Consider the following 56,913-nt stretch of genomic DNA (forward strand, 5'->3'; position numbering starts at 1 on the left):
CCATCGGCTTCGCGGCGCTGCTTCTCTCCCGCCGCTCGCTCCAGAAGCTGGGACAGGGCCGGGACAAGCCCGGACATGACGGGCCTTAAGCGGCTGAACCATCTATCGATCTGAAGGTCGATCCATCCCAGCCCCTCCCCGCCGTCATCTCAGACGGCGTTGCCCGACAGCCAGCCGCCCAGATAGCCCGCATACAGCTCCGGGTCCTCCAGGTTCAGGGAGTGCCCCACGTCGGGCACCACGGAGAGACGGCAGTCCGGCAGTCCCTTGACCATCAACTCCAGGTCCGCCTTCGCGATGATCCCGTCATACTCGCCCCAGGCGATCAGGTGGGGATGGCGGATGTCGCCCATGCGGGCGAAGAGTTCACCGCTTTCAAACTCGCGCGTCAGGCCGATGGGCGTGCCCAGCCAGATGCCGTCCGAGACGGACATAGTCTGGGCGAGGATGCGCTCGAACAGGTCCGCCCGCGCGCCCGCATCCGGCCTGAATTTCGGCGGCTGGCCCGGCGCCGTCGAGACGAACAAGGACGGCGCCGTCATGGCCATCACCATCCGCGCGAAGGCGGGGTTCGCCTTCATCTGCAGGAACATGTCCAGCTGCGCCTGGGTGAAGGGGATGCTGCGGGGGGAGACGGGCGAGAGGGCGAAGACCCGCCCGAACCGCTCCGGCTGCGCCAGCAGCATGCGCGTCGAGATGATGCCGCCCGTGGAATGGGTGGCGAGATGGCAGAAGGAGACACCGAGGGCATCGAGCGCCGCCAGCATGTCGGCCGCGTGCGTCGCGATGCTGTAGTTTGCGAAATCCGCTGTCGGCACCGGCCGCTCGCTGTCGCCGCAGCCCCGCCAGTCGATGGCGATGGTGCGGACGCCGCGCGGGAAATGGGGCGCGGCCAGCGAGATCCACTCCTTGCTGGCAAGGTTGCCGTGGATGAAGAGGAGGGTGGTGTCACCCTCCCCCCATTCGCGATAGGCCAGATTGACGCCGTTGGCGCGAACCTGCGGCATCGTCCGCTCCTACTTGTTGAGGCCGACCGGAACCGCGGTTTCGCCCGCCGGAGCCGCCGCCGCCTTGCCCGGCGCGCCGTGGATGATGCGATCCACCACCACGGGCGACATGCTCTCCACACGCCCCGTCAGCACGAAGTCCACGGCATCCTCGGCGAACTCGATCGGATCGTCCGTGTGGATGAAATGGGCGCTGTCGGGATAGACCTTCACGCTCAGATCACGCCCCGCCGCCGTCATGCGCCGCATGAAGGGGAGGATGGCCTCACGGCTGAGGTCGCTGCGCCCGTTGAAGGCGACGCCGGGAATGAAGGGCTCCTTGTCGCCGAAGGCGAGGAAGATCGGGATCTTGATGTCCACGAGCCGCTTGTAGAGGCTCTTGGGATCGCTCTCCTGAAGCTCCGCCACCATGCCGTAGATGTCGAAGATGAAGACATCCACCCATTGCTGCAGCTCGCGCGGATCACCCTTGATCATGCCGATGCGCTGGTTGGTGTGCAGGCGGGCATATTCGCTGTCGCGGAGGAAGTAGCCGGACGTGCTGGGCGTCACCGCGCCGGTCACGGGATCGCGCTTGCGGAAGTGGTAGAAGTCGTCGATCTGCTGGGCGGTGAGGTTCTTCTCCCGCTCGCGCAGGCCGGTCTGGTCCCAGGTGGCGGCCCAGGCCTTGAAGTCGTGGGCATAGGCCGGGTTGAACAGATCGAGCTTCTTGCCGGGCGCCACCGTGACCTCGCGGGGATATTCCTCAAGCCCGGCGGGGGCTTCCAGAATGAGCTTCGTCACCGTCTCCGGCCAGGTCAGCGCATAGCCGAGCACCAGCTGGCCACCCATGGAGTGGCCGAGATAGGCGGCCTTCTTCACACCGAGCTGGTCCACCACGAGGCCATGCACCACCTCGCGCATTTCCTGCATGGTGCGGGCGGGGCTCTTGTCGAGATTGCCGGGGCCGGACATGCCGTAATGGGGCAGGTCCGGCACGATCACCCGCAGGCCGCGCTCCAGCGCGATGCGCATGATGTTGCCGTAATGGCCGCCGAACGCGCCCTTGCCGTGGACGATCACCAGCACATCCGGGTTCGGATCCTTGCCGGCATATTCGTCCATGTAGCCGATGTCCCACTCGACACCGCGGCTGTCCTTCACCTTGGTCTTCTTCACCGGGAAGGGATAGGTGACGAAGCTGTTCCAGAAGGACTTGTCGGGGGTGATGTTGGCGGCAACGCCGGGCGTCACGTAATTCTTCGCCACCAGTTCCTGGTTGCGCGTGACGCGCGCCACGTCGTCGAGGAAGTTCACCACCACCGGGTCGAACTGCTTGTCCTTCAGGATGGAAAACACGCCGTAATGCGCCACCGGGCTCGTCTCGTGGACGAAGTCCGCGCCGGCGATCTTATCGACCGTGTTCTTCGCCCGGTCGAAGGTGAGCCACTGGTCGTTCTCGATATGCATGACCATGGTGCGCGCCTTGATGCGCCCGAGGTCGGCATTGATGTTGTAGGCTTCGCCCGCACGGTTGCGCCACAGCAGGTCCACCGCATCGAACAGCAGGGCGCGGGCGTTCACGGAGGCGCCGGCCTGGGCGGTCGGGGGCTTCCAGTAGAAGACGTCCGGCTGCACCTTCGCCCAGTCCTGCTGCGAGCGGAACTGGAAGTCGAAGCCGGTGAGCAGCAGCACGGACCAGCCGAAGGCCACGCCCTGGTTGGGGTGCTTGTCCTTGGGCAGGTTGTAGTAATTGCCGCCCGTGGCGCGCCACTGGGGATCGGATTCGATGGCGGCGGACATGAGCTGGAAGGTCCAGTTGCCCACCGGATCGCCGCCGTCGGACTGGGTGGTGCCGCCCACCGGCATGAGTCCGTTCATGAAGTCCGGATGCATCACACCCCAGACATAGGTCTGGGTGGCGCCCATGGAGACGCCCGTGACCAGCGCGGCGCGGGCGACCTTCAGGTGGTCGCGCAGCATCCGATAATTGGACTGGACGAGATCCTGGTAGGTGTATTGCGGGAATTTCTGGCCGAGCCCGTCAGAGGGCTTGCTGGCGCCCCACAGGCCGAGGCCGTCCAGCAGCACCACGAAATACTGGTTCGTGTCGATGGCGAGGTTCGGCCCGATGACCGGGCCGCCGGAAAGGCCGGTTCCCTCCACCCACTGGGCATACATGTCCGTGGAATCGCCGGAATAGAAGGTGTTGACCACCACTGCATTGGTGATCTCGCCGGCGGCATTGCGGATCGGGGTGCCCAGCGTGATGAAGCCGGTGCGCAGCGCTCCGGCGCCGAGCGATTCCAGGGTCGTGCCCCCTTCCCCGCCATTCTCCCATTTCGCGGGGGTGGCGAGATCGTAGCGCCCGCCGATGCGGAAATTGGGGACCTCATAATATTTCTTGAGATCACACAGCCGCGCTTGGGAACACAGGCCGGTAATCTTCTGGGCCGCCGGGGGTGGGGTCTGCGCATGCGCGAAGGTCAACGAGCAGACAAGGAAGCTTGCGGCAAGACCGAAGCGCATGGACGAACTCCCGGTTGGATTGTTCTTGATGTTTGGGATCCATCCATAGCAGATCAATGTCAAGCTGCCGCCTGTCTCCCGCACACAGCCCCGGGGGTCGCTCCTTGGGGTGCGCCGGCCGAAGGCATGCAGCCTCCGGCCGGCCCCTGATCAGAAGGGGATGGCGAGGCGCGCCGAGGCTTCCTGGGAGAGGAAGTTGTCGGCGATATCCGCCTTGTACTCGGCCCGGATCTCGAAACCCTTCGTGCTGTAGAGCTGAGCACCCGCCGTCAGGTTCAGCAGCGTCTGGGGCATGGCGGATTCGGTCATGAAGCTCATCACCGTCGCGCCGTTGCTCCCCACAAGGCTGGTGGGCACCTGCAGGCCGTCATTGGCGAAGAAGGACACGCCCACCGATGCATAAGGCCGCAGCCATGTGCTCGCGTCGATATTGACCCGGCCGCCAAACTCGATGTTGGGGCTGACGGCCAGGTTCCACGCCTGGGCCGAGCCGAACGCGAGATTCATGGGGCCGAAACCCTGCTCCTCATGGGCGGGCGCATAATTGTAGAGCACGTCCAGGTCGGCATAGGGCCGCACATACCAATCGGCGAAGGCGAACTCGTAGCTGGCCCGGAACCGGGCGGCGCCAGTGATCACCGTGCCACGGCCACTGGAGGTCCACACGGCCGGCCCCACATCCAGCACGCGATCGGTATCGTAGCTTCCCACGCCGAAATGTCCGGCGACGGAGAACAGCCAGGGACCCAGCTGCCGCTTCAGCGAGAGCGCCGTGTCGAAGGCAAGGCCATCGGTGGAGGACAGGTCGTTGCTGTCCGTGAGCCAGGACTGGGTCAGGCCGGCGGTGGCACCGAAGAACCAGCCGTCGATCAGCTCCTTCTGGGCGCCGATGCGATAGGTCACGGCCGTCTGGTCATAGCCGGTCGTGTCACCGGAGGCGGACTGCTGGGTCCAGTTGCCGATGATGCGGGCCCAGGAGCAATCGGTCTCCTGCATCAGCGTGCCGCTGCCCTCGAAGACCGGGCAGCTCAGCGCCGCGTTGAGCGACTTCATGGAGCCGAGGCTCTGGAGGGTCGTGGCGCTCTGCGACTCGCCCGGCGCCACGCTGTCGATGGCGCGGATGAAATCGTCCTGCGAGCTGGAATTCGCCAGCAGGCCGAACAGCACGCCTTGGGTGTCGGTGACGGTGCCGCTGGCCCACACGGCCTGTGCCTCGCGCATGACGCGGTCTTCCGTGGCGGTCATGTCCACGCCGGAGGGCGCGGCGATATTGGCGGAGGGCGTGATGACCACGTCCTTGCCGCCCTTCTGTGCGATCTGCCAGCTGAAGGGGCTGTAGCCGCCGTCTTTCACCTGGGCCTTGGAAACCTCGGCCCTATCGGTCGCGGTGGCGATGGTGAAGCTGCCCGGCTTGAGGCCGCCGACCACATTGGTCTGCACCGTCCCGCTCAATGCGAGATCGCCGGTCACCTTCAGAAGGTCGTTCTGTGCGGAGGTGGTTGCGGTGGCGCTCGAAACGTCCACCAGCAGAGTGCCTTCCCGCGACTGCCTGAAGCGGCCCGTCACCTCGGCGGTGCCGAACGTGCCGACACCGTTGATGTCGAACGTGCCGTTGTTCGTGAAGCTGTTCCCGGCGCCCAGATTCACGATGCCGCTGGCGGACGTGCGGTAGATGCCGCCGGGGCGGTTATCGAACGAGTTCCACTCGCGGCCGCCGCCATAGCTCAGATTGATATCGCCGATCACCGTGCCGTAATTGACCACGGTTTCATTGCCGAACGACCCCAGGATCGCCTTGCCGGAGACGGCACTGACAGTGGAGCCGCGCGAGACCGTGATCTGGTTGTCGTAACCCCCATCGATGCCGATGGCCGCGCCGCCCTCCGAACCGCCGACGATGATGCCGCGCGATTGAATGGTGATGTTCTGGCCGGCATGGGAGGGGTCCAGCGCGCCGTTGAGCGCCTGGAAACCGCTCTGGGCGTAGACGCCAAACGCATTGGCGCCGGTCGCCATGATCGTGGAGTTCGACCCGAGGTCGATCCTGATTTCCCCGCCCGTGCCCGTGGACAGGCTTCGGTTATTGGCCAGCTGGGTGAGCTTTGACTGAAGCGCGGCGAACGTGTCGCTGTCCGCGGCGAGCGCGGTCAGCAGGCTGCGGGCCGTGGAGCCCACTTCCAGGCCGGCCGCCTTGAGCGCGTCTTCCTTCACGTCCAGCAGCCGCGCCCTCTGGGACGCAGACACGTTCTCGGTGGCCGGCGTCCGGATCAGCCAGTCGTCGGATGTCTTGATCGCACCGCTTTTCACAAGAGCGGCCAATGCCGTCTGCGTCCGGTCGATCACATCCGTGCGGACATTCGCCCGGGCATCGACAAAGGTGCCGGCGAAGCCGCCGCCGCCGCCGATGGACTGGGCGAAGATGCCGTGGGCCGCCTTGCCCGTGGTGGAGATGGTGAAGCGGGCATCCTGCGGCATTTCCAGGCCGAAAGTGACCCGGCCACCCCAGCCGTCGGAGCCCCCGACGCCGCCGATCACGGCCGCCGTCTGCCCGGTGGAAACACCCCCGCCGGCATAACCGCCGCCGCCGCCGATGGATTGGGCGAAGACCGCCGAGGCATAGTCGCCCGTGGTGGAGATGACCGCGCCATCGCCCATGCGGATATCGACGGACTTGCCGTTTCCGCGCGCCCCGCCGGACCCGCCGATGAGCGCGGCGCCGACACCGGGGCCGGACAGGACGCCGTCGGAGACGAAGCCGCCGCCGCCGCCGATGGACTGCGCCGCGATGCCGAACGCACTCTTGCCGCTGGTGCTGATCACACCCGTGTTCTGAACCGTCACGGTATCGCCGTCGCCCGTGCCGGGGCCCGCTCCGCCGAGGGACAGGCCATAGGCGGTCACGACGCCGACCTTGCCGCTGGCGATGTCGGTCGCGAGCGCAACCTGGCTGCGGATATCGACACCCATGTCGAGCCTGAGGATTTCAAGGGCGTTCACGCCGAGCGCCTGCTTCAGCAGGTCCACGGTGGTCAGCCAGATGTTCGGATCGTAGCCGTTGACGATGGTCAGGCCACCGCCGCCGCCGACGGACTGCGCGAAGATGCCGTGCGCCTGATTGCCTTCGGTGGCGATGATCCCGCCATTCTTGACGGTCACCTGGCCGCCCACGCCGCCGATGCCGCCTTGGCCACCCGTGTGGGACGACAGCGTCGTGACCAGCGGAGACGCGGCCGCCATCACCGTGGTGAACAGGCTGTCCGCCTGCAGGTCGATGCCCATGGCCGCCGAACCGCCGCCGCCGCCGATGCTCTGCGCCGCGATGCCGAAGGCCGAGGAGCCGCCGGTCGTGATGATGGAGCCCCGCTCGTTCGTGACGGTGACGGTGTTGCCCACGCCGCCCCTGCTGCCGCTGCCGCCCACGGAGGACTTGATGGCGATGATCTGGCCGGCGCTGGTCTCCGCCTTGCCGCCGTCGCCACCGCCGCCGCCGATGGACTGCGCGAAGAGGCCGTGCGAGGTGGCGAGATCCGTGGTGATGGATCCCGCATTGGTGATGGTCACCTCGCCGCCATTGCCGCCCTCGCCCCCGGTTCCGCCCGTGGAGCGGTTGAGCGAGATGGAGACGGGCACATTGGGCTTGGTGGTGAGCATCTTGGACAGCGGCCCGCCGATCAGGGCCCAGTTCTTGATCTGGCCGGTGATCCAGGCCTGCTCGAACAGGCCCCGCTGCTGGAAGGCGTTGTAGAGCGTCGTCTTCAACGAATAGACGAGGGTCTTGCTCGCGGTGGTGAATTCCTGGCTCGACGTGACACTGTCGCCGCCGGACGCGGACAGGCTGGTGCCGCCCGCGCCGCCGCCGCCGCCGATGGACTGGGCGAAGATGCCATAGGCCCCTTCCCCATGGGTGGCGATGGCGCTGCCCGCCGAGGTGGTCACGGTCACGGTGCCGCCGGTATTGCCGGACCCGCCGCTGCCGCCCACCACTTCGTTGTAGGTGACGCTGGAGGCGGCCTTCATGACGGTGTCGCCGCCCTTGCCGCCGCCGCCGCCGATGGATTGGGCGAGAATGCCGGTCGCGCCCAGGGCATGGGTCGCGATCCTGCCGGAATTGGTGACGCTCACCACGCCACCCGTTCCGCCCGAGCCACCCGTGCCGCCCTGAACGCCGTTGAAGCCCAGGCTCTGCGAGACGTTGGCAAGGCCGCCCAGCGTCGCGGCCGCTCCCAGGAGGCCGCTATATTCATAGATGCGGGACACGCCGCCATCACCACCACCGCCGCCGACGCTCATGGCATGCACGCCGATGGCATCGATGCCCTTGGTCTCGATGGAGCCGGTATTCGTCACCTTCACCGTGCCGCCGGAATTCCCCTCGCCGCCGCTGCCCCCCACGCCGATGCGCGCGGACATGGAGAAGCTGCTCGTATTGACGGTGTCCTGCGCCCGCATCCAGGCGCCGCCGCCGGCGCCACCACCACCGCCGATGCTGTAGGCGGTGATGCCGCTGGACATCATTCCATCAAAACCCTCGCCCAGGGTCTGGATGAAACCGTGATTGGTCACGGTCACGTCGCCGCCCTTATTGCCCTTGCCGCCCGAACCGCCGGCGCTCATGGCCTCGGTCACGGTCCCCGGGCTCATGGGGGCGACCATCCAGGCATGGGAATCCGTCGTGCCGCCCGAGCCGCCGCCGCCGCCCACGCTGATGGCGACGATGCCCGACGACGCCCCCTTCTTGGTGACCAAAGCGGCGTCATTCACCACCGTGACGGCACCACCCGTGCTCCCTTCCCCGCCCTTGCCGCCCACGCCGGAGGCGATGGATATGGCGGGCACTTCCGGAACCACGCCCAGGGCGACCGAGACCGCGGTGGCCTGGCCACCATTGCCGCCACCGCCGCCGACGCTGGTCGCGGAAATCGCGGCGGAGCGGAAGCCGTCCGTGGAGACGTTCAGCGCATTATTGACCGTGACCTTGCCGCCGGTCGCGCCGGAGCCGGCATCGCCGCCCACCGCATGGGCGATGGAAACGATGGGGCCGAGATTGAGCGCCGTGGCATTGCCGCCGCTGCCGCCACCGCCGCCCACCGACTGGGCGAGAATGCCGGTGGCATAATCGCCCTTCGTGACGATGGACCCGCGCGCCGCGCCGGCATCCGCCCGGTTGTTGACGGTCACCTCGCCCGCGCCGCCGCCATTGCCGCCGCTGCCGCCCAGCGTCAGCGTGAAGATGATGCCTCCGGCCGTGACCGAGCCACCGCCGCCGCCGCCGCCGCCGATGGACTGAGCCAGGATGCCCACCGCCTTTTCGGCGGTGGTGGTGATGGTTCCGCTGTTGGTGACGGTCACATTCTTGCCCGTGCCGCCCGTGCCGCCGTCGCCGCCTGCGCCGAAGAACAGGATGCCGCCGCTGCCGCCGGAAGCGCCGACCGTGGCGATCACCTTGCCGCCAATGGAGCCCGTCGCCTTTCCGCCGCCCACGCTCTGGGCGAGGATTGCGGTGGCCTCGGCGCCGCCGGTCGTGATGGTTCCGCTGTTGGTGACGGTGACCGTCCCCGCCGTTCCGGTGGCGCCACCCGCGCCGCCCGAGCCCGCCAGCGCGGCGCGCGCACCCAGACCACCCGCTCCGCTGACGGACTGGGCGAGAATGCCGAAGCTGTAATCGCCGCCGGTGGTGATGGCGCCGGTATTGGTGCCGGTCACGTCGCCGCCATTGCCGCCGATGGCGCCGGGCGCCGCGGACGTGAAGGCACCGCCGCCGCCGTTTCCGCCCTTGCCGCCGATGCTCTGCAGCAGCACCGCCGTCGAATTGATACCGGTCGTGGTGATGGCGCCGTGATTGGTGAAGGTCACCACGCCGCCATTGCCGCCATTGGTGGCGTAATAGGTGCTGGTATTGCCGGTGGCGACCCCGCCCGCGCCGCCCAGGGAGGACAGGATGACGGCCGGAGAGTCATTGCCCGCCGTCGTCACCTTGGAACTGCGCTGAAGCAGCGCCTCCACCTTGCCGGCGACGCCGCCGGCCTGCATCTGCGCGCGGTATTCGGTCGTTCCGCCTCGGTCGTCGCCCGCAGGGCCGCCCTCGGACACGAGCTTGATGGCGGGCACGCTATTGCCCACCGCGTTCACCTCCGACAGCAGGGTGAAGGTGACGTTGTCCGCCTTGCCCCCTGCGCCAATTCCCACGGGGGCGAAATTGGCGGCGAGGTAATCGCCAAGGCTAATGCCTTGTGCCTTGTAATATTTTTCCCAGTCGCTGAAGCGCCCCTCGTCGGTGCGGAAGAAGCCATCGACGAAACCGCCGCCGCCCCGTCCGCCCTTGGACAGCAGGGAGATCAGCGGGGTCTCGGTGGTGCTGACGACCCGTCCGCGCACCACCACATCATGAGACGATCCGCCCGAAACCGGCGCTCCGACCGTCACGGTAATGGCGCCGCCATCACCGCCATTGGCGCCCGCAATATTGTTGATCGTGCCCCACTCGCCCGTGCCGCCCCGGCCGCCGGTGGAGGTGATCTTGATGGCCGAGTCCTTCACACCCGTGATGGGCGCGCTGAATGTGCCCGAATAGCCATCGGCCTTCGTCCCGGGGGTCGCCTCCTTCGTATAGAAGGCGAATGAGCTGCCATGCTCCCCGTTCTGCCCCTGCAAAATCTTCTCAAACCCTTGCGACTGGGCCAAAGCCCCGGCGCCGGACATGGTGAAAAGAAACGCAACGCTCGTCCCGCTCATCAGTACGGACGCGATTGAACGGCGAGAGCGAGCGTATTGAACCTGATTTTGCATGATACCCAACTGCCTGAAATGCGCGTTCAGCGACAAAGCCGCCGTCTCGCAAGAAAAAATGCGGAATGGTTGTCCGGCCCCAACGGTAAGTCTAAATTTCTCATCCCTTACAAATATGAGGCGAGGCTTGCGCCAAAATGCGCGACCAAGAGTAGAACTTCTCCGAAGCCACACCAAAAATATGAATCTTAGACGGCATAAGAGCGACCTATACAGATATTCAGAAATTAATTATTTTTCGTATCTCAATGCGTCAATGAAATAAAATGTAATACAAACACGTGCCGCATTTTTTAAAGAAAATGTAAGATAATATACTTCTACGGACACCCGACTGTTCAGCGCCAGGGAGGCGGCATTCCCTCCCACGCAATGGAAGGAAGCGCTCCGGGCACGGCGCTCCACGGGCCCCCTGCCCCCCGGCGATCCGCGGGTCGATCGCATCGCCGCATGTCCACCTGCCGCCGTCCGACCACGGGTGAGGCTGAGCGCGATGATCGGTTTGGTCGGGCGAGCGATCTTGCCGCGCCTCTGGCGGACCGATGGATATGCATCTGACGCAGGATCTGCGCCTGCCACTGGATGCAAGCGCAGTTCCTCAGGCGCCAGGGCAGTGGCGCTGCACCCCGATGCCTTGCGTGCAATCAACCCATGGCCGCCGGAAGCCCAGGTGCGTCTCCCCGCACGAGGCTGTGCACCGGGCATGATTCCGATTTGAAAGGTGGTCGGGAGCCCACACCAGGGCGACATCAGCCGGATGGAAACCAGTTTGTCGGCAGGGCGACCAACACTCGGTTTACGTGTCCGCTTGGTCTTCCCAAATGCTATCAAAGCAGCGCAATTGGAGACGACGTGCCATGACCAGTGGGCTCGACAAGGACGATCTGGACGCTCGCATCGCCATCGCCCGGGATAACCTTCGGCAATTGACGGAGCAGGCGGCGGCCTATTCCGGAGCTGCCGACGAGGAACTGGCCGCTGACCGCATCGCTGCGCAGCAGGCCCTGCTGGACGCGCTCCTGAAGGAGCGGGAGCAACGCGGATAGGCGTGCGCCGCGTGCAGAGGTGGGATCCGGGCGGGTCGGCCTCTTATCCGACAGCCCGGCCCGCGGCGCGACGCGACCGGATGCGGATCGTGCTGGAAACCGGATTGGCCGTGTGAGCGCACCGGCCTGCCTGGCCGCCCCCGGGCACCCCAAGTGGCCGGCGCCCATACCCGGCTGTTGCGTTGTCCCGCCGGCCATCTGACCGCTGACAACCATTCCCCGCGTGCCAGTTGGGCATCCCATCGCCTTCGGGCTGTTTTTTATTCGACCGAGCCACTGGCAGCGCTTGACCGAAAGGCACCTCACGTTGCGGAAGGCTCAAGTCCCGAAGGACCGCAACCGGCACCCGCCAGGCGAGCGGCCATGACCTCGCCTATAAAACCACAACACTATCAATGAATGGAGTGGCGGAGACGGAGGGATTCGAACCCTCGAGACCCTTTTGGGGGTCTGCTCATTTAGCAAACGAGTGCCTTCAGCCTCTCGGCCACGTCTCCATGCCCCCTCCTATGCCGAACCGGAGGCGGCTTTGCAAGTTCGTGTGCAGTTTTCGTGCGAAGCGAATGGGGATGAGGGCCGGGAGAACACCCCGTTCGGCCCCCCAAGCCGCCTCAGGCACGGGTCTTTCTAGCTGCCCGCGTAGGATTTTTCCTCGACGATGGCCGAGCCCACGGAGAGGTTGATCTCCTTCTTGATGGCCGCCCGCCGGTCGTTGGTGACGTAGACCGCCCGCGCCAGCTCGATGAAGCGGGCATCGAATCGCTGCGCCGCCTCCAGCTCGCGAATCTCGTCCTCCACCTGCCACAGCGTCTCGTTGACCACTTTCAGGTCGGCGGCGAGCGCGCTGAGGGCGTCCAGCCCGTGGCGGTCGCGCAGGGCGTTCAGCGCCTCAAGCTCATGCACCACGTTGGCCCGCTTCACGGGGTCCGCGATGCGCTCGGCCTTGATCTCCAGGATGGTGATCTTGTCGATCAGCTCTCCCGCCGCGATGGGCGCCAGGATCTGCAGGATCTCGGGAGCGGAGGCTGCGGCGGTCATGAAAGGTCTCCCCCTGCGGCGTGCGCGCGGGCCGCGACGCGATGGCGGACCATCTCGGCGATGGTGGCGAACACCCCGTCCCAATCGCCCGGCAGCGCCTGGCGCACCAGAGAGAGGGAGGGATAGAAGATGCTGTCGGTGCCCGCGCGGCCCCAGCGCCAGTCGGGCACCGCCCGCAGCGCCACGATGCCCGGGCGCGCCAGCGCGCCGGTGAGATGGGCCATGGACGTGTCCGTGGTCACCACCAGATCCAAATGCTGGAGCAAGGCGGCCGTGTCGAGGAAGGCGCCGTCGGCGTCGAAATCCTCATCCAGCCGCAGCACGCGGGAGCGGAACGGCACGCCGTCCACCTGCTCGGCGCCCGCATTGCGCTGGATGGCCACCAGCTTCACGCCCTCGATGGCCGCCAAAGGCGCGAAGGCGGCGAGCGGGGCGGAGCGGCCCACGTCCAGGTCGCGGCGCGTGCTGCCCTGCCAGGTGATGCCGATGATGAACTCGTCCGCCTCGCGCACATGGCGCCACTGGTTGGCCCGCTCCGGCTCGGCGGCGAGATAGGGCGCGCCCGGCCACAGGGCCGGATCCGCCTCCAGCAGCAGCGGCAGGCTGCCCAGCGGCACCCAGCGCAGGCCGGGATCGGTCTGGTCGATCCCCGACAGATCGGGCACCACATTGATGTCCGGATGCAGCGAGCGCAGCAGCGGCACCAGCGGCGCGCTCACCTGGAAATGCACCGGGAAACCGCGCCCGGCAAGGCGCGGCACGAGGCGGGCGAACTGGATGGCGTCGCCGAAGCCCTGCTCGCCCAGCACCACGAGGGCGGAGGGCGTCTGCGTGCCGTCCCAGCGGGCGAAGGGCAGCGGGCGGTAGGTGGGCGGCACGATGCGCGCGCGCGCCTCATAGCCCGTCCAGCCCTTGGCCCAGCGCCCCAGCGCCAGATCGTCCATGGCCACATGAAAGAGCGCGTCGGGATGGTCGGGGCCGTTGCGCAGGGCCTTGTCCAGAGTGGGGCGGATTTCGCCGATGCGGCCGAGATCGCCCAGGATGTAGCCGCGCGCCACGCCCGCTTCCACGAGGCGCGGGGCGATGGCGAGCGCCGCGTCCACATCCGCAAACGCGCCCTTCGCGTCTCCGGCGGCGCGGCGGGCTTCCGCCCGCTCGAACAAAGCCGTGGCGCGGCGGGGGTCCAGCGTCAGGGCCGCGTCGCACTGGGCGATCGCCTCCTCCAGGCGCTCCTGGCGGCGCAGCACCTGCGCCAGCAGCACGCGCAGGTCCACGCGCACCGGCGCCGTCTCCACCGCCTGCTCCAGCGCCGCGCGGGCGCCGTCATAATCCAGCGTCACCAGCCGCGCCTGGCCGAGAAGGGCCTGCGCATCCACCTGGCCGGGCGCGATGGCGAGCGCCTGCTCGGCGGCGGCGGCGGCACCGGCCGCATCGCCGGCTTCCAGCAGCAGGCCGCCCTTGTTCACCAGATGCAGCGGCATCCAGGGCTGGAGCGCGATCAGCCGGTCGAAATCGGCCATGGCCTCCGCATGGAGCTTGAGATGGGAGAGCGCCACGGCGCGGTTGGCCAGCGCCTCGATGGCGCGCGGGTCCAGCTCCAGCGCGCGGGTATAGCGGGCGGCGGCCTCCTTGAAGCGGCCGAGGCTGGAGAGCGCGTTGCCCGCCTGGAACTGGGCCTCCGCGAAGCCCGGCGCCCGCTGGATCACCTTGTCGAACTGGGTGAGGGCCTTGTCCCCCTGCCCCGCCGCCAGAAGCCCCGCGCCCAGCAGCAGAATGGCATGGGGATCGCTGGGGGTGAGCTGGGCGAGCGCGCGGGCGCTCTGCACCGCCTCCTTGGCGCGGCCCGCCTGGAGCAGGGCCATGGCGAGCATGCGATGCACGTCCGGCACCTGGGGCGCCAGGGCCGCCGCGCGGCGGAACCCTTCGATGGCCGGGTCCACCTGGCCCGCGCGCAGCAAAGCGGCAGCCTCGGCGAGGACGGGACGCGGATCAGCCGACATGGGAACCTTCATCAACGAGAGAGGAACAGGCCCGCCGGCGCTGCGGCGGGCAAGCCGAAAGGAGGGTGCCGACGATCAGGGACGGGCCCGCTGGCCGAACAGGACGGCCTGGGCATCCTTGTCCTTGGCGAGGTCCAGCTTCTGGCGGTCGTCGGAGCTGACCGCAAGGCCGCGCTGCACGCCGGGGCGGGCCAGCATGGTGTCGAGCCAGCGCTTGAAGTGCGGGAATTCCTCGATCTTCTGCCCCTGCCGCTCCCACGACTTCGCCCAGCCGATGCAGGCGATGTCGGCGATGGAGATGTCCCCGGCCAGGAATTCGCGGTCCGCCAGGCGCTTGTTCATCACCCCATAGAGGCGGTGCACCTCATTGGTGTAGCGCTCGATGGCATAGGGGATCTTCTCCGGCGCATAGATGCGGAAATGGTGCGCCTGCCCGGCCATGGGGCCGAGGCCGCTCATCTGCCAGAACAGCCACTCGTCCACCTCCACCCGGCTGCGCGCGTCGGCGGGGTAGAACTTGCCGGTCTTGCGGCCGAGATACTGAAGGATGGCGCCGGATTCGAACACCGAGATGGGCGCGCCGCCCGGACCGTCGGGGTCCACGATGGCGGGCATCTTGTTGTTGGGGGAGATGGCGAGGAATTCCGGCTTGAACTGGTCGCCCTTGCCGATGTTCACCAGCCGGAGCGCGTAAGGCAGGCCGCACTCCTCCAGCATGATGGTGATCTTCCAGCCGTTGGGGGTCGGCCAGTAGTGAAGCTCGATCGGCTGCTGGTCCTGAGCCGAGTGGTCTTGGGCCATATGCCTCTCCCGTTCCGTCCGGCCGGTCCGCGCCGGCGAAGGGCGCTACTGGTATTCCCGCCGCCTTCGGACGGCAAGTCGGTTCCGCCTGCGGTCGTTCCATTGCTGCAACGCACGCGGAACGGGAATTTTTTTCCACATATCAGACGAAAGTCTATTGCCCTATGGGCATGACGTATCGTCTTCTCTTTGGGTCAAGCGGGTGGTGCGCCAACACCTTCGAGCCCTTCAAAAAGACCGGGCCGGCCCGCCAGGGAGGAAATGATATGTCCAGCTCGCACGAGGGTGCGCGCCCGAACCGGCGCGCCTTCATGAAGACTGCGGCGGTTGCCGCAGGCGCCACGGTCATTGCCGCCCCGGCGGTGCACGCCCAGGCGCCCATCAAGCTGAAATTCCAGTCCACCTGGCCCAACAAGGACATCTTCCACGAGTTCGCGGGCGACTTCGTGCGCTATGTGAACACCATGGCCGGCGGGCGCGTGGAGCTGGAACTGCTCGCGGCCGGTGCCGTGGTGCCCGCCTTCCAGGTTCTGGACGCGGTCTCCTCCGGCATCATCGACGGCGGCCACGGCGTGTCGGCCTATTGGTACGGGAAGAACAAGGCCTTCTCCCTGTTCGGCACCGCCCCGGCCTTCGGGTGGGATGCGGACGAACTGCTCGGCTGGGTGCGCTATGGCGGTGGCCAGCAGCTCTATGACGAGCTGACCCAGCAGATCCTGAAGCTCAACGTGGTGGGCATGCTCACCGGCCCCATGCCCTCCCAGCCGCTCGGCTGGTTCAAGGCGGAGATCACCAGCCCCGACCAGCTGAAGGGCATGAAATACCGCACCGTCGGCCTCGGCGCGGACCTGTTCAAGGAGATGGGCGTCGCGGTGACCATCGTGCCCGGCGGCGAGATCGTGCCCGCCATGGACCGTGGCCTGCTGGAAGGGGCGGAGTTCAACAACCCCTCCTCCGACCTCGTGCTCGGCTTCCCCGACGTGTCCAAGGTCTACATGGTCCAGAGCTACCACCAGGCGCTGGAATGCTTCGAGGTCCTGTTCAACAAGACCAAGTTCGAGAGCATGCCCAAGGATGTGCAGGCCATCATCAAGGCCGCGGCGGACGCCGCCTCGTCCGATATGATGTGGAAGGCGCAGGACCGCTATTCCAAGGACCTGGAGGTCATCCGCTCGCGCGGCGTGAAGGTGGTGCAGACCCCCAAGCCCGTGCTGGAAGCCCAGTTGAAGGCCTGGGACAAGGTCATCGCCAATTTGTCCGCCGATCCCTTCTTCAAGAAGGTGGTGGACAGCCAGATGGCCTGGGCCAAGCGCGTGGTGGGCTTCCGCCTCGAATACGAGCCCGACAGCGCCTTCGCCTACAACCACTTCTTCAAGCGGGCCTGAGCGCGACACGCCCGCCCCGCTTTGCGCCTCGACCATGGCCGGGCCTGTCCCGGCCATGTGCGTCAGAGGCGAACTGCCCTTAGGGAATAGCGGCGCGCCCTGCGCGCCGCTGCAACGGCCCGGCGCGTCACCCGCGCGGGCCAGAGGCGGCGATGCCCGGCCTTGCGGCCGGGCTCACGCGGCCCGCCCTTCCGCCACGCACCGTCCAGAGGTTGGGATGCAACGCTTCCTTCTCGCCATCGACCGGCTGAACACCTTCATCGGCAAGCTGTTCGCCTGGGTCATCGTGATCCTCACCGTCGCCATCTGCTACGAGGTGTTCTGCCGCTACGCGCTGCGCGCGCCCACCGCCTGGGCCTATGACGTGTCCTACATCCTGTACGGCACGCTGTTCATGATGGCGGGTGCCTACACCCTCTCGCGCAACGGCCATGTGCGCGGCGACTTCCTCTATCGCAACTGGCCCCCCAAGCGTCAGGCCAGTGTGGACCTGGTGCTCTACTTCCTGTTCTTCTTCCCCGGCATCCTGGCGCTCATCTATTCCGGCTGGGGCTATTTCAAGCTCTCCTGGATGCTCAACGAGCATTCCTCCTTCTCCCCCGACGGGCCTGTGATCTGGCCGTTCAAGGGGCTCATCCCCATCACCGGCGTGCTCATGCTCCTCCAGGGCGTGGTGGAGGTGATCCGCTGCATCATCTGCATCCGCACCGGCGCCTGGCCGGACCGCCTGCATGACGTGGAGGAGATGGAGAAACTCATTCTGGACGAAGCCGCCAACAAGACGGACGCCGAAGCCATCGGCCGGGGGGCCCTGTGATGTTCTTTCTGTCCGATCCCGCCCTCGGCATCCTGATGCTGGTGCTGTTCCTCGTCTTCCTCATGCTGGGTTTTCCCATCGCCTTCACGCTCATGGCGCTGGGCGTGGCCTTCGGCTACATGACGCGCGGCGACACGGTGTTCCAGCTCTTCGTCCAGCGCACCTATTCGGTGATGGCGAACGACGTGCTCATCTCCATCCCGCTCTTCCTGTTCATGGGCTATGTGGTGGAGCGGGCGAACATCCTCGACCGGCTGTTCCGCGCCATCCAGCTCGCGGCGGGCTGGGTGCCCGGCTCGCTGGCGGTGGCCACCCTCATCACCTGCGCCATGTTCGCCACCGCCACGGGCATCGTGGGCGCGGTGGTGACCCTCATGGGCCTGCTCGCCTTCCCCGCCATGCTGCGCGCGGGCTACGACACCAAGATCGCGGCGGGCGTGGTCTGCGCGGGCGGCTGCCTGGGCATCCTCATCCCGCCCAGCGTCATGCTCATCCTCTACGGCGCCACGGCGGGCGTCTCGGTGGTGAAGCTCTATGCCGCCGCCTTCATCCCCGGCCTCATGCTCACCGGCCTCTACATCATCTATGTGGTGGTCCGGGCCATGCTGAACCCGAAGCTCGCCCCCAAGCTGCCGGCGGAACAGCGGGCGGCATCGCTCACCCAGATCATCGTGGCGCTCGCCACCTCCTTCTTCCCGCTGGCGGTGCTCATCGTGGGCGTGCTGGGTGCCATCGTGTTCGGCCTCGCCACGCCCTCGGAAGCGGCGGCGATCGGCGCGGGCGGCGCCATCCTGCTGGCGGTGCTCTACCGCTCCTTCTCCATCACCAAGCTGAAGGAGAGCGTGTTCCTCACGGCCCGCGCCTCGGCCATGGTGTGCTGGCTGTTCGTGGGCTCGGCGGTCTTCTCGGCGGTGTTCGCGCTGCTGGGCGGGCAGCAGGTGGTGGAGAATTTCGTCCTCTCCCTCAATCTCGGGCCCATCGGCTTCCTGCTGCTCACCCAGGCCATCATCTTCGTGCTGGGCTGGCCTTTGGAATGGACGGAGATCATCGTGATCTTCCTGCCCATCTTCCTGCCGTTGCTGGATAATTTCGGCGTGGACCCGATCTTCTTCGGGGTTCTCGTGGCGCTGAACCTCCAGACCTCCTTCCTCTCGCCGCCCGTGGCCATGGCGCCCTTCTACCTGAAGGGCGTCGCGCCCAAGCACATCTCCATCGACGAGATCTTCGCCGGTGTGATGCCCTTCCTCGCCATCGTCATCATCGCCATGATCCTCCTCTATGTGTTCCCCGGCATCGCCCTGTGGCTGCCGAACGCACTTTACGGATGAGGCTCCATGGCGAAGGACCGCACGGCGGGACTGTTCACCGTCGGCTATGAGCAGACCACCCCCGGCGCCTTCCAGCAGAGCCTGGAGCGCGCCGGGGTGGATCTGCTGGTGGATGTGCGCGCCGTGGCGGCCTCGCGCCGCCCCGGCTTCTCCAAGACCGCGCTGGCGGCGGGCGTGTCGGAAAAGGGCATCGCCTATGTCCATCTGCGCGCGCTGGGCACGCCCAAGGAAGGGCGGCTCGCCGCCCGCTCCGGCGACCATGAGGCATTGATGCGCATCTATGAGGCGCATCTGGACACCCCGCCCGCCCGCACCGCGCTGGAAGAACTGGCGGATATCGCCAAGGGCCGGCGCCTCTGCCTCATGTGCTACGAGCGCCATGTGGAAGGCTGCCACCGCCTGCGGCTCGCGCACTTCCTGTGCGAGCGCACCGGCCTTGCGGTGGGCCATCTGGTGCCGGACCCGTTCTGAGGCCAATCGACCTTCAAGCGGTCTGGACGGATTTTCCAAACAAACAGCGTCATGGCCGGGCTTGTGAGGTTGGGCGCCTTCCACTGCTCGGAAACCGATCTGCCCCAGCCACCACGCACCAGCCCAGCCGACGTGTCAGGCCACCGGCAGGAACGCGCGGGCTTCGGCGAGGGCGGCGGGCGTGTCCACGTCGAGGGTCGGGCCGGGGCCGCTCGCCTCCACTTCCACCACCGCCTCGGAATGGGCCGCCAGCACTGCGCGGGCGCCCATGTCGCCTTCCAGAGCCGCGAGAGCGGGGAAGAAGCGCCGCGACCAGAGCACCGGATTGCCCCGCCGCCCCTCCACCACCGGCACCGCCACGAGCCGCCCTTCCGTCGGCGCGAAGGCGGCCATGAGCCGCTTCACCAGCGGCGCGTCCACCAGCGGCATGTCGCCCAGCATCACCAGCGCGCCCTGGCAGTCCGGCGGCACCGCGCGGATGCCCGCGCCCAGCGAGGTGGCCAGCCCCTCGGCATAAGCGGGATTGTCCACGAACGTCACCGGCAGGCCGTTCAGCGCGCGGCGCACCTGCATGCCCTCATGGCCCGTGACCACCAGCACCGGCCGCGCCCCGGCGGCCAGCGCCGCCTCGGCCACGCAGCGCACCACCGCCCGGCCGCCCACGGGCTCCGTGAGCTTGTTGGCCGCGCCCATGCGCGTGCCCCGCCCGGCCGCCAGGATCACGGCGGCAATGGGCGCCTGCGGTGCCTCCGGCGCCGTTTCGCGCGGCTGCGGGCGGGTGACGATCTCGGCCACCAGCCCGCCCACGCCCATGCGCGCGATATCCGCCGAGCCCAGCGGCAGGTCCGCCAGCAGGCGGGCCAGCACATGGTCGAAGCCGTTCTCCTTGGGGCTGCGGGCACAGCCCGGCGCGCCGATCACCGGCAGGTCGCCCAGCCATCCCAGCATCAGCAGATTGCCCGGATCCACGGGCATGCCGAGCCGCTCGATGCGCCCCCCGGCCGCCTCCAGCGCCTCCGGCACCACGTCGCTGCGATCGGAAATGGCCGAGGCGCCGAACACGATGATGGCCTGCGCCCCCCGCTCGGCCGCGCCCGCGATCGCGGCACGCAGCGGCTCGGCCTCATGGGGCACCCGGCTTTCCTCCAGGATGCGCGCCTCGAAGCGCGCCAGCCGGTCGGCCGTCACCCGCAATGTCTTCTCGATTACCTTGTCCTGCAGGCCCGGCAGCAAGGTGGAGATAACAGCCACCCGCGCGCGGCGGAACGGGGCGATGCGCACCACCGGCCGGGCGCGGCCCAAGGCCGTCTCCAGCAGGGCACCCGGCACGGCGAAGGGAATGACCTTCACGGTGCCCACGAGATCGCCCGTCGCCACCGGGCAATAGGGCGTCAGCGTCGCCAGGGTCAGGCTCTCGTCCACCAGATTGAAGGCATCCACCAAAGCCGGGTCGAAATCCACCACGCCGCCGAAGGCCGCATAGAGGTTGCAGCGCCCGGTGAAGGCGGTGGCCGCCGTGACCCCCTCCCCCGCGCAGGCCTCCGCCACATGGCGGGCCGCGGCATCCTCTTCCAGGTCGCCGGGATCGAGCCGCGCCACCACCACATCCCGCACGCCCGCCAGCTTCAGGGCGTCCATGTCGGCGAAGGTGATGCGGCTGCCCTTGCGCAGCACGAGGCCGTCCACCTTCACCGCATGGGCGGCGATGGCGCCGACCGCGTCCTCCACCGGAATGCTGCCGAACCTCATGCGGGCCGCTCAGCGGGCGCGGCATCCCGGCGGCGCAAGGTGCCGATGACCTGCGCGAGGATGGCGACCGCGATCTCGCCCGGGCTCACCGCGCCGATATCGAGCCCGATGGGCGCGTGGATGCGGCAGGTCTCCTCGGCCGAGAGGCCAAGGGCGTGCAGGCGCTCCAGCCGCTTGGCATGGGTGCGGCGCGAGCCGAGCGCGCCCACATAGAAGCAGCCCGCCCGAAGGCCCGCCGACAAAGCGGGCTCGTCGATCTTGGGATCGTGGGTGAGCGCGATGAGCGCGGTGAAGGCGTCGAGATGTTGCGCGGGCAGCGCCTCGTCCGGCCAGCGGGCGATCACCGGCACGTCGGGAAAGCGCTCGGGCGTGGCGAAGGCGGTGCGCGGGTCGATCACCACCATGTCATAGCCCGCGAGCCGCGCCATGGGCGCGAGCGCCTGGGAGATATGGACGGCGCCGATGACCACGAGGCGCGGGGGCGGAACCTCCACGGTCAGGAACAGGCGGGTCTCGCCGTCCTCCACCATGCCGCTCTTGCCGGTGCGCAGCGCCTCGCGCAGCTTGCCCGCCAGCGGGTCCAGCGCCAGGGTCGCGGGGGTCACGAGGCGCTGGGCGCCGGTGTCCAGTTCGGTGACGAGAATGGCGGGGCGGCGCGCGGCGCGCTCGGCCATGAGCTTTTCAAGCAGGTCGCGGCGCATGGGTCAGTCCACCCGCTCCACATAGACCCGGATGGCCCCGCCGCAGGACAGGCCCACCCGCCAGGCGGTCTCATCGGCCACGCCGAATTCCAGGATGCGCGGTTCACCGGAGACGATCACGTCCACCGCCTCGCTCACCACTTCGCCTTCCACGCAGCCGCCGGAGACCGAGCCGAGGAAATTGCCCTCGCCGTCGATCACCAGATGGCTGCCCACGGGGCGCGGGGCCGAGCCCCAGGTCTCCAGCACGGTGGCGAGGGCCACGGCCCGCCCTTCCTGCCGCCAGCGCAGGGCCGCGCCCAACACGTCGTCATCGGTGGTCTGCATGGGATTCTCCCTGTCCTTCCCCGCATTTGGGTGTGCCGGCGTCTGACCCTATATAGGGCGCGCCGGATCGGGTGCCGCTCCCAGTCCCGTCATTCTTCTCCTCGGAAAGGCGCATGTCCATCTCAGGCCCCCCCACTTTGCGCAGCGCGGACGATCTCGTCGCCGCCGGGCTTCTGCCCGCGGAGGCGCGCGCGGGGGTGCAGGAGGTGGGCGCGCGCTATGCCATCGCGGTCACGCAGACGCTGGCCGCCCGCATGGCGCCGGGCGACGCGCTGGCGCGCCAGTTCGTGCCGGACATCGCGGAACTGACGAGCGCGCCGTTCGAGGATGCGGACCCCATCGGCGACGAGGCCCACTCCCCGGTGCCCGGCATCGTCCACCGCTATCCCGACCGGGTGCTGCTGAAGCTGGTGGGGGTGTGCGCTGTCTATTGCCGCTTCTGCTTCCGCCGGGAAATGGTGGGGCCGGGCGCGCAGAATGCCCTCTCGCCCGAAGCGCTGGACCGGGCGCTGGCCTATGTGACGGATCATCCCGAAATCTGGGAAGTGATCCTCACGGGCGGTGATCCCTTCATGGTGGCGCCGCGCCGCATGGCGCAGGTGCTGGACCGGCTTGCCGCCATTCCCCATGTGAAGATCGCCCGCTTCCACACCCGCATTCCCGTCGCCGCGCCCGAGCGGGTCACGGACGATCTGGTCGCCGCACTCAAGCGGCCGGGCCTGACGCCTTATGTGGTCGTGCATGCCAACCATGCCCGGGAACTCGGCCCGGAGGCGCTAAGCGCCATCACCCGGCTGGTGGATGCGGGCATCCCGGTCCTCTCCCAGTCGGTGCTGCTGCGCGGCGTGAACGATGATGCCGAAACCCTGGCAGACCTGTTCCGCGCATTGGTGGCCGCGCGGGTAAAACCCTATTACCTGCACCATCCCGACCTTGCCCCCGGCACCGGCCATTTCCGCCTGCCCATTGAGGAGGGCCAGGCGCTCATGCGGGCGCTGCGCGGGCGTCTGTCAGGCATCTGCCTGCCCACTTATGTGCTCGATATCCCCGGCGGCTACGGCAAGGTGCCGCTGACACCGGGCTATCTCGGCGCGGGCACCGTCACCGACCATTGCGGAGGCGTGCACGCCTATCCGCCGGAGCCGACAGAGCCGTGACCAGGGCCTCCAGGCTCGACAGATCATGCACCGGGCGGAACTCGTCCACATGGGGCAGCAAGGCGCGGATGCCGCGTGCCTTGGGCTCGAACCCGGCATAGCGCAGCAGGGGATTGAGCCAGACGAGGCGGCGGCAGGAGCGGTGCAGCCGGTCGATCTCCGCCTCCAGCGCCGCGTCCGGGTCCCGCTCCAGCCCGTCGGTGATGAGCAGCACCACGGGGGACTGGCCGAGCACCCGTCGCGACCACAGCTTGTTGAAGGCATGGAGCGAAGCGCCGATGCGGGTGCCTCCCGCCCAGTCGCTGGCCGCCCCCGCCACCGCCTCCAGCGCCGCGTCGGGATCGCGGCGGCGCAGGGCGCGCGTCACATTGGTGAGCCGCGTGCCGAACAGGAACACATGCACCCGCCGCGTGCGCGACACGGCATGGAGAAAGTGCAGGATCGCCCGCGAATAATCGGCCATGGAGCCGGAAATATCGACGAGCGCCACGATGGGCGGCGGACGGCGGCGCGGCGCCTTGAAGCGGGGCGCCAGCATCTCCCCGCCCGCCGCCAGGCTGGCGCGGGCGGTGGCGCGCAGGTCGAAGCGCGGGCCGCGCGGGGCGGGATGGAAGCGGCGCGTCTGCGCCGCATCGTCGGGCAGGCGCAGGGCGGCGATGCGCCGGCGCGCCTCGCGCATCTCCTGCGCGCTCATCTGGGCGAAGTCGCGGGTGCGCAGCACGTCTTCGGAGGAGGCGGACAGGCGCGCCTCCACTTCGAGGCGCGGGGCCTCTTCCTCCCTCGGCCGCCCGATGCCCGCGAACATCGCCTCCTCCACCCGCCGCAGCGTGCGGCGCCCCGCGTCCGGGCGGCCCGGCGCGGCGGGGGAGAGCAGAGCCAGCAGCTTCTCGGTGGCGGCGCGGCGGCGCCAGAACAGGCGGAACGCCTGGTCGAAGACCTCATGGTCCTCCCGGCGGCGCACGAACACCGCATGGAGCGCCCAATAGGCATCCTCCCGCGCGGCAAGGCCCGCCACATCCAGCGCGCTCACCGCATCGAGCACATCCCCCGGCCCCACGCGCAGCCCCGCCGCGCGCAAGGCGCGGCCGAAATAGGCGACGTTCTCGGCGAGGCGCCCCTCCGGCATGCCCGCTCCCTTCCATTTGCCGCGCAGGGTGACGGGGCGCACCGCGCGAGGCAAGGGCGGACGAAAATGCCGCTCCCCGCGAAAAAAATGACATCCGGATGACGCTGCGCGGGCCCGCGCCCCGCTTCCCCCTTTGCTCGCCCGCCCGGATATGCTGCTCTCCTCAAAAGGACAGGTGCTTCGCCATTGACGGGCGCCGGACAGCAGGTGGGGAATTCAGGTGGGCGAGAAGATTTCCAAGCCTCAGGTGGTGGACCTCAGCGCGCCGCTCTATGCGGACGGACACCCCTATGACGAGGTGCGCTATCTCGAAGCGAAGATCATCCTCTCGGGGCTGCGCTTCACCTCGGTGCAGAGCTTCTTCGACTTCGCCAAGATCGTCACCCGCGTCGCCAAGCGCATGGGCGTGGAGTACGAGCCGGTCTCGCCGAAGACGAACCGCCCGCAGATCCGCGAAGTGCTGTTCCTCGATACCCAGGACTTCAAGCTCTACAATAACAGCTTCATCCTGCGCCGCCGCATCACCTATGAAGACGGCTTCCCGGTGGGCGATCCGGAGATCGTGTTCAAGTTCCGCCATCCCGATCTCGACACCGCCTCGGCGCTGGACGTGCGCCCGCAGATCCAGGGCGCCTACAAGATCAAGTTCAAGGAAGAGGCCCTGCCGCTGAAGGATCGCATCGGCGGCATCCGCTCGCTCTATTCGCACAATGTGGAATTCCCCTTCCGCATGCGCGGCGCCGCCGATCCCACTGCCGCCGCGACCCTGATCCGCGTGTTCCCCGCCCTCGCCCCGGTGCTGGGCGGCACGCGCAAGCATGTGCAGCTGGTGAACCGCACCGCCGTGGAAGAGGTGTTGCAGGATCTGGGCACGCTGGATTTCGGCAAGGGGCTGACCGCGCCGTGCAACGTCTCGGTGTGGCGCACCCGTGGCGACCATCACCAATTGGTGGGGGAATTCTCCTATCAGGCCCGCTTCCTGCGCCGCACAGACCTGAACGCGAAAGCCCTTGAGCGCAGCGAAGCCTTCTTCTGCGCCCTGCAGGACGAGGCGCGGGACTGGGTGTCGCTTGGAACCACCAAGACCGGCGCCGTCTACCGGCTGAAGGGCAACCCGCCCCAGAGCCATGAGTGAGGCGCCAGCGCCCGAGGCGCCGTTCGAGACGCCGCCTTCGGTAACCCTCACGGACATCTTCGTGGGCTTCCTCGTCATCGGCGCCACCAGCTTCGGCGGGGGCGTCGTCGCCTATCTGCGCTCCGGCCTCGTGGGGCGGCGCAAATGGATCGCGGACGAGACCTTCGTGGAGCTTCTGTCCATCTGCCAGACCCTGCCGGGGCTCAACGCCTCCAACATGGCGATCCTGGTGGGAGACCGGCTGCGCGGCACAGCGGGCGCGGCGGTGGCGCTGGCGGGCATCTGCCTGCCCGGCGCGCTGATGATGGTGGCGGCGGCCGCCGCCTATGCGGCCTCGCGGGGCAGCGAGGTGGGCATCGGGGCCGTGCTGCACGGCGTCTCGGCGGCAGCCGTGGGCCTTGTGCTGGCGGTGACCTTCCAACTCGGCCGCAAGAGCCTCACCCGCATGTCCGATCTGGTGTTCGTGGCGCTCACCGTGATCGGCGTCGATCTCATGCACCAGTCGGTGCTGCTGGTTCTGGTGGTGGTGGGTGCGCTCGCCATCTACTGGTACCGGCCCGGCCGCCTGCCGGAGCATGTGAAGCCATGAGCCAGCTTCCCGCCCTCATCGCGGTGTTCGCCTATCTCTCCCTGCTCACCGTGGGCGGGGGCATGGCGGCCTTCCCGGAAATGAAGACGCTGGTGGTGGACAACCACCATTGGATGACCTTCCCCCAGCTCATCCATCTCTACAGCGTGGGACAGATGGCCCCCGGCCCCAACATGATGATGATCGCGGGCATCGGCCAATGGGTGGCCGGGCCTGTGGGTGCGCTGGCGGTGGTGCTGGCCTTCTTCCTGCCCACGGGCCTGCTCACGCTCTGGGTGGGGCGGCTGTGGAACCGGCTGGACCATTGGCCCTGGCGCGCCTCCATCCAGCGCGGCCTCGCGCCGGTCTCCATCGGCCTGCTGCTGGCGGGCGCCATCAGCATCGCGCGCGGCACCATCACGGGCGTGCCGAGCGCGGCCATCATGGTGGCGGTGTTCGGCCTTCTCCTCGCCACCCGCATCAACCCCATCCCGCTCATCGGCGCGGCGGCGGTGGTGGGCTATTTCGCCTTCCGCTGAGGGCGGCGGGTCACCCTGGGGCCGATCGGCCTTCAAGCGGTCTGGACGGCTCTTTTAAGATCACGTCGTCATGGCCGGGCTTGTCCCGGCCATCCACGGGGTTCCGCTAGGTGCACGCTCGACCCAGAGGCGTGGATGCCCGGGACACGCCCGGGCATGACGGCCCCAAGAGGCTGAAACCCATCCATCACTCTGAATGTCGATGGGACCCAGAGCGTTTCCGAGGGAAGCGCTACAGCGCCCGGCGGGTCTCCTCGATCAGCGCCGCGATGCGCGGTGCGTCGGTGCGGGCGATGTCGTCCTGATACTTCAGCAGAACCCCCAGCGTGTCCGCCACCAAGGCCGGGTCCAGGGAGACCGCGTCCAGTTCCACCAGAGCGGAGGCCCAGTCCAGGGTCTCGGCGACGCCCGGCGCCTTGAACAGGTCGTCCGCGCGAATGGCCTGGACGAAGGCGACCACCTGGGCCGACAGGCGCTCGGGCACGCCGGGGCGCCGGGCCCGCAGGATAGCCAGTTCGCGGGCGGCGTCGGGATAATCCACCCAGTGATAGAGGCAGCGCCGCTTCAGCGCGTCGTGGATCTCGCGGGTGCGGTTGGAGGTGAGGATGACGATGGGGGGCTCGGCCGCCCGCACCGCGCCAAGCTCGGGAATGGTGATCTGGAATTCGGAGAGCACTTCCAGCAGGAAGGCCTCGAACGCTTCGTCGGTGCGGTCCAGCTCGTCCACCAGCAGAACCGGCGGGCCTGCCGGGTCGGGCGCCAGCGCCTCCAGCAGCGGGCGGCGCAGAAGGTAGCGCTCGGAGAACAGGTCGGCGGCGATGGCCGCGCGGTCCCGCTCGCCGGTGGCCTCCGCAAGGCGGATGGCGATCATCTGCGCCGCGTAATTCCACTCATAGGCCGCCGAGGCGAGGTCCAGCCCCTCATAGCATTGCAGGCGAATGAGCCGGCGGCCGAGCGCCGCGGACAGCGCGCGCGCCACTTCCGTCTTCCCCACCCCGGCCTCGCCCTCCAGCAGCAGCGGGCGCCCCATGCGCAATGCCAGATGCACCACGGTGGAGAGCGCGCGATCCGCCACATAGCCCGCCTCGGACAGGAGGGCGGCGGTGGCATCGATGGAGGCGGGAGGGAAGCCCATCTCTAAAAATCGATTTTAGAGACAGAAAGTGAGGAATTAAGCATTCGGCACCTATTCCTTTGAGGAAAGTTCAACAGGCCAAAAATAACACACCACCTCACGGTTGCGTGCATCGACTGTGACACTGGCCTCCAGTAATACCGTCCTCGCTTCCCCGTATGGAGAAGCCCACGCTCGCGGGCGCAGTCCCGCTTGAGTATGCGGGGGCACAGATATGACCGAGACCAGCGTCACCCTCAAGGGCACCAGCCAGGCCGACACGCTTACCGGCACGGACGCCGCCGAGCGCCTCTACGGCTATGCCGGCGACGACACGCTGATCGCTGGCGGCGGCGCCGACCTGCTGAACGGCGGCACAGGCAGCGACCTGATGCAGGGCGGCACGGGCGCCGACACCTATTATGTGGATTCCGAAGGCGACACGGTGAGCGAGACCGACGCGGACGACGCCCTCGACAAGGTCGTTTCCTATGTCTCCTACACCCTGCCCGACCATGTGGAGAAGCTGAGCCTCGCGGGCACCGCCGCCGACGGCACCGGCAACGGGCTGGACAACACCCTGTCCGGCAATGCCTCCGACAACGTCCTGTCCGGCGCGGCCGGAAACGACATCCTCTATGGCAATGCCGGAAACGACACGCTGCTGGGCGGCGACGGCAATGACCGCCTGTCCGGCGGCACGGGCGCCGACTATATGGCGGGCGGCGCCGGAGCCGATGTCTATTACGTGGACGACTTGGGCGACACGGTGGATGAAAGCTATGGTCAGGCCGTGGATGACGGCGCCATCGACCATGTGGTGTCCTCTGTCGGCTTCGCCCTCGGCTCCCGGCTGGAAAAGCTGACCCTGACCGGCACCCTGGACAGTGCCGGGCTGGGCAACGAGCTGGACAACACCCTCACCGGCAATGCCGGCAACAACACCCTCACCGGCGACGCAGGCAATGATCGCCTCTACGGCGGGGCCGGAGACGACCTGCTGGATGGCGGCACGGGCAATGACAGCCTGAGCGGCGGCGCGGGACTTGACCGCCTCGTGGGCGGCGAGGGCGACGACAGCCTGAACGGCGGCGACGGCGATGACGTGCTGGACGGCGGCACGGGCGCCGACCGGCTGGTGGGCGGCCTCGGCGCCGACATCCTGCGCGGCGGCGCGGGGGCCGATGTCTATTACGCGGACGATCTCGGCGACACCGTGGACGAGGGGTTCGGCCAAAGCGTGGATGACGGCGCCATCGACCATGTGGTCTCGTCCGTCAGCTTCACCCTCGGCGACCGGCTGGAAAAGCTCACCCTCACCGGCACGCTGGACGTTGCCGGGCTGGGCAACGCGCTGGACAACACCATCACCGGCAATGCGGGCAGCAACACCCTCGGCGGCGGCGCGGGCAATGACCGGATCACCGGCGGGGCCGGAGACGACCTGATCGAGGGTGGTGCGGGCAATGATACCCTGACCGGCGATGCCGGGCGCGACCATCTCATGGGCGGGGACGGCGACGACGGCCTGAGCGGCGGCGAGGGCGACGACATCCTGGAAGGCGGCACGGGCGCCGACCGGCTGGTGGGCGGCCTTGGCGCCGACATCCTGCGCGGCGGCGCGGGGGCCGATGCCTATTACGTGGACAATCTCGGCGACACGGTGGATGACCTGTTCGGCCAGAGCCTTGATGACGGCGCCATCGACACGGTGGTCTCCTCCGTCAGCTTCGCCCTGGGCGCGGGCCTGGAGAAGCTGACCCTCACCGGCAGCGACGCGCTCTCGGGCTGGGGCAACGAACTGAACAACACGCTCACCGGCAATGCAGGCAATAACGGCCTGAGCGGCGGGGCGGGCAACGACACGCTGAACGGCGGCGCGGGGAATGACTGGCTCGACGGCGGGACGGGCATCGACAAGATGTATGGCGGCGCGGGTGCCGACCAATATGTGGTCGATGACGTGAAGGACCAGGCGGTGGAAAGCGCCGGGACCGACGACGGCGCCTGGGACGTGGTGCATTCCACCGTCTCCTACACCCTCGGCGCGCGCATCGAGGTGCTGGCCCTGTATGGGGCGGCGGCCCTCAACGGCACTGGCAATTCCGGCGCCAACTCCCTCTACGGCAATGACGGCGCCAATACGCTCTACGGGGCGGCGGGCAACGATTATCTGGATGGCGGCCTCGGCGCCGACATCCTGCGCGGCGGCGCGGGCGCGGACCTCTATCTGGTGGGCGTGGGCGACACCGTGGACGAGCGCTTCGGCCAGAGCGTGGATGACGGGTCGGTGGACCATGTGCAGAGCACGGTCTCCTTCACCCTCGCCGCCTTCGTGGAGAACCTGACGCTGCTGGGGAGCGACGCGCTCTCGGGCACCGGCAACGACCTGAAGAACCTCCTCATCGGCAATGACGGCGCCAACCTGCTGACGGGCGCGGGCGGGGATGACGACCTCTACGGCAATGGCGGCAACGATACGCTGGATGGCGGCGCGGGCGCCGACCTGCTCAACGGCGGAGCCGGGGCTGACACCCTGACCGGCGGCGCGGGTGCCGACCGCTATGTGATCGACCATGCGGGCGACGTGGTGGACGAGTTGAGCGGCGTCCTGGTGGATGACGGCGCCATCGACACGGTGTTCGCCATCGTCTCCCATACGCTGTCGGCCAATGTGGAAGAGCTTCGCCTCCAGGGATCGGACGCGCTGTCCGGCACCGGCAACGGGCTGAAGAACTTCCTCGAAGGCAATGACGGCGACAACATCCTCGCCGGCCTTGGCGGCGACGACTACATGGTGGGCGGCGGCGGCGCGGACCGGATGATCGGCGGCTCCGGCTTCGACGTGCTCGAAGGGCGCTCCGGGGCGGACACCTTCGTGGTGGAGGTGGGCACCGAGTTCGACCGGGTCGCCGACTTCACCATCGGCACGGACATGGTGGAGATCGATTCGGCGTTCGGCTATGCCTCGCTGGACGGGATCCTGGGCGTCGCCGAACAATGGGGAACGGACGCCGTGTTCAAGCTGAGCACCAGTGACACGCTGATCCTCCAGGGTGTTCAGCTCTCTGATCTCGGCGAAAGCGACTTCCTCTTCGCCTGACGCCGCCCGGCGCGGGGGCGCCTCAGCGCCCCTCGCCTTTCCCTCCCCAGACGGGGAGGCCGCGGGCAAAATTGACGAAATAGGCGAACATGGCGTGCGCAGGGTCGAACAGGCTGATGACCAGCGAGAGCAACGCCGAACAAATGAACAGCGCCAGATAAGGGCTGATGGCCGCGCGCACCGAGCGGGCGGCCGGGACCACCTCCAGATAGCGCACCCGCGCCAGCAGCGCCGCCAGCATAAGCATGTTGCCGGAATAGACGAGAACCGCCGGCAGGAAGTCACCGTAGCGACTGACGAGGCCGGACGAGAACGGCACCATGGTCACGAAGAACAATAGTGCAAGCCAAAGCGAGACCAGCTTGCCCGTAAGCTTCTCTTCCGCCTGCCGATGCTCGATGGCGCCGCGCCAGACCGCGCCCAGCACGAAGAATCCGACCCCGTAAGCGATCAAAGGTCGCGACAAAGACAGGAGATGAGCGGTCAGCTCCGCCGCGCTGGTGATGGGCAGATCGCCCGGCACCCGCACATCCAGGACCAGAAGCGTCATGGAAAAGGCGAAAATGCCGTCGGTCAGGGCATCGATGCGCGACTTCGGGAAACGGCTCTCCGCCACGCCAGCCCTCCCCCTTCCGTAACCCGAGACGGACCGCGGACGGCGGCCGCGCACCGTCCGGCACTCCGGGGAACCGCCCCGCCCCCGGACGCCGCAACAGGCGCGAGCCGCGCGGCCCGCGCCCGAGGCGTCAGACCCAGCGGACCTGGACGATCTCGAACGACCGGGCGCCCTTCGGGGTCACGACCTCGACGGACGCGCCCTTCTTCTTGCCGATCAGGGCCCGGGCGACGGGAGAGGAAATGGAGATGCGGCCGGCCTTGGCGTCAGCTTCGTTGTCGCCGACGATCTGCCAGACCTTCTCCTCTTCCGTGTCCTCGTCCACCAGGGTGACGGTGGCGCCGAACTTGACCACGTCTCCAGACAGCTTGGTCACGTCGATGATCTCGGCGCGCGAAAGCTTGTCCTCCAGATCGGCGATCCGCCCCTCATTCAGGGACTGAAGCTCCTTGGCCGCGTGGTATTCCGCGTTCTCGGACAGGTCGCCATGGGCACGCGCTTCGGCAATGGCCGTGATGATCCGCGGGCGCTCCACCTGCTGGCGATGGCGCAATTCATTTTCGAGGGCGGTATGTCCGCTCCCCGTCATGGGAATCTTTTCCATGGGTCCGTCGTAAGACCTCCTGAAACCCCGGCTCCCCATCGCCATCGGCGGCGAGGGGGAAGCCGACGCAAAAACAAACATCCGCAAGAGACCGATCCCATCAGGTTGGATCAACCTGATGGGTGAATCAGCCTCTCATCACTCGATGAGAGAACGCTTCACCCACCGGATTGCGATGCAATCCGGTCAAAACGCGCTCTACCGCGGGACGGTCACCGCCTCGCAATCGGCACACAAAAGGCGTGAGAGGTGCTCGGGACGCGCCGCGATTGCAGAGCCGCCCATGAGGAATGGCCCGCGGGATCACGCCCACGCCTTCACACCCCGCGCGTCGCGGAGGACGAACGCTCAGTTCGTCCCCTTCGACCCGCCGGCGCCGAAATAGCTCTGCAGCGCGCGCACCTTGAGATCGCCGCCCACATAGGCCTTGATCCCCTGCGCCGCTGCGACGGCTCCTGACAGCGTGGTGTAATATGGCACTTTGTGCAAGAGGGCGGCACGACGGAGCGACCGGCTGTCCAGAAGCGCCTGCGAGCCCTCCGTGGTGTTGAACACCAGTTGCACGCCGCCATTCTTGATGGCGTCCACGATATGCGGACGCCCTTCGAGCACCTTGTTGATCTTGCCCGCGACGACGCCGTTCTCTTCCAGGAAGCGCTGCGTGCCGGAGGTGGCGATCACCTTGAACCCGATATCCTGAAGCAGCTTGACGCTGGGCAGGATGCGCATCTTGTCGCTTTCCTTCACCGACACGAACACCGTGCCCGCCTTCGGCACCTTGGTGCCGCCGCCCAGCTGGCTCTTGGCGAAGGCGACGCCGTAATCGGTGTCGAGACCCATCACCTCGCCGGTGGAGCGCATCTCCGGTCCGAGCACCGTGTCCACGCCGGGGAAGCGGGCGAAGGGGAACACCGCCTCCTTCACCGCGATATGGTTCACCGCGTGGGGCTTCAGGTCGAAGACATCCAGCTTCTCGCCCGCCATCACCCGCGCCGCGATCTTGGCGATGGGCAGGCCCACCACCTTGGCCACGAAGGGCACGGTGCGCGAGGCGCGCGGATTGACTTCGAGGATGTAGATCTTGTCGTCCTTGAGCGCGAACTGCACGTTCATGAGGCCGACCACACGCAGCGCCAGGGCGAGCGCGGTGGTCTCCTTTTCCAGGCGGGCGATCATGTCCGCCGAGAGCGAGTGGGGCGGCAGGGAGCAGGCGCTGTCACCCGAATGGATGCCCGCCTCCTCGATATGCTCCATGATGCCGGCCACATGCACGCGGGTGCCATCGCACAGCGCATCCACGTCCACCTCGATGGCGTCCGACAGGTAGCGGTCGAACAGGAGCGGGTTCTTGCCGAGGACGGTGTTGATCTGGCCCGTCTTGTCGTTGGGATACCGCGCCTTCACGTCCTGGGGCACGAGGCCCGGCAGGGTGTCCAGCAGATAGTCGCCGAGCTGGCGCTCGTCGCGGATGATCTGCATGGCCCGGCCGCCCAGCACGTAGGAGGGGCGCACCACCATGGGATAGCCGAGATCGCCGGCGACGATGCGTGCCTGCTCCACCGAATAAGCGATGCCGTTGTCGGGCTGGCGCAGCTTCAGGTCGTTGATCAGGCGCTTGAAGCGGTCGCGGTCCTCGGCGAGGTCGATGGCGTCGGGCGAGGTGCCGAGAATCGGCACATTCGCCGCCTCAAGCGCACGCGCCAGCTTCAGCGGCGTCTGGCCGCCGAACTGCACGATCACGCCCAGAAGCGTTCCGGCGGTCCGCTCGCGGTCGATCAGCTCCAGCACGTCCTCCGCCGTCAGCGGCTCGAAATAGAGCCGATCGGACGTGTCGTAGTCGGTGGAGACGGTCTCCGGGTTGCAGTTGACCATGATGGCCTCATAGCCCGTCTCTTTCAGGGCGAAGGCCGCATGGCAGCAGCAATAATCGAACTCGATTCCCTGGCCGATGCGGTTCGGCCCGCCGCCCAGGATGATCGCCTTCTTGCGGTCCGAGGGATAGGCCTCGTCCGCCGGGACGCCCGCGAAGGGCGCCTCGTAGGTGGAATACATATAGGCCGTGGGCGAGGCGAACTCGGCGGCGCAGGTGTCGATGCGCTTATAGACCGGGCGCACGCCCAGTGCCTGACGCGCCGTGCGGACCTCTTCCTCCTCCAGCCCGGCCAGGGTGGCGAGGCGCAGGTCCGAGAAGCCCATGGACTTCAGCGAGCGGAATGCGCCCGTCGTGGTCGGCAGGCCGAAGCGCTTCACCTTCGCCTCGATCTCCACGATGCCGCGGATCTGGGCGAGGAACCACGGGTCGATCTTGCACGCGGTGTGGATCTCCGCATCGCTCATGCCGAGGCGCATGGCCTGCGCCACATAGAGCAGGCGCTCCGGCGTGGGCGTGCCCAAAGCAGCGCGGATGGCGTTCTTGTCGTCGCCCGAGCCGATGCCGCCGATCTCCACGTCGTCGAGCCCGGACAGGCCGGTCTCCAGCGAGCGCAGCGCCTTCTGGAGGCTCTCCTGGAAGGTGCGGCCGATGGCCATGGCCTCGCCCACCGACTTCATGGAGGTGGTGAGCGTCGGGTCGGCGCCGGGGAACTTCTCGAAGGCGAAGCGCGGGATCTTCGTGACCACGTAATCGATGGTGGGCTCGAAGGAAGCCGGGGTCGCGCCGCCGGTGATGTCGTTCTCGATCTCGTCGAGCGTATAGCCCACCGCGAGGCGGGCGGCGACCTTGGCGATGGGGAAGCCGGTGGCCTTGGAGGCCAGCGCCGAGGAGCGCGACACGCGCGGATTCATCTCGATCACGATCATGCGCCCGTCTTCCGGGTTGATCGCGAACTGCACGTTGGAACCGCCGGTCTCCACCCCGATCTCGCGCAGCACCGCCAGCGAGGCGTCGCGCATGATCTGGTATTCCTTGTCGGTCAGCGTCAGCGCCGGGGCCACCGTGATGGAATCGCCGGTGTGCACGCCCATCGGGTCCAGATTCTCGATGGAGCAGATGATGATGCAGTTGTCCGCCTTGTCGCGGACCACCTCCATCTCATACTCCTTCCAGCCGAGCACGCTCTCCTCGATGAGCACCTCGTTGGTGGGCGAGGCGTCGATGCCGCGCTCCACGATCTCGATGAACTCGGCCTTGTTGAAGGCGATGCCGCCGCCCGTGCCGCCCATGGTGAAGGACGGGCGGATGATGGCGGGCAGGCCGACAATGTCCAGGGCTTCCAGCGCCTGGGACAAGGTCTTGATCTGCCGCGACGTGGGCGTCAGCAGGCCGATCTTGGTCATGGCCTCGCGGAACAGCTCGCGATCCTCGGCCTTGTCGATGGCCTCGGCGGTGGCGCCGATCATCTCCACGTCGAAGCGATCGAGCACGCCGCTCTTCTTCAGCGACAGGGCGCAGTTCAGCGCGGTCTGGCCACCCATGGTGGGCAGCAGCGCGAAGCCCTTGGAGCGATCGCCGCGCTCCGTCTCGATGATCTTCTCGACGATCTCAGGCGTGATCGGCTCGATGTAGGTGGCATCCGCCATGTCCGGATCGGTCATGATGGTCGCCGGATTGGAGTTCACCAGGACGACCCGGTAACCCTCCTCCTTCAGCGCCTTGCACGCCTGGGTGCCGGAATAGTCGAATTCACAGGCCTGCCCGATGACGATGGGGCCGGCGCCGATGATGAGGATGGTTTCGAGGTCAGTGCGTTTCGGCATGTCTCGCAGGCGCTCGGCAGGCGCAAAAAAAGGGCCGCGGATGACGCGCCCCTGTGGATACGAAGTCCGTCGGTTGACGGCCGGTGCGGCGCCTTAGCGTTGAATGATCTCGGCCAGGCGCGCTATTGGGCTTCCTTAGACCATAATTGCGCGCGACGGAAGACCGGCCGGGCTGCGCCCTGATCGTGTCCGGCCCGCGCGGGCCGCAGGGCGGGGCCGCACGGCACCGGCGCGCAGATCCGAGGACCGACCCTTTCCCATGGCTGAGATCCGCGCCCTGATCGCGCGCCACCGCCCCCGACTCACCCAGCTCGCCACCTTCATCGCAGTGGGCGGCACGGCTGCGGTCGCTCATTTCCTGGTGCTGGGCACCCTGGTGGAACTGGACCTGCTCGGCCCGGTGAGCGCTTCCATGATCGGCTTCGTGGTGGGCACCCTCGTCACCTACACCCTCAACAGCCGCTTCACCTTCCAGTCCTCCCGCTCCCATGCGGGGGCCATGCCCCGCTATTTCGCGGTGGCGGGCGTCGCTTTCGTGCTCAACGGGCTGCTGATGGATCTGTTCACCCATCGGCTCGGGATTTTCTATCTGGCGGCGCAATTGCTCACCAGCGCGCTGGTCCTGTGCTGGACCTTCAACAGCTACCGCCTCTGGGCCTTCGCCGAGCAGAAGACCAGGCGATAGCACTCAGGCCGGACGGGCGATGAAGGCCATGCGGTTCTGGTTGTGCCCCACATTGGGGCGCATGCGCTCGCCCGCGAAACCGGCGGCGGACAGCACCGCCAGAAAGTCCGCCTCGCGATACGTGGACAGGCCCAGCTCCGCCCGCAGCTTGCGGTAGGGCGACAGGGCGGTGCGCGCGAGGCCCACCAAAGCGGCACCGAGAAACCCGTCCCGCGCCGCGAAGGCCAGGAGCGCCGCCGCATCCCGCACGGCGCTCACATCGGGGGGGATCACATCCGCCACCAGCAGGCGGCCGCCTGGCGCCAGCAGGCGCCGCCACTGGGCGAGCAGGCCGTCCAGCACCGGGCGCTCCAGATATTGAAGCAGGGAATTGGCGATGATCAGGTCGAAACTGCCGTCCGGCAGCGCGGCCACCCCGTCCGGAGACGCGACGGAAATGGCCCGATCAGCGGAAAAGCGCTCCCGCAGCTTCTCGCGCACGCCGGGCGCCGCGTCGCACAGGGTCAGTTGCCCGCAGGCGGCTGCCAGTGCGGGCGCCGATAGCGCCTCGCCGCATCCATAGTCCAGCACCCGCGCATCCGGATGGGGGACGTGGCGGGCGAGGTCAGCGGCGATGCGGGCATAGTGAAGCCGCTTGTGACGGCTGCTCACATAGATGGCGTGGGCGCCGTCCCAGAAGGAGATCCAATCCATGCGGCCTCGTCGCGCGAAGGCGAAGCGGGGCCTGCGCCCCGCCTCTGCCGTCCCGTCTTTGCTGGATCAGCGGCCCGCGGCGAAGGCGATGCCGGCCTGCACCTGTTCGATGGCCTGGTCGATGAGTCCCAGGGCCACTTCGCGATGGCCGCCCTTGTTGGGCTCGGCCGCCTGCAGGCTGGCGCGGGCGGCGCGGAGCTGCTCAAGAGTCGCAATCATGTAAGGCTGGTTGGCGAAGGCGCCGGTCACCAGGGCATTGCCGCCGAGGGTAAGGCCGACACCGAGGGCGAAGGCCAGAAGAGTCTTGCGAGAGATGTTCATTTTAGACCTCCGAATGAGGCTGGAATTGACGGCTTGCATTACGGCGGGTTTGCAGCGGCTTCACAACCGTGCTGCAAAATAATCCGCCGCCCTCACCACTTGTAGTTCACCCAGAACTGGCCAACCGCGGGGCTGAGCGCCCGGATGGCCGGATCGTTGGAATTGAAGATTTTCGGCCCGGACGCCTTGGCCTGCGCGCTGTCGGAGGCCAGTGCCGAGACGGCGAACTGCACGCCGAGACGGCAGGGACCGGGCAGGTTGCCCAATTGCCCGCCGCGCCAGTCCACGATGGCGCCGCCATTGTTGCCGCCGAAGCCCACGATGCGGAACGGCCGCCCGTTGGCCTTCTCCACATCGGCGATGGAGGTGCCGACCGTGACGCCCGCCACGCTCCAGCGGGTCTCTTCCGTGAAGGAGGCGCGCAGCGGCATGGCGTAGCCGATGGCGTCCGCCCAGGCGACGTCCACCCGCAGCTTCGGCTCGTTGGGCAGCAGGATGGAGCCGGGCGCCATGGAGCCGTTGGGCTGGGGCACGTCGGCATGGGCCACGTTGTTCTGGCCGAAATCGGCCATGATGTTCACGTCCGTGGTGGTGGGCGCCCAGGGGCCCTTGCACTCGAACACGCGCGGCGGCGCGTCGGGCGCGGGGATGGACACCACCGCCTCATAGCCGCCCCAGGCGTCCGTCTCCACCACCTTGCCGGTGCCCCAGGTGGGGCCGGGCGTGCCGCACCCCGCCAGGGAGACGGCCACGAGGGTGGTGGCCACGATGGCCCGGGCCGGGCGGCCGGCGCGCGCCGTCCCGCGCTTCTGGCTTTCCACAGACAAATGCATCCCCGCCTCCACGCAAAGTCGGCTCACGTCATAGCGCGGATCGCTCCGTCATGAAATCGCGCCGCCTTCATCTTTGCTCTCCGCGAATCGACAAATTGCGCAGATGATGAACGCCGCGAGGCGCCCCGCGCCGCCGCTTCGTGTCACACGACATTCACGAGGAAGGAGCATGTCACGGCGCAAGGTATCCTCGGGGCAATCCATGAACGACATGTCCAAGCTCGGCCAAGAGATCGTCGAGGCACGTACAGTTCAGGATTATATTGACGAAACGCCCCAGTGGCGGGACGGAACGCCGGTCTCCTCCGTTCCCATGACCTCCATGCAATGGCGCATCTGGGGCCTCGCGGCGGCGGGCAAGTTCTTCGAGGGCCTGGTGGTCTTCATGACCGGCGTCGCCATGCCGCTCATGTCCGAGGAATTCGGCATGGGCTCGTTCGAGCATGGCCTCGTGGGCGCCGCGAGCCTGTTCGGCATCCTCATCGGCGCGCTGACACTGGGCGGCCTCGCCGACCATTTCGGCCGCAAGCTGATGTTCATCGCCGAGATGGTCATCTTCATCTTCTTCCTGGTGCTCCTTTCGGTCGCCTCGTCCTTCGCCTGGGTCGTGGTGTTCCTGTTCGGCGTGGGACTGGCGCTTGGCTGCGACTATCCCACCGCCCATCTGGTCATCTCCGAGAGCATTCCCAGTTCCTCGCGCGGGCGCCTCGTGCTCGCCGCCTTCGCCTTCCAGGCGGTGGGCGCGCTCACCGGCGTCGCCATCGGCTACCTCATCCTCACCCTCTCGCCGGAAATCGGGGCGTGGCGCCTCATGTATGCCAGCGCCATCGTTCCCGGCATCATCGTGCTGGTGGGCCGCTTCTTCGTCACGGAGAGCAGCCACTGGCTCGCGGCCGTGGGACGCCTGCCGGAGGCGGAGGAGCAGATCCGCAAGCTGCTGCGGCGCCGGCCCGATTATCCCAAGCAGATCAAGCTGAGGGCGCGGCACGGCCACGCGCACCACAAGAAGGAGCGCACCATCCGCTCCCTGTTCTCCGCGAAGAACCGGCGCGCGACGATCCTCGCCTCCGTCCCCTGGTTCCTCCAGGACCTCTCCACTTACGGCATCGGCATCTTCACCCCCACCATCCTGGCCGCCGCCCTCGGCGAGGTGCGGGTGGCGCACCATCATGACGTGACCGACATCATCGCCAACGACATGCTGGCCGCGAAGGGCGCGGGCTTCATCGACCTGCTGCTGCTGGCCGGCATGATCGCCGCCGTGCTCCTGGCGGACCGGGTGGGGCGCATCCCGCTCCAGATCCTCGGCTTCATCGGCTGCGCGGTGGGCCTGTTGGTGGCGTCCTTCTCGGTGGACTATGACGGCCCCATGCAGATCTTCCTGATCTATGTGGGCTTCATGCTGTTCAACTTCATGACCAATCTCGGCCCCAACGCGCAGACCTACCTGCTGGCGGGCGAGGTGTTTCCCACCCATGTGCGCGGCCTGGGCGCGGGCTTCGCCGCCGCCGCCGCGAAGGTGGGCGCGGTGCTCACCGCCTTCTTTTTCCCCATCCTGCTCATGGACCTGGGCACGCAGGCGCTGCTTTACGGCCTCGCCGGCGCCTCGGTCCTGGGGGCCTGGGTGACCTGGCGGTTCGGCATCGAGACCAAGGGCATGAAGCTGGAGGATGTGGGGCACTGACCTGCCCCGCGACGGAGCCTTTGGCTTCGCTCGGCGCGCATTGACCAACGCCGCGACGCGGATGAGAGTGCGCGCCTGTTCGTCCGGCCGGACGCCGACCCGTCGCGCATCCGGCCCCACTTCCGAAGGGAGCCCCCATGAAATCGCGTGCCGCCGTCGCCTGGGCCGCCAAGAAGCCCTTGACCATCGAGACCATCGAAGTGGGCGGCCCGAAGGCGGGCGAGGTCCTGGTGGAGGTGATGGCCACCGGCGTCTGCCACACCGACGCCTACACGCTGGACGGCTTCGATTCGGAGGGCAAGTTCCCCGCCATCCTCGGCCATGAGGGCGCGGGCATCGTGCGCGAGGTGGGCCCCGGCGTCACCTCGGTGAAGGTGGGCGACCATGTGATCCCGCTCTACACGCCCGAATGCCGCCAGTGCAAAACCTGCCTGTCGCAGCGCTCGAACCTGTGCACCTCCATCCGCTCCACCCAGGGCCAGGGCCTGATGCCCGACCGCACCTCCCGCTTCTCCTGCGATGGGGGCGAGGTGTTCCACTATATGGGCTGCTCCACCTTCTCCAACTTCACGGTGCTGCCTGAGATCGCGGTGGCGAAGGTGCGCGAGGACGCCCCCTTCGACAAGATCTGCTACATCGGCTGCGGCGTCACCACGGGCATCGGCGCGGTGATCTACACCGGCAAGGTGTGGCCCGGCGCGAATGTCGCGGTGTTCGGCCTGGGCGGCATCGGCCTCAACGTCATCCAGGGTGCCCGCATGGTGGGCGCCGACAAGATCATCGGCATCGACATCAACCCCGCGAAGGTGGAGATGGCGAAGAAGTTCGGCATGACCGACTTCATCAACCCGCTGGACGTGGGCGCGGACAAGGTGGTCTCCGCCATCCAGGACCTCACCGACGGCGGCGCCGACTTCACCTTCGACTGCACCGGCAACGTCACCGTCATGCGCCAGGCGCTGGAAGCCTGCCATCGCGGCTGGGGCACCTCCATCGTCATCGGCGTCGCCCCCTCGGGCGCGGAGATCGCCACCCGGCCGTTCCAGTTGGTCACCGGCCGCAACTGGCGGGGCTCCGCCTTTGGCGGCGCGCGCGGGCGCACGGATGTGCCGAAGATCGTGGACTGGTACATGGAGGGGAAGATCAATATCGACGATCTCATCACCCATGTGATGCCGCTGGACCAGATCAACACCGCCTTCGACCTGATGCACGAGGGCAAGTCCATCCGCTCCGTGGTCACCTTCTGAGCGCGGACCTGAACAGCAAGTCCCCTGCCGTGCCCGGCATGGCAGGGGCTCTGCCCGAAACGCATGATCCTGCGGCCCTCATGCCCCTGACGGGAAGATGATGGCGCTGCGGGCTGCTCTCGGGTAGAAGGGCGGCAATCCATTCCTCGTGCCTGCGTGTTTCCGGCGGTCCCCCTTGTGCTAGGGCCACCTTTGCGTCGCGCGGCAGGAAATACAGGCAGACCCCCTTGTCCTTCTCCCCTCCCTCCCCCTCCATCGCGCGGGCTCTTGCGGCGCGCGACTATTCCGAACCGACGCCGGTCCAGGCCCAGGTGCTCGCCCCGGAGGCCGCCGGGCGCGACCTCATCGTCTCCGCCCAGACCGGCTCCGGCAAGACGGTGGCCTATGGCCTCGCCATGGCGGAAACCCTGCTGGGCGAGGCGGAATTCCTCGGCCAGCCGGGCCTGCCCCAGGCGCTCATCATCGCCCCCACCCGCGAACTGGCTTTGCAGGTGCAGCGGGAGCTGACCTGGCTCTATGGGGAAGCCCGCGCCCGCATCATCGCCTGTGTCGGCGGCATGGACCCCCGCCGCGAGCGGCGCGCGCTGGAGGACGGCATCCATATCGTGGTGGGCACGCCCGGCCGCCTGCGCGACCATCTGGAGCGCGGCGCGCTCAATCTCTCCGGCCTCAACGTGGCGGTGCTGGACGAGGCGGACGAGATGCTCGACCTCGGCTTCCGGGAGGATCTGGAATTCATCCTCTCCGCCGCCCCGGCCGAGAAGCGCACCCTCCTGTTCTCGGCCACCCTGCCCAAGCCCATCATCAGCCTCGCCAAGCGCTACCAGAACAACGCGCTGCGCATCGAGGTGGCCTCCACCGAGGGCGGGCATGCGGACATCGAATACCGCGCCGTGCGCATCGTGCCGAAGGAGACCGAGCACGCGGTGGTGAACCTGCTGCGTTATTTCGAGAGCCCCACGGCCATCGTCTTCTGCAACACGCGCGAAAGCGTGCGGCATCTGCTCTCCACCTTGCAGGAGCGCGGCTTCTCCGCTGTCGGCCTCTCCGGTGAGATGGGCCAGAACGAGCGCAACCAGGCGCTCCAGGCGCTGCGCGACGGGCGCGCACGGGTGTGCGTGGCCACGGACGTGGCGGCCCGCGGCATCGACCTGCCCAATCTCGGCCTCGTCATCCATGCGGAGCTTCCGCACGATTCCGAAGTGCTCCAGCACCGCTCCGGCCGCACCGGGCGCGCGGGGCGCAAGGGGTCGAGCGTGCTGCTCGTGCCGCCCTCGCGCCGCCGCAAGGCCGAGCAGCTTCTGTCCTTCGCGGGCGTGGAAGTGGCCTGGAGCGGCCCTCCGACGGCCGACGAGATCCGCCGCCTGGACCAGGAGCGCATGCTGGCCGACCCGCTGGTGGCCGAGGAACCCGGCCCCGAGGAAACGGAACTCGCCCAGACGCTGCTGACCCAGCGCAGCCCCGAGCAACTGGCCGCCGCCTTGGTGCGCCTCTATCGCGACCGCCTGCCCGCGCCGGAAGAGGTGTTCGACCCCGGCGAGGGGCGCAACGCCCGTGCCCGTGAGCGCGGCGGCGACGAGCGCCCCGCGCCCCGCAGCCGCGACAGCCGTGGCGGCGCGGACGGTTCGAGCAGCGGTTCGGGCGGCATGGTGTGGTTCCGCATGCCCGTGGGGCGGCGCAAGAATGCCGACCCCAAATGGCTGCTTCCCCTCATCTGCCGGCGCGGCGACGTGACCAAGCAGGATGTGGGCTCCATCCGCATCTTCGATACGGAGACCGTGTTCGAGGTGGCCGAGAATCTGGCGGAAGGCTTCCTCGCCCGCGCCACGGCCTCCCAGGGCGGTGACATTCTCATCGAGCCCATGGGCGGCGGCGTGCCTGCCCGGCCGACACGCGCCCGCAGGCCCGCTTATGACCCGGTGCGGACCGACCGCCCCCCGGCGGACCGCGCCCCGTCCGACCGCTCCGACGACGGCGATTTCGGCCCGCCCAAGCGCCCCAAGGTGAAGGGCGCCTTCGGCAAGGACCCCAGCGCCAAGCCGCCCGCGAAAGGCACGGGCAAGCCGAAGCCGCGCAAGGACAACAGCGCCGGAAAGCCCAAGCGCAAGAATTGGGATTGAGCGCCCCGTCTCTCCCCTCTCGATGGAGGGGAGAGAGCGGCCGTCACGGCTCCCCTCAGGCTCGCGCACAGCGGAAACGCCCCTCCCCGTTGGCACGACGGGAAACGGGTGCCGTAAGGGCAAAGACTGATTGCTTCAGGAACCGACCGATGCCGCGATGAAGATCGCCGGCGCGGGCATGCTTGCGCGGCGGTCATATTCCGGCTGCGATAAGCCGGGAGCTTTGATGCTCCCGTTCAATGTCCCTGAACATGCGAAAAGGCATAGAGCCAGCATGACGACGAAGCCTGGTCATGACGCCTATATAGCCGCCGCACCGGAGCCGTTTCGCGCCCTGTTGAGCCGACTGCGTGCGCAGCTGGCGCTGCCGGACGCCGAAGAAGTCATCAAGTACGACATGCCCGGCTTTCAGATCGAAGGCGCGATCATCGCCGGCTATGCCGCCTTCAGCAAACAATGCGGCCTGTATGTCGATCCGGGTGCGATTTCCGCCCATGCGGACAAGATCGCATCTTTGAAGATCAAGGCAACCAAGACCGGCATTACCTTCTCGGCGCGCAAGCCCATCCCCGACGAACTGGTTCAGAAGCTGGCCGCCAGTTCGCGCAGGGCGAAGGGTCTCTAGAGCGTTTCATCTTTTCATTGAAACGCGGAAACGCTCACTCTTTTTGGTTTTACGCATTTCCTTCACGCGAACCGCTTCACACTTCGCTCGGAAATGCTCTAGCGGCGGCGCCGTCTTCGCTCCTCCCGTCGTGACCGGAGAGGACGCCACGGGGCACGCCGACCGTCATACGGGCTATCGCCCCCGGCCGCGCTCGGCCGTGTCGAGGGCCTTTTCCGTATCACCGGAAAGATCGGCCGCGAGAAAGTCCGCCGTTTCCGGCATGGCGAGGCGGAAATCGTCGAGGGGTTCGAGGGCCAGCGTGATGCCCTGCCCCGCACAGTCCAGCACATGCCCGCCGCGCTGCCGGTCGTCGCTGATCACATGCAGGTGCCAGCCGGGAATGCCGATGCCGCGCACATAAGAGGGCGTCCAGAAGCCCACTATGGTCCCGTCCACATCCTGCATATGGAACTCGGCCTGATGGGCGGTGGCCTCCACCAGCGTCTCATGCGCGCCCGCCATGCTGGCCACCCGGTCATGCAGGCTGGAGAAGCGGCCGGAGAGGCGCACGGCGAAGAACAGATTGTCCGTGCCGCGCTTGCGGTCGAGCTGGGCGGTCAGCTCCGCCATGGAGCCGAACGGCTCCAGCACCATCGTCTCGCGCGGGGAGAAATGGGTGACCACGGCGAACGGCACCTGCTGGCCGTCATCGGCGCGCCGGATGCTGCCATCGCTGCGGATCTGGAAGAAATGCCCGTCCAGCGCGATCATCTCGCCGTCGAGCCCATCGAACGTGCCGAGGCCGAAATCGCCGTGCTCGCGCAGCATGCCCACGGACACCACGCCGCCGAACAGCCCCTCCACCAGCGCCCCGGCGGTGGAGACCTGGAACAGCGTGCCGTGGTCCAGCTGCAGCGCATCGGCCAGGGCGCGGGAGACGAGATGGTCGATGCCCTCGCCGCTGTCATCCATCGCCTTCTGGAGCGCATCCCAGAGGGACTGGGAAATGTCGCAGGTAAGTTTCGGCATGAGGGCGCCCGCATCCGTGAAGGGGCCTCACCATTGCTGCCCGGCTGACGCTGGGCAAGCCCCAGTCTCGCCACATCCAGGGGGTTAGACCGGACGCTCCGGCTCACCCGCGTCGCCGGTCCTGCCCGAAGGAGCCGAGATCCGCGTGAAGACCACCGCCCTCCTCGCCTGTGCCGCCGTGCTGCCTGCCGCTTTGGCCATCGCCTTGCCCGCCAACGCCGCCGGAGCCCCGCGCACCGACGCAGCCATCCTGAAGCTTGCCCCCAATGCGCGGGTGGAGCAGCGCTGCAACGCCCGGGCCATGGGCGTGATCGGACGTGAACACCGGGACCTGCGCCCCGACGAGCTGGTGGCCTATGCCTTCGCCGACACCCTGATCACCGGCCCCACCATCCGCGCGCCCGGCGCGGCGGTGCGCTCAGGGGGCAAGTGGTACCGGCTGTCCTACACCTGCACCACGCGGGATGACGGGGTGGACATCGCCGCCTTCCAGTACACGCTGGGAAACGTGGTGCCGCGCGCGGATTGGGACGCGCATTATCTGGTGCCGTAGAGCCCGCCCCTAAAGCCGCTCGCCCGGCAGGCGGCTCGCCTGGGAAATCCAGTCCCGCAACGGGCCCTCGTCCCACGCGGCGCCTTCGTCCAGATGGACATAGCGCACGTCGCCCTGTTTCGAGGAGACGGGAGGCGGAGGATCCAGCAATGTGCCGCGAAAGAAGGTAACCTTCACGTAGCGGGTGAAGCAGTGGAAGGCCAGGAACCAGCCCTCCCCGTCCGGCGCCCCATAGAAAGGCGTGTTCCACTTCACCGCCTTGCGCGCGCCGGGAACCATCTCCTCCACCAGCGCATCAAGCCGACGGCCCACCTCCTGCTTCCAGCCGGGCATGGCCGCGATATAGGCCTGGACCGGCCCGTCTCCATCGCCCTTGGGAATTTGCGGATTGCCGCCGGACAGCAGTTTCGGCTCGCTCACAGGTCCGTCCTTCCTAGCTGGCGCCGGATCACTGCTCGGGCGGCGGTGGCGGCGTCGCTGCGACGACAGTGCTGCCACCGGCTCCATTGCCCTTGTCGGTCCATTCGGGCGGCAGGCCCATGGCGCCGCTCACAAGGCCCGTCACGCCCTGCTCGCGGCCGAACACCTCGCAGGCGGCATATTTGGGCGCCCCGCCCGCCCAGGACTGGAAGCGCTCCGCCGAAGGCGGGCCGGAGAGCGACTTGAACGGGCTCTCGCCCGTCACCAGAAGCTTGCTGAAATCATCGCCGAACGCGCTTGCCAGTTCGTAGGCATCGCCCGACTTCGAGACCCGCGCCGACCCGGACAGGAAGTTGGCGCCCCGGCCCCACACCATGGCCGCTTCCTGCGTGCCCGTGGACGTGCGCGCCTCGGCCTCCATGGACAGGCTACCGAGCCCGATGGGAAGACGGGGCGTGGGCACCGGGACACCCGGCAGGATGAAGGACTTGGCGACGGAGGCGATTTTCGTGGCCGCCACCGCCGTCTCGTTGGTGGGGGTCATATTGGTGACCACCGCATGCACCGTGAGATCGGCGGGCTCGGATGCATTGACCACTTCAAACCGCTCGCTGAGGCCCGCGCATAAGGACCGGTCCACGGCATTGGCCACCAGCTTGCGCTGCTCGTCCGTGATCGTCTCATGCTGGGCGGATTGCGCGAAGGTGGTGGGCACCAGGCGAACCGTCTTCGCCGCAAGCACCTTTTCCCGGTCGATGCGCAGCTTCGACTTGGCGAGCAGGCCGTCCGCCTGGGCGAGATCGGAATAGGAGGAGAGAGACCCGGCCTCATCCAGCGGCGCCGTGGCGCACCCGGCGACCGGGAGCGTGATCACAGCAGCCCACAGGATGCCGCTCAGATTTGTGCGCGCCATCACCCACCCCATCCTCACCACCGGAGAGGCGTCATAGTGAGGCCGATTGGGGCTTATCTATGTACCGAAGTCACATTCGGACACGATGCGACATGCGCGGTTGCCGCAGGCAACTCACCCCTTCCGCCGCCCGCCCTTGCGATACCCCTTCGTGCCCGGCTCCGGCCTTGGCCCGGGCCGGAAATCGGCGGCGGCCAAAGGCTCGGCCCGGTCGGTGCCCGGCCCCATGTCGTCCAAGGAGGGCTTCGCCACCTTGCCCGAGGGGCGCGGGGCATAGAGGGGCATCTCGTCCGGCCCGCGCTGGCGGGAGGGCACGAAACTGTCGTCCTCGCTCCCCTCCTCCGAGGGCGACGGGCGACGGGCGCGGCCTTTGGGCTGGGACGCAGAGGGCGGGGGAAGATTGGCGGCCTTGCCGTATTTCTTCGGGCCGCGATAGCCGCCGGTCTTGTCGTCCACCGCCTCCTGGCGGGCCATGGGATCGTCGGACACCGCAAGCTCGGTGGCCTGGAGGCGCTTGATCTCGTCGCGCAGGCGCGCGGCGGTCTCGAAGTCGAGATCCGCGGCGGCGGCGCGCATGCGCTTCTCCAGGTCCGCCATCACGGCCTTCAGGTTATGGCCGAAGGCCGCCCCTTCCTCCGCAAGGCCGATATCCACCTGCACATGGTCGCGCTCATAGACCGAGCCCAGGATGTCGCCGATGGCCTTCTTCACGCTCTCCGGCGTGATGCCGTGTTCGAGATTGTAGGCCATCTGCTTCTCGCGCCGCCGGGTCGTCTCGGCCATGGCGCGCTGCATGGATCCGGTCTCGCGATCCGCATAGAGGATCACGCGGCCATCCACATTGCGCGCCGCGCGGCCGATGGTCTGGATGAGCGAGGTTTCCGAGCGCAGGAAGCCTTCCTTGTCCGCGTCCAGGATGGCGACGAGGCCGCATTCGGGAATGTCCAGGCCCTCGCGCAGCAGGTTGATGCCCACCAGCACGTCGAAGGCGCCGAGCCGCAAATCGCGGAGGATCTCGATGCGCTCGATGGTGTCGATATCCGAATGCATGTAGCGCACGCGGATGCCGTTCTCGTGGAGATATTCGGTGAGATCCTCGGCCATGCGCTTGGTGAGCACAGTCACGAGCGTGCGGTAGCCCTTGGCGGACACGGCCCGCACCTCGCCCAGCAGGTCGTCCACCTGGGTGCGGGCGGGGCGCACGTCCACTTCCGGGTCGATGAGGCCGGTGGGGCGGATCACCTGCTCCACGAACACGCCGCCGGTGCGGTCCATCTCCCAGGCGCCGGGGGTGGCGGAGACATGGACGGTCTGGGGCCGCATGGCGTCCCATTCCTCGAAGCGCAGCGGCCGGTTGTCCATGCAGGACGGCAGGCGGAATCCGTATTCCGCCAGGGTCGCCTTGCGACGAAAGTCGCCGCGATACATGGCGCCGATCTGCGGCACGGTCACATGGCTCTCGTCAATGAAGACCATGGCATTGTCGGGCACATATTCAAACAAGGTCGGCGGCGGCTCGCCGGGCTTGCGCCCGGTGAGCCAGCGGGAATAGTTCTCGATGCCCGCGCAGCTTCCCGTGGCCTCCATCATCTCGATGTCGTAGCGGGTGCGCTGTTCCAGCCGCTGGGCCTCCAGCAGGCGGCCCATATTGTTCAGCTCGTCGAGCCGCACGCGCAGCTCGTTCTTGATGCCGGTCATGGCCTGGATGAGCGTCGGGCGCGGCGTCACATAGTGCGAGGAGGCGTAGACCTTCACGCTCTTCATGTCGCCGGTCTTATGGCCGGTGAGCGGGTCGAATTCGACGATGCTCTCCACCTCGTCGCCGAACAGGGAGACGCGCCACGCGCGGTCCTCGTAATGGGCCGGGAAGATCTCAACGCTGTCGCCGCGGACCCGGAAGGTGCCGCGCGCGAAGTCGGACTGGATGCGCTTGTATTGCAGGGCCACCAGATCGGCGATGAGCTGGCGCTGGTCGATGCGCTCGCCCACCTCCAGCTTGAAGGTCATGGAGGAGTAGGTCTCCACCGAGCCGATACCGTAGATGCAGGAAACCGAGGCGACGATGATCACGTCGTCCCGCTCCAGCAACGACCGGGTCGCCGCATGGCGCATGCGGTCGATCTGCTCGTTGATGGAGGATTCCTTCTCGATATAGGTGTCCGTGCGCGGAACGTAGGCTTCCGGCTGGTAGTAATCGTAATAGGAAACGAAATATTCCACCGCATTGTCGGGGAAGAAGCTCTTGAACTCCCCATAGAGCTGCGCCGCCAGCGTCTTGTTGGGCGCGAGCACGATGGCCGGGCGCTGCAATTCCTCGATCACCTTGGCCATGGTGAAGGTCTTGCCCGAGCCGGTAACGCCCAGCAGCACCTGGTCCTTCTCGTTCGCCCGCGCCTGGGCGGACAGTTCCGCGATGGCCTGCGGCTGGTCGCCGGCGGGCTTGAAGTCGGACTTCATGGTGAAACGGATGCCGCCCTCGCTCTTTTCCGGGCGGGGCGGGCGATGGGGCACCCAGGTCTGGCCGGTCACCTCCGGCCGTCCCTCCTCGATCAGGCGCGAGAGCGCGGCCACCGTGGCGGACGCACCGGCGGAGGAAAAGTCGCCCAAGGCGCCCGCTTCCAACCCGAGGGAAGCGGCGATCTGGGGATCGAGGGTCTGGACGGGCGCGGGCTCGAAATGGCGCTGCGAGCGCTCACCGAGCTTGCCGGGACGGGATGCTTTGGCCATGGCCCCAATATGGGGGCGAACCGGGCGTGGGGGAAGGCGCCCGGCGCTCTCAAGCCGTCATTTCACCGGCCGCATGTAATGCAGGAAGCCGGTGCGCTCGGCGAGGGTGTCGTAGAGGCGGCGGGCGGTGGTGTTGGTCTCGTGGGTCAGCCAATAGACCTCGCCCCAGCCGTGGGCGTCCGCCTGCGCATAGACATGATCGATGAGCGTGCGCCCCACCCCCGCCCCGCGTCCGTCCGGGGACACATAGAGATCCTGCAGGTAGCAGACATCCGCCGCGCTCCAGGTGGAGCGATGGGTGAGATAGTGGACAAAGCCCACCACCGCCTCGCCCTGCCAGGCCAGGGCCCCGTGCATGGGTTCGGCGGGATCGGTCAGCCGCGCGAAGGTGAGGTCCGTGACATCGGCGAGATCCACCTCATAGAAGTTCTGGTAGGCGCGCCATAGGGGCGCCCAGGCCGCCTTGTCCTGCGGTGCCAGGGGACGGATGGCGATGGGGGGCGTGGTCATGAAAGTCTCCCCGCGCGCCGGACTCACGCCGGCGGCGTCCAGCGGTATTGGATGAAGCCGGAACGCTCCGCAACCTCGTCATAGAGACGCCGTGCGGCGGCATTGCCTTCCTGGGTCAGCCAATAGACCCGGGAGCAGCCCCGTGCGGCGGCGAAATCATAGACATGGGAAATGAGCGCCCGCCCCACGCCGCCGCCGCGTACCCCGGGTGCCACGAACAGATCCTGCAAATAGCAGGTGTCGGCGACGCTCCAATTGGTGCGGTGCTCGATATAGTGGACCAGTCCCACCGCCCGCTCGCCCTGCCATGCCAGCGCGCCATGGGTGGGCTCGGCGGGGTCGAGCATGCGGGCGAAGGCGGTGGCGGTCACGGCCTCCGGCAGGTCCACCTGATAGAAGGCCTGATAGGCCCGCCACAGCGGCTCCCAATCCCCGCGTTGGTGTGCCTCCAAGGGCGCGATCCGCACTGCCTCGCTGCTCATGCGTCTCTCCCGCTCTGTCTCAATTCACGGGGCGTGCGGCTGCTTCCAGCTCGACGGCCCGTTGCGCGGTCAGCACCCTCCGGCATTCCGCATAGATGTAGTTGGCCCGGGTGCCGGGGATGTTGATGTAATAGTCGCAATTGGCATTGCGGAACTGGATCCAGGCCCGCTCCGCCACCCGCAGCCGCTCCTGCTGTTCGGGCGGCTGCTGTGCCATCAACTTCTGATAGGCCGCGTTCAGCCTCTTGTCCCAGCGGTCCGCCGCCGCCAGGATGCAGTCGGTGATCTGCCCCGTGGAGGTCTTCTCGCCGCAGGTCACGAACTCCTTGCCATACCAGCCCACGGCTTCCGTCGGGGCCTCGGGATTGTCCTGCGCGGCCAGCGGCGCAGCCCCAAGAAGCGGCGCGGCCCCGAGAAGCAGAAGGGCGCAGATGGCGGCGATGGTCCTCATGTCCCGTTTCCCGTTTTCCTCAAGCGCGAAGAACTCTGGTCACGCCTCGGCCTTGAGCCGGGCGAGCACCGTGCGGCGTCCCAGGAGCGGCAACAGGGCGGCCAGTTCCGGCCCGGTGTCGCGCCCCGTGAGGGCGAGGCGCAGGGGGCGGAACAGCGCCTTGCCGGAACGCCCGCTCGCCGTCTTCACGGCGGCGATCCAGGCGCCATAGGTGCCCGCATCCCAGGGCTCCGGCGGCAGGTGGTCGGCGGCGGCCTCCATGAGGGGGCGGTCCTGCGCCTCGGCGGGCCACACCTGGTCTCCGTCCACCACGCGCCACCAGTCGAAGGCATCGGCGAGGCACGCGAGATTGCCGCGCACCGCCAGCCAGAACGGCTCGCCGCCACCCACCCCGGTATTCTCCAGCCGGTGCGCCACCGCCTCATAGGGCAGCAGATGGAGCGTGCGGGCGGTGAGCGTCACGATCTCCTGCGGATCGAACCGCGCAGGCGCGCGGGAGATGGCGGAGAGGTCCACCCGGCCCGTCAGATCGGCCAGGGACGCCACCGGTCCCAGGGCCTCGGACGTGCCCACCAGAACCGCCGCCGCCGCCACCGCCAGCGGCTCGTTGCCCGCTTCGCGCAGCGCGCGCAGGGAGAGATGGCCGAGCCGCTTGGACAGCCCCTCCCCGCTCGGCAGGGTGAAGAGATTGTGGTGCGCGAAGCGCGGCGCCGGCGCGCCGAACGCCTCGAAAATCTCGATCTGCACCGCCGTGTTGGTCACATGGTCTTCGCCGCGCACCACGTCGGTGACGCCGAAATCGATATCGTCCAGCACCGAGGGCAGCGTGTAGAGGAAGGTCCCGTCCGCCCGCACGAGGACCGGGTCCGACAGGCTGGACGTATCCACCTGCTGGGGGCCGCGCACACCGTCCTCCCAGGACACCACGCCATGGTCCAGGCGGAAACGCCAATGGGGGCGGCGACCCTCGGCCTCCAGGCGCGCGCGGTCTTCATCGGTCAGGGCCAGCGCGGCGCGGTCATAGACTGGCGGCAGGCCGCGCGCCCGCTGAAGCCCGCGCTTCAGCTCCAGCTCCTCCTCGCTCTCATAGGCGGGATAGAGGCGGCCCATGGCCTTCAGCTTCTCGGCCGCGGCGGCATACAGACCCAGGCGATCGGACTGGCGCTCGGTGCGGTCCGGCGGGATTCCCAGCCAGTCCAAATCCATGGCGATGGCATCGGCGAATTCCGCGCGCGAACGGGCGGCGTCGGTATCGTCCAGGCGCAGGATGAAGGTGCCGCCGCCGCGCCGGGCCAGTAGCGCATTGAGCAGCGCCGTGCGGGCATTGCCCACATGGATCAGCCCCGTGGGCGAGGGAGCGAAGCGGAAGACCGGATGTGAGGTGGCGGCGTGTGACATGGCCTCAGCCATTAGACCGCAAAAGCGGCGGTGGGAAGCGCCCGCGCGGGCACTTCCCCGGAGCCGGTTGAGCCCGCGTCAGCGCCCCTGGGGCGGACAGGGCTGGCCCGGAGCGCAGGCCGGCTGGCCGGACTGCTGCGGGCGCTGGTAGCCGCCGGGCACCCGATGCTGCCCCTGCACGCCGGGCTGGCGCTGGGGCGGCGGTGCCGCCTGCGGCGGCGGCGGGCGCGGCGGCTGGGCACCGGGGGGCGGGCCGCCGGGGCGCGGACCGGGCGGGGGACCGCCATTTCCGCCGGGGCGGGGACCGCCCTGCCAGCCGGGCTGGGGGCCGGGCTGCTGGTTGCCGTTCCAGCCCGGACGCGGACCGGGAGGCGGACCACCATTGCCGCCGGGGCGGGGACCACCCTGCCAGCCGGGCTGGGGGCCGGGAGGTTGATTGCCGTTCCAGCCTGGGCGCGGGCCGGGAGGAGGACCACCATTGCCGCCGGGGCGAGGGCCGCCCTGCCAGCCGGGCTGGTTCCCGTTCCAGCCGGGCTGGTTCCCGTTCCAGCCGGGACGTGGGCCGGGAGGCCCGCCATTCCAGCCGGGCTGCGGGTTCCCGTTCCAGCCCGGCCGTGGGCCGGGGGGCGGGCCGCCATTCCAGCCGGGGCGCGGCGGCGGGGGCGGACGATAGCCGGACTGCCACCAGCCGGGCGGGCGCGGCCCCGGTCCAGGCGGCGGCCGGCCCCAGCCGGGACGCGGTTGCCACCGGTAATTCTGCCACTGGTTATACTGGCCCCACCACGGCGCGCCCTGGTAGTAGCGGTTCCAGTAGCGGGCGAAATTGAAGCCGACGACCGGCAGGCCCAATACGGGCGCATATTCGGGCACCAGCACCTGCTGGCCGCGATAGGACATGGCGAGATATTCGCCATAGACCCAGCCGCGATAGATGCCGGTGGCCACATCGCACCAGGACTGGCCTTCAAGGCAGCCCTTGATGTCCACGGGCAGGCCCTGCGGCAGAACGGTGACGCTCGGATAGGCGATATCCGGCCCCGTGCGCATGTTCACATTGCCAGTGGTGTAGCCGGGCGCGGCCAGCGCCGCTCCGGAGAAGGCGGTCGCACACACCGCCACGCACATTGCCCACGCCGAGCGTTTCATCTTGCCCTACCGATGCGGCCATTACCGGCCCTCGCCTCTATTGCTGGCGTGTTTCCATGGCGTTTCCAATACCGTCGCGTGGCAGGATTACGGTTCGTCCCCGGCAAGATTATGCGATGGAGAAGGGCACCACCTCGCGCACGTCCGGATCGGTGCGGATTTCCCGGTCCAGCGGGGGAAAGGCACGCATCTCGCAATCCTTGCGCGGACAGATTCGGCAGGACACGCCGAGCCGCGCCACAGGCGCCGCCTTCAGATCCAGCCCCTCCGCCTGCACCATCTGGTCCGCATAGGAAATCTCGCAGCCGAGCCCCAGCGCATAGACGCGCGGCGGCTGGCCGTAGCGGGCGGCGGGGGCACTGACCGTGCGTGCGAGGCACAGATAGCGCACGCCGTCCGGCATCTCGCCAACCTGCACCAGCGTGCGCCCCGCGCTCTCGAACGCCTGGTGCACGTTCCACACCGCGCAGGCCCCGCCCAGGCGCGCGAACTGGAAGCGGGTGGCGCTGTGGCGCTTGGTGATGTTGCCCGCCCGGTCCACCTTGGCGAAATAGAAAGGCACGCCCTTCATGCCCGTGCGCTGGAGCGTGGAGAGGCGATGGCACACCTGCTCCAGGCTGGCGCCGGTCTCCAAGGCCAGCCGGTCGAGATCGTGGCGACGGGCGCGGGCCAGATTCAGGAAGCGCCCATAGGGCAGCACGAGCGCCCCCGCGAAGTAATTATAGAGCGCGAGGCGGCAGATATCCCCCGCCGTGGGGCTGCGGAAGCCGCCGCGCGCCACCATGCCGTCCACCAGATCGGAATGGGCGAGCCGGGCGATGGTGGCGCCGAGCCGGAATGCTGCCGCAGCGGGCGTCAGCACACCCGAGAGGGAGAGGCGCTTGCGGCGCGCGTCGAACCGGGAAAGCGGCAGATCGGGATCGGCCGCGCCCTGCTCCACCTCCACGCCGAACCGCTCTTTCAGGTGGGCCGTGAAGGCGGCGCGCGGGTCGGCTCCGGCGAGGATGCCCAGGGCCTCGGCGGTGTCCTCGGCGGCGCGGTCGAGGGCGTCCACGTAATTGTCGATATAGTGGAAATAGTCCCGCACCTCCTCATAGGGCACGAGCTTGGCCTCGCCCCCCATGCCCACGGTGAGCATGTCGTCGAGGGAGGCGCGCCATTCGGCGGTGCGGCCGAGGGATACATGCATGCGCAGGAAGGCGTGGGCGAAGGCTGGCGACAGATTTGCCACGGCCTTCAGGTCCTGCATCCCCAGTTCCAGGTCGCGGAACAGGGGGTCGGCCGTGGCCTCCCGCAGGTCCGCCACCAGCCGGTCCAGGTCCTCCGCCCCGAACGAGGTGATGTCCACGCCGAAGGTGCGGCTCACCGCGATCAGGACCGGGGCGCTCAGGGGGCGCTGGTTGCTTTCGATCTGATTCACATAAGACGCGGACACGCCCAGCCGGTGGGCCAGCTCCACCTGCTTAAGCCCCAGCTTCTCCCGGAGCCGCCGCACCGCATGCCCGGCGAAGACCTTCTGCCGCATGATCCGCCCGCCGCTCCCGTCCCTGCCTGCGTGGCAGGGCAGCAATTGTGAAGAATTTACATATTACACCATGGAATTTTTACATATTCAAATGTGGCGCTGCATTTGCTAGCGCAGCGGGTGACGATGCGCATTTCCGTCCCGAAATCCTTGGGGGAAGACCTTTTCCTCCGGCGCGGGGCCGTTAGAGTGGCATCAGGAACAGCGGCCGCACGCACTCAGGGGACAGGGATGAAGGAAATTCTCGAAGAGCTTGAGAGCCGGCGCAGCATTGCTGCCCTGGGTGGTGGCGCCAAGCGCATCGCGGCGCAGCACAATCGCGGCAAGCTCACCGCCCGCGAGCGCATCGAGCTGCTGCTGGATCGCGGCTCCTTCGAGGAATTCGACACCTTCGTGCAGCATCGCTGCATCGATTTCGGCATGGAGACCCAGAAGATCCCCGGCGACGGCGTGGTCACCGGCTGGGGCACGGTGAACGGCCGCCAGGTGTTCGTGTTCGCCAAGGACTTCACGGTGTTCGGCGGCTCCCTCTCCGAGGAGCATGCCCGCAAGATCACCAAGATCCAGGACATGGCGCTGAAGACCCGCGCGCCCATCATCGGCCTGTTCGATGCGGGCGGCGCGCGCATCCAGGAAGGCGTCGCGGCGCTCGGCGGCTATGGCGAGGTGTTCAAGCGCAACGTCACCTCGTCCGGCGTCATCCCGCAGATCTCGCTCATCATGGGCCCCTGCGCGGGCGGCGACGTCTACTCGCCCGCCATGACCGACTTCATCTTCATGGTCCGCGACACGAGCTACATGTTCGTCACCGGCCCGGACGTGGTGAAGACCGTGACCAACGAGACCGTCACCTCCGAGGAGCTGGGTGGGGCGAAGGTCCACACCACCAAGTCCTCGGTGGCGGACGGGTCGTATGAGAACGACGTGGAGATGCTGCTGCAGACCCGCCGTCTCATCGATTTCCTGCCGCTGAACAACCAGTCGGGCGTGCCCGAATGGCCCTCCTTCGACGATCCGCTGCGCGAGGACGAGAGCCTCGACACGCTGATCCCGGAAAATCCCAACAAGCCCTACGACATCAAGGAACTGATCCTGAAGCTCGCCGACGAGGGCGATTTCTTCGAGATCCAGGCCACCTTCGCCAAGAACATCGTCACCGGCTTCGGCCGCGTGGAAGGGCGCACCGTGGGCTTCGTCGCCAACCAGCCCATGGTGCTGGCGGGCGTGCTCGACGCGGACGCCTCGCGCAAGGCGGCCCGTTTCGTGCGCTTCTGCGACGCCTTCGAGATCCCCATCGTGACCCTGGTGGACGTGCCCGGCTTCCTGCCCGGCACCGCGCAGGAATATGGCGGCCTCATCAAGCACGGCGCCAAGCTGCTGTTCGCCTATTCGCAGGCCACCGTGCCGCTGGTCACCGTCATCACCCGCAAGGCCTTCGGCGGCGCCTATGACGTGATGGCCTCCAAGCATGTGGGCGGCGACGTGAACTATGCCTGGCCCACCGCGCAGATCGCAGTGATGGGTGCCAAGGGCGCGGTGGAAATCATCTTCCGTGCCGACATGGGTGACCCGGACAAGATCGCGACCCAGACCAAGAATTACGAGCAGCGCTTCCTCTCGCCCTTCGTGGCGGCGGAGCGGGGCTACGTGGACGAGGTCATCATGCCCAAGACCACCCGCAAGCGCATCGCCCGCGCGCTCGCCATGCTGCGCTCCAAGCAGGTGGAGCAGCCGCTGAAGAAGCACGACAACCTGCCGCTGTAGTTGGGTCGTCATGAGCGAGATCAATTTTCAACGTGCCGGCTCTGTGAGCAACGCTCATGCAGGAGCAGACTTTGAAGGTATCGCTCAATCTTTTTTTCGGAGCCAAGGGATTACTCTTCAACGAGGATTTCCGGCTCCACTCGGGGTAACAACAAGCAAAAAGCTGCATAAGTTTGATCT

General features: G+C 67.8%; 46 protein-coding genes and 1 tRNA gene (2 of these 47 running past the window's edge). 19 read left to right on the plus strand and 28 right to left on the minus strand.

Features of this window, described 5'->3' with window-relative positions; translation table 11 throughout:
* On the plus strand, nucleotides 1-89 hold the 3' portion of the coding sequence (locus EJJ38_RS20770; RefSeq protein WP_274704722.1) for a hypothetical protein. The gene continues 43 nt to the left of window position 1, outside the view; the window shows 89 of its 132 coding nt (coding positions 44-132); its start codon lies beyond the left edge, outside the window; the stop codon is at nucleotides 87-89.
* A gap of 60 nt (nucleotides 90-149) precedes the next feature.
* Here EJJ38_RS20770 and EJJ38_RS10425 read toward each other — a convergent pair whose 3' ends face one another.
* The 3 genes from EJJ38_RS10425 to EJJ38_RS10435 all read right to left on the minus strand — a co-directional run bounded on the left by EJJ38_RS10425 (nucleotide 150) and on the right by EJJ38_RS10435 (nucleotide 10,166).
* Nucleotides 150-1,007, minus strand: coding sequence for an alpha/beta fold hydrolase (locus EJJ38_RS10425; protein WP_127089996.1), 858 nt, complete (start codon nucleotides 1,005-1,007; stop codon nucleotides 150-152).
* Nucleotides 1,008-1,016: 9 nt separating this feature from the next.
* Nucleotides 1,017-3,515 carry an alpha/beta hydrolase gene (locus tag EJJ38_RS10430; RefSeq protein ID WP_127089997.1) on the minus strand — a complete coding sequence of 833 codons (2,499 nt, stop codon included), beginning with the start codon at nucleotides 3,513-3,515 and terminating at the stop codon, nucleotides 1,017-1,019.
* A gap of 150 nt (nucleotides 3,516-3,665) precedes the next feature.
* A complete protein-coding gene (locus EJJ38_RS10435; protein WP_127089998.1) occupies nucleotides 3,666-10,166 on the minus strand; it encodes an autotransporter outer membrane beta-barrel domain-containing protein in 6,501 nt (2,166 codons plus the stop codon).
* Nucleotides 10,167-11,158: 992 nt separating this feature from the next.
* On the opposite strand from EJJ38_RS10435, the gene EJJ38_RS10440 reads away from it, so the two are divergent.
* Nucleotides 11,159-11,347: a hypothetical protein gene (locus EJJ38_RS10440; RefSeq protein ID WP_127089999.1), complete on the plus strand. Its 189-nt coding sequence runs from the start codon at nucleotides 11,159-11,161 to the stop codon at nucleotides 11,345-11,347.
* 405 nt (nucleotides 11,348-11,752) lie between these two features.
* Here the strand turns inward: EJJ38_RS10440 and EJJ38_RS10445 are convergent.
* The 4 genes from EJJ38_RS10445 to EJJ38_RS10460 all read right to left on the minus strand — a co-directional run bounded on the left by EJJ38_RS10445 (nucleotide 11,753) and on the right by EJJ38_RS10460 (nucleotide 15,186).
* Nucleotides 11,753-11,844: transfer RNA gene (locus EJJ38_RS10445), tRNA-Ser, on the minus strand.
* A gap of 130 nt (nucleotides 11,845-11,974) precedes the next feature.
* On the minus strand, nucleotides 11,975-12,385 hold the full coding sequence (locus tag EJJ38_RS10450) for a DUF6165 family protein (protein ID WP_245454179.1): 411 nt from the start codon (nucleotides 12,383-12,385) through the stop codon (nucleotides 11,975-11,977).
* Nucleotides 12,382-14,385 carry a tetratricopeptide repeat protein gene (locus EJJ38_RS10455; RefSeq protein ID WP_164738471.1) on the minus strand — a complete coding sequence of 668 codons (2,004 nt, stop codon included), beginning with the start codon at nucleotides 14,383-14,385 and terminating at the stop codon, nucleotides 12,382-12,384. Before EJJ38_RS10455 ends, EJJ38_RS10450 begins: the two co-directional genes overlap by 4 nt.
* A gap of 75 nt (nucleotides 14,386-14,460) precedes the next feature.
* Complete coding sequence (locus tag EJJ38_RS10460; protein ID WP_127090001.1) at nucleotides 14,461-15,186, minus strand: glutathione S-transferase N-terminal domain-containing protein; 726 nt, start codon at nucleotides 15,184-15,186, stop codon at nucleotides 14,461-14,463.
* A 266-nt stretch (nucleotides 15,187-15,452) separates the two neighbouring features.
* Between EJJ38_RS10460 and EJJ38_RS10465 the strand changes: the two genes are divergently transcribed.
* The 4 genes from EJJ38_RS10465 (at nucleotide 15,453) to EJJ38_RS10480 (ending at nucleotide 19,187) form a co-directional block, all read left to right on the plus strand.
* Nucleotides 15,453-16,571, plus strand: coding sequence for a TRAP transporter substrate-binding protein (locus tag EJJ38_RS10465; RefSeq protein ID WP_127090002.1), 1,119 nt, complete (start codon nucleotides 15,453-15,455; stop codon nucleotides 16,569-16,571).
* A 217-nt stretch (nucleotides 16,572-16,788) separates the two neighbouring features.
* Nucleotides 16,789-17,388 (plus strand): TRAP transporter small permease subunit, encoded by a 600-nt coding sequence (locus tag EJJ38_RS10470; protein ID WP_127090003.1) that lies wholly within the window; start codon nucleotides 16,789-16,791, stop codon nucleotides 17,386-17,388.
* Nucleotides 17,388-18,716: a TRAP transporter large permease gene (locus EJJ38_RS10475; RefSeq protein ID WP_127090004.1), complete on the plus strand. Its 1,329-nt coding sequence runs from the start codon at nucleotides 17,388-17,390 to the stop codon at nucleotides 18,714-18,716. The genes EJJ38_RS10470 and EJJ38_RS10475 overlap by 1 nt, the downstream gene beginning before the upstream one ends.
* A 6-nt stretch (nucleotides 18,717-18,722) precedes the next feature.
* Nucleotides 18,723-19,187, plus strand: coding sequence for a DUF488 domain-containing protein (locus tag EJJ38_RS10480; RefSeq protein ID WP_127090005.1), 465 nt, complete (start codon nucleotides 18,723-18,725; stop codon nucleotides 19,185-19,187).
* A 135-nt stretch (nucleotides 19,188-19,322) separates the two neighbouring features.
* Here the strand turns inward: EJJ38_RS10480 and EJJ38_RS10485 are convergent, their stop codons facing one another.
* The 3 genes from EJJ38_RS10485 to EJJ38_RS10495 are packed head-to-tail and all read right to left on the minus strand — an operon-like array spanning nucleotide 19,323 to nucleotide 21,964.
* A complete protein-coding gene (locus EJJ38_RS10485) occupies nucleotides 19,323-20,936 on the minus strand; it encodes an NTP transferase domain-containing protein (RefSeq protein ID WP_127090006.1) in 1,614 nt (537 codons plus the stop codon).
* The gene (locus EJJ38_RS10490) at nucleotides 20,933-21,637 is read right to left on the minus strand and encodes an XdhC family protein (RefSeq protein WP_127090007.1); all 705 of its coding nucleotides are present in this window, start codon (nucleotides 21,635-21,637) and stop codon (nucleotides 20,933-20,935) included. Before EJJ38_RS10490 ends, EJJ38_RS10485 begins: the two co-directional genes overlap by 4 nt.
* A gap of 3 nt (nucleotides 21,638-21,640) precedes the next feature.
* Nucleotides 21,641-21,964: an XdhC family protein gene (locus EJJ38_RS10495; protein WP_127090008.1), complete on the minus strand. Its 324-nt coding sequence runs from the start codon at nucleotides 21,962-21,964 to the stop codon at nucleotides 21,641-21,643.
* Nucleotides 21,965-22,077: 113 nt separating this feature from the next.
* Here EJJ38_RS10495 and EJJ38_RS10500 point away from each other — a divergent pair, with 113 nt between their 5' ends.
* Nucleotides 22,078-23,121 (plus strand): lysine-2,3-aminomutase-like protein, encoded by a 1,044-nt coding sequence (locus EJJ38_RS10500; RefSeq protein WP_127090009.1) that lies wholly within the window; start codon nucleotides 22,078-22,080, stop codon nucleotides 23,119-23,121.
* Here EJJ38_RS10500 and EJJ38_RS10505 read toward each other — a convergent pair.
* Nucleotides 23,066-24,247 carry a vWA domain-containing protein gene (locus EJJ38_RS10505; protein WP_127090010.1) on the minus strand — a complete coding sequence of 394 codons (1,182 nt, stop codon included), beginning with the start codon at nucleotides 24,245-24,247 and terminating at the stop codon, nucleotides 23,066-23,068. The genes EJJ38_RS10500 and EJJ38_RS10505 overlap by 56 nt on opposite strands.
* 220 nt (nucleotides 24,248-24,467) lie before the next feature.
* Between EJJ38_RS10505 and EJJ38_RS10510 the strand changes: the two genes are divergently transcribed.
* The 3 genes from EJJ38_RS10510 to EJJ38_RS10520 are packed head-to-tail and all read left to right on the plus strand — an operon-like array spanning nucleotide 24,468 to nucleotide 26,489.
* On the plus strand, nucleotides 24,468-25,382 hold the full coding sequence (locus EJJ38_RS10510; RefSeq protein ID WP_127090011.1) for a hypothetical protein: 915 nt from the start codon (nucleotides 24,468-24,470) through the stop codon (nucleotides 25,380-25,382).
* The gene (locus EJJ38_RS10515) at nucleotides 25,375-25,971 is read left to right on the plus strand and encodes a chromate transporter (RefSeq protein ID WP_127090012.1); all 597 of its coding nucleotides are present in this window, start codon (nucleotides 25,375-25,377) and stop codon (nucleotides 25,969-25,971) included. The genes EJJ38_RS10510 and EJJ38_RS10515 overlap by 8 nt, the downstream gene beginning before the upstream one ends.
* Nucleotides 25,968-26,489: a chromate transporter gene (locus EJJ38_RS10520; RefSeq protein WP_127090013.1), complete on the plus strand. Its 522-nt coding sequence runs from the start codon at nucleotides 25,968-25,970 to the stop codon at nucleotides 26,487-26,489. Before EJJ38_RS10515 ends, EJJ38_RS10520 begins: the two co-directional genes overlap by 4 nt.
* 232 nt (nucleotides 26,490-26,721) lie before the next feature.
* On the opposite strand, the gene EJJ38_RS10525 is transcribed toward EJJ38_RS10520, so the two are convergent.
* Nucleotides 26,722-27,624 carry an AAA family ATPase gene (locus EJJ38_RS10525; RefSeq protein WP_127090014.1) on the minus strand — a complete coding sequence of 301 codons (903 nt, stop codon included), beginning with the start codon at nucleotides 27,622-27,624 and terminating at the stop codon, nucleotides 26,722-26,724.
* A 214-nt stretch (nucleotides 27,625-27,838) separates the two neighbouring features.
* Here EJJ38_RS10525 and EJJ38_RS10530 point away from each other — a divergent pair, with 214 nt between their 5' ends.
* Nucleotides 27,839-30,706, plus strand: a complete 2,868-nt coding sequence (locus EJJ38_RS10530) for a calcium-binding protein (RefSeq protein WP_127090015.1) — start codon at nucleotides 27,839-27,841, stop codon at nucleotides 30,704-30,706.
* A gap of 22 nt (nucleotides 30,707-30,728) precedes the next feature.
* On the opposite strand, the gene EJJ38_RS10535 is transcribed toward EJJ38_RS10530, so the two are convergent.
* From EJJ38_RS10535 to carB, 3 genes are all read right to left on the minus strand, one after another.
* Nucleotides 30,729-31,322 (minus strand): TMEM175 family protein, encoded by a 594-nt coding sequence (locus EJJ38_RS10535; protein ID WP_127090016.1) that lies wholly within the window; start codon nucleotides 31,320-31,322, stop codon nucleotides 30,729-30,731.
* 130 nt (nucleotides 31,323-31,452) lie between these two features.
* Nucleotides 31,453-31,926, minus strand: a complete 474-nt coding sequence (greA, locus tag EJJ38_RS10540) for a transcription elongation factor GreA (RefSeq protein WP_127090017.1) — start codon at nucleotides 31,924-31,926, stop codon at nucleotides 31,453-31,455.
* A gap of 348 nt (nucleotides 31,927-32,274) precedes the next feature.
* Entirely contained in the window at nucleotides 32,275-35,622 is a 3,348-nt protein-coding gene (gene carB / locus EJJ38_RS10545; RefSeq protein ID WP_127090018.1) for a carbamoyl-phosphate synthase large subunit, read from the minus strand.
* Between the two features lie 259 nt (nucleotides 35,623-35,881).
* Between carB and EJJ38_RS10550 the strand changes: the two genes are divergently transcribed.
* A complete protein-coding gene (locus EJJ38_RS10550; protein WP_127090019.1) occupies nucleotides 35,882-36,307 on the plus strand; it encodes a GtrA family protein in 426 nt (141 codons plus the stop codon).
* Between the two features lie 3 nt (nucleotides 36,308-36,310).
* Here the strand turns inward: EJJ38_RS10550 and EJJ38_RS10555 are convergent, their stop codons facing one another.
* From EJJ38_RS10555 to EJJ38_RS10565, 3 genes are all read right to left on the minus strand, one after another.
* Nucleotides 36,311-37,000 carry a class I SAM-dependent methyltransferase gene (locus tag EJJ38_RS10555; RefSeq protein ID WP_127090020.1) on the minus strand — a complete coding sequence of 230 codons (690 nt, stop codon included), beginning with the start codon at nucleotides 36,998-37,000 and terminating at the stop codon, nucleotides 36,311-36,313.
* 66 nt (nucleotides 37,001-37,066) lie between these two features.
* Entirely contained in the window at nucleotides 37,067-37,321 is a 255-nt protein-coding gene (locus EJJ38_RS10560) for a hypothetical protein (protein ID WP_127090021.1), read from the minus strand.
* Between the two features lie 92 nt (nucleotides 37,322-37,413).
* The gene (locus EJJ38_RS10565; protein WP_127090022.1) at nucleotides 37,414-38,154 is read right to left on the minus strand and encodes a hypothetical protein; all 741 of its coding nucleotides are present in this window, start codon (nucleotides 38,152-38,154) and stop codon (nucleotides 37,414-37,416) included.
* 202 nt (nucleotides 38,155-38,356) lie between these two features.
* Between EJJ38_RS10565 and EJJ38_RS10570 the strand changes: the two genes are divergently transcribed.
* From EJJ38_RS10570 to EJJ38_RS10585, 4 genes are all read left to right on the plus strand, one after another.
* Entirely contained in the window at nucleotides 38,357-39,838 is a 1,482-nt protein-coding gene (locus EJJ38_RS10570; protein WP_245454180.1) for an MFS transporter, read from the plus strand.
* A 137-nt stretch (nucleotides 39,839-39,975) separates the two neighbouring features.
* On the plus strand, nucleotides 39,976-41,088 hold the full coding sequence (locus EJJ38_RS10575) for an S-(hydroxymethyl)glutathione dehydrogenase/class III alcohol dehydrogenase (protein ID WP_127090023.1): 1,113 nt from the start codon (nucleotides 39,976-39,978) through the stop codon (nucleotides 41,086-41,088).
* Between the two features lie 227 nt (nucleotides 41,089-41,315).
* On the plus strand, nucleotides 41,316-43,208 hold the full coding sequence (locus EJJ38_RS10580; RefSeq protein WP_127090024.1) for a DEAD/DEAH box helicase: 1,893 nt from the start codon (nucleotides 41,316-41,318) through the stop codon (nucleotides 43,206-43,208).
* 157 nt (nucleotides 43,209-43,365) lie between these two features.
* Complete coding sequence (locus EJJ38_RS10585; RefSeq protein WP_245454181.1) at nucleotides 43,366-43,833, plus strand: iron chaperone; 468 nt, start codon at nucleotides 43,366-43,368, stop codon at nucleotides 43,831-43,833.
* A gap of 174 nt (nucleotides 43,834-44,007) precedes the next feature.
* Here EJJ38_RS10585 and budA read toward each other — a convergent pair whose 3' ends face one another.
* Entirely contained in the window at nucleotides 44,008-44,844 is an 837-nt protein-coding gene (gene budA, locus EJJ38_RS10590) for an acetolactate decarboxylase (RefSeq protein ID WP_127090025.1), read from the minus strand.
* 145 nt (nucleotides 44,845-44,989) lie between these two features.
* On the opposite strand from budA, the gene EJJ38_RS10595 reads away from it, so the two are divergent.
* Complete coding sequence (locus EJJ38_RS10595; protein ID WP_245454182.1) at nucleotides 44,990-45,397, plus strand: DUF930 domain-containing protein; 408 nt, start codon at nucleotides 44,990-44,992, stop codon at nucleotides 45,395-45,397.
* 9 nt (nucleotides 45,398-45,406) lie between these two features.
* On the opposite strand, the gene EJJ38_RS10600 is transcribed toward EJJ38_RS10595, so the two are convergent.
* The 9 genes from EJJ38_RS10600 to EJJ38_RS10640 form a co-directional block, all read right to left on the minus strand.
* Entirely contained in the window at nucleotides 45,407-45,904 is a 498-nt protein-coding gene (locus EJJ38_RS10600; protein ID WP_127090026.1) for a DUF1801 domain-containing protein, read from the minus strand.
* Complete coding sequence (locus EJJ38_RS10605; protein ID WP_127090027.1) at nucleotides 45,846-46,730, minus strand: DUF3313 domain-containing protein; 885 nt, start codon at nucleotides 46,728-46,730, stop codon at nucleotides 45,846-45,848. Before EJJ38_RS10605 ends, EJJ38_RS10600 begins: the two co-directional genes overlap by 59 nt.
* A 114-nt stretch (nucleotides 46,731-46,844) precedes the next feature.
* Nucleotides 46,845-49,457: an excinuclease ABC subunit UvrB gene (gene uvrB, locus EJJ38_RS10610; protein ID WP_127090028.1), complete on the minus strand. Its 2,613-nt coding sequence runs from the start codon at nucleotides 49,455-49,457 to the stop codon at nucleotides 46,845-46,847.
* 57 nt (nucleotides 49,458-49,514) lie between these two features.
* Nucleotides 49,515-49,967 carry a GNAT family N-acetyltransferase gene (locus EJJ38_RS10615; RefSeq protein WP_127090029.1) on the minus strand — a complete coding sequence of 151 codons (453 nt, stop codon included), beginning with the start codon at nucleotides 49,965-49,967 and terminating at the stop codon, nucleotides 49,515-49,517.
* Nucleotides 49,968-49,990: 23 nt separating this feature from the next.
* The gene (locus tag EJJ38_RS10620) at nucleotides 49,991-50,449 is read right to left on the minus strand and encodes a GNAT family N-acetyltransferase (protein ID WP_127090030.1); all 459 of its coding nucleotides are present in this window, start codon (nucleotides 50,447-50,449) and stop codon (nucleotides 49,991-49,993) included.
* A 19-nt stretch (nucleotides 50,450-50,468) separates the two neighbouring features.
* Nucleotides 50,469-50,900 (minus strand): lysozyme inhibitor LprI family protein, encoded by a 432-nt coding sequence (locus EJJ38_RS10625; RefSeq protein ID WP_127090031.1) that lies wholly within the window; start codon nucleotides 50,898-50,900, stop codon nucleotides 50,469-50,471.
* A gap of 39 nt (nucleotides 50,901-50,939) precedes the next feature.
* Nucleotides 50,940-52,298 carry a glutamate--tRNA ligase gene (locus EJJ38_RS10630; protein WP_127090032.1) on the minus strand — a complete coding sequence of 453 codons (1,359 nt, stop codon included), beginning with the start codon at nucleotides 52,296-52,298 and terminating at the stop codon, nucleotides 50,940-50,942.
* 78 nt (nucleotides 52,299-52,376) lie between these two features.
* Entirely contained in the window at nucleotides 52,377-53,417 is a 1,041-nt protein-coding gene (locus EJJ38_RS10635; RefSeq protein WP_164738472.1) for an SH3 domain-containing protein, read from the minus strand.
* Nucleotides 53,418-53,553: 136 nt separating this feature from the next.
* The gene (locus EJJ38_RS10640; RefSeq protein WP_127090034.1) at nucleotides 53,554-54,969 is read right to left on the minus strand and encodes a helix-turn-helix domain-containing protein; all 1,416 of its coding nucleotides are present in this window, start codon (nucleotides 54,967-54,969) and stop codon (nucleotides 53,554-53,556) included.
* 231 nt (nucleotides 54,970-55,200) lie between these two features.
* Between EJJ38_RS10640 and EJJ38_RS10645 the strand changes: the two genes are divergently transcribed.
* On the plus strand, nucleotides 55,201-56,733 hold the full coding sequence (locus tag EJJ38_RS10645) for an acyl-CoA carboxylase subunit beta (RefSeq protein WP_127090035.1): 1,533 nt from the start codon (nucleotides 55,201-55,203) through the stop codon (nucleotides 56,731-56,733).
* A 10-nt stretch (nucleotides 56,734-56,743) separates the two neighbouring features.
* Nucleotides 56,744-56,913: the start of a hypothetical protein gene (locus EJJ38_RS10650; RefSeq protein WP_127090036.1), read on the plus strand. The gene runs 280 nt beyond the window's last position; only the first 170 of its 450 coding nucleotides appear in the window; its start codon is at nucleotides 56,744-56,746; its stop codon lies beyond the right edge, outside the window.

Origin of the sequence: Aquabacter cavernae, from assembly GCF_003993795.1 — a bacterium.
In the GTDB taxonomy this organism is placed as follows: Bacteria; Pseudomonadota; Alphaproteobacteria; order Rhizobiales; family Xanthobacteraceae; genus Aquabacter; species Aquabacter cavernae.

Excerpts from the sequence above, each read along its gene's own strand:
- EJJ38_RS10425 (WP_127089996.1), bottom strand. The coding sequence starts at position 1,007 with ATGCCGCAGGTTCGCGCCAACGGCGTCAATCTGGCCTATCGCGAATGG.
- EJJ38_RS10430 (WP_127089997.1), bottom strand. The coding sequence starts at position 3,515 with ATGCGCTTCGGTCTTGCCGCAAGCTTCCTTGTCTGCTCGTTGACCTTC.
- EJJ38_RS10440 (WP_127089999.1), top strand. The coding sequence starts at position 11,159 with ATGACCAGTGGGCTCGACAAGGACGATCTGGACGCTCGCATCGCCATC.
- EJJ38_RS10450 (WP_245454179.1), bottom strand. The coding sequence starts at position 12,385 with ATGACCGCCGCAGCCTCCGCTCCCGAGATCCTGCAGATCCTGGCGCCC.
- EJJ38_RS10455 (WP_164738471.1), bottom strand. The coding sequence starts at position 14,385 with ATGTCGGCTGATCCGCGTCCCGTCCTCGCCGAGGCTGCCGCTTTGCTG.
- EJJ38_RS10460 (WP_127090001.1), bottom strand. The coding sequence starts at position 15,186 with ATGGCCCAAGACCACTCGGCTCAGGACCAGCAGCCGATCGAGCTTCAC.
- EJJ38_RS10465 (WP_127090002.1), top strand. The coding sequence starts at position 15,453 with ATGTCCAGCTCGCACGAGGGTGCGCGCCCGAACCGGCGCGCCTTCATG.
- EJJ38_RS10470 (WP_127090003.1), top strand. The coding sequence starts at position 16,789 with ATGCAACGCTTCCTTCTCGCCATCGACCGGCTGAACACCTTCATCGGC.
- EJJ38_RS10475 (WP_127090004.1), top strand. The coding sequence starts at position 17,388 with ATGTTCTTTCTGTCCGATCCCGCCCTCGGCATCCTGATGCTGGTGCTG.
- EJJ38_RS10480 (WP_127090005.1), top strand. The coding sequence starts at position 18,723 with ATGGCGAAGGACCGCACGGCGGGACTGTTCACCGTCGGCTATGAGCAG.
- EJJ38_RS10485 (WP_127090006.1), bottom strand. The coding sequence starts at position 20,936 with ATGAGGTTCGGCAGCATTCCGGTGGAGGACGCGGTCGGCGCCATCGCC.
- EJJ38_RS10490 (WP_127090007.1), bottom strand. The coding sequence starts at position 21,637 with ATGCGCCGCGACCTGCTTGAAAAGCTCATGGCCGAGCGCGCCGCGCGC.
- EJJ38_RS10495 (WP_127090008.1), bottom strand. The coding sequence starts at position 21,964 with ATGCAGACCACCGATGACGACGTGTTGGGCGCGGCCCTGCGCTGGCGG.
- EJJ38_RS10500 (WP_127090009.1), top strand. The coding sequence starts at position 22,078 with ATGTCCATCTCAGGCCCCCCCACTTTGCGCAGCGCGGACGATCTCGTC.
- EJJ38_RS10505 (WP_127090010.1), bottom strand. The coding sequence starts at position 24,247 with ATGCCGGAGGGGCGCCTCGCCGAGAACGTCGCCTATTTCGGCCGCGCC.
- EJJ38_RS10515 (WP_127090012.1), top strand. The coding sequence starts at position 25,375 with ATGAGTGAGGCGCCAGCGCCCGAGGCGCCGTTCGAGACGCCGCCTTCG.
- EJJ38_RS10520 (WP_127090013.1), top strand. The coding sequence starts at position 25,968 with ATGAGCCAGCTTCCCGCCCTCATCGCGGTGTTCGCCTATCTCTCCCTG.
- EJJ38_RS10525 (WP_127090014.1), bottom strand. The coding sequence starts at position 27,624 with ATGGGCTTCCCTCCCGCCTCCATCGATGCCACCGCCGCCCTCCTGTCC.
- EJJ38_RS10530 (WP_127090015.1), top strand. The coding sequence starts at position 27,839 with ATGACCGAGACCAGCGTCACCCTCAAGGGCACCAGCCAGGCCGACACG.
- greA (WP_127090017.1), bottom strand. The coding sequence starts at position 31,926 with ATGGAAAAGATTCCCATGACGGGGAGCGGACATACCGCCCTCGAAAAT.
- carB (WP_127090018.1), bottom strand. The coding sequence starts at position 35,622 with ATGCCGAAACGCACTGACCTCGAAACCATCCTCATCATCGGCGCCGGC.
- EJJ38_RS10550 (WP_127090019.1), top strand. The coding sequence starts at position 35,882 with ATGGCTGAGATCCGCGCCCTGATCGCGCGCCACCGCCCCCGACTCACC.
- EJJ38_RS10555 (WP_127090020.1), bottom strand. The coding sequence starts at position 37,000 with ATGGATTGGATCTCCTTCTGGGACGGCGCCCACGCCATCTATGTGAGC.
- EJJ38_RS10560 (WP_127090021.1), bottom strand. The coding sequence starts at position 37,321 with ATGAACATCTCTCGCAAGACTCTTCTGGCCTTCGCCCTCGGTGTCGGC.
- EJJ38_RS10565 (WP_127090022.1), bottom strand. The coding sequence starts at position 38,154 with ATGCATTTGTCTGTGGAAAGCCAGAAGCGCGGGACGGCGCGCGCCGGC.
- EJJ38_RS10570 (WP_245454180.1), top strand. The coding sequence starts at position 38,357 with ATGAACGACATGTCCAAGCTCGGCCAAGAGATCGTCGAGGCACGTACA.
- EJJ38_RS10575 (WP_127090023.1), top strand. The coding sequence starts at position 39,976 with ATGAAATCGCGTGCCGCCGTCGCCTGGGCCGCCAAGAAGCCCTTGACC.
- EJJ38_RS10585 (WP_245454181.1), top strand. The coding sequence starts at position 43,366 with ATGAAGATCGCCGGCGCGGGCATGCTTGCGCGGCGGTCATATTCCGGC.
- budA (WP_127090025.1), bottom strand. The coding sequence starts at position 44,844 with ATGCCGAAACTTACCTGCGACATTTCCCAGTCCCTCTGGGATGCGCTC.
- EJJ38_RS10600 (WP_127090026.1), bottom strand. The coding sequence starts at position 45,904 with ATGGAGCCGGTGGCAGCACTGTCGTCGCAGCGACGCCGCCACCGCCGC.
- EJJ38_RS10605 (WP_127090027.1), bottom strand. The coding sequence starts at position 46,730 with ATGGCGCGCACAAATCTGAGCGGCATCCTGTGGGCTGCTGTGATCACG.
- uvrB (WP_127090028.1), bottom strand. The coding sequence starts at position 49,457 with ATGGCCAAAGCATCCCGTCCCGGCAAGCTCGGTGAGCGCTCGCAGCGC.
- EJJ38_RS10615 (WP_127090029.1), bottom strand. The coding sequence starts at position 49,967 with ATGACCACGCCCCCCATCGCCATCCGTCCCCTGGCACCGCAGGACAAG.
- EJJ38_RS10620 (WP_127090030.1), bottom strand. The coding sequence starts at position 50,449 with ATGAGCAGCGAGGCAGTGCGGATCGCGCCCTTGGAGGCACACCAACGC.
- EJJ38_RS10625 (WP_127090031.1), bottom strand. The coding sequence starts at position 50,900 with ATGAGGACCATCGCCGCCATCTGCGCCCTTCTGCTTCTCGGGGCCGCG.
- EJJ38_RS10630 (WP_127090032.1), bottom strand. The coding sequence starts at position 52,298 with ATGTCACACGCCGCCACCTCACATCCGGTCTTCCGCTTCGCTCCCTCG.
- EJJ38_RS10640 (WP_127090034.1), bottom strand. The coding sequence starts at position 54,969 with ATGCGGCAGAAGGTCTTCGCCGGGCATGCGGTGCGGCGGCTCCGGGAG.
- EJJ38_RS10645 (WP_127090035.1), top strand. The coding sequence starts at position 55,201 with ATGAAGGAAATTCTCGAAGAGCTTGAGAGCCGGCGCAGCATTGCTGCC.